The sequence below is a fragment of the Stenotrophomonas sp. CFBP8980 genome (assembly GCF_034046095.1).
In the GTDB taxonomy this organism is placed as follows: Bacteria; Pseudomonadota; Gammaproteobacteria; order Xanthomonadales; family Xanthomonadaceae; genus Stenotrophomonas; species Stenotrophomonas lacuserhaii.
The window spans coordinates 65172-122842 of sequence record NZ_JAXCXF010000007.1 but is presented as its reverse complement, the minus strand read 5'-3'; the positions used below and the strand labels follow the sequence as shown (position 1 = coordinate 122842).

Here is a 57671-nt window from a genome sequence, read left to right as displayed (position 1 = left end):
ACGCCGCGCTTCACCCAGGCCACGCACGATGCCGAACTGGGCTTCCCGAAGGGCGCCAACCAGTTCTCCTGCGCCATCGACCTGGACGTGGACGCGCAGCGCACGCCAGCGTTGTACCGCCTGCTGGAACGCAGCCGCATCGATGCCAGTGCCGCCACCCGCACCGCCAAGAAACACCACCAGCGCCGGCGTCCGTTCCTGGTCAACGGCGAACCCACCTGCACCCCGCAGGACGAAGCCGGCCTGCGGCGCAACGGCTCCTATCCCTCCGGCCACACCTCGATCGGCTGGGCGTGGGCGCTGTTGCTGTCGGAAATCGTGCCGGACCGCGCCGATGCCATCATCGCGCGCGGCCGCAACTACGGCGAAAGCCGCCTGGTGTGCAACGTGCACTGGCAGAGTGACATCCTGGAGGGCCGCTTCATGGCCGCCGCCGCCGTGGCACGGTTGCATGACAATCCGGCTTTCCAGCGTGACCTGCTCGCGGCGCGCAGGGAAATCACGGTTGCACGGGCGCAGGGTGCGCACTCCAGCCGCGACTGCGCGGCCGAGGAAGCGGTGTTGAAGGTGCGGCCGGCCAGCGCGCTGTAGTCCATCGAGGCATCCGGCAGGGGTCATCGCGCGCGATGACGCCGCCGACGCTGGCAGGTTCCGCAGGTGCGTCGGGCCGCTGTCCTGCCATCGTGTCAGGCAATCGGCTGCACGCCATGGCCTTGCGGCCCGCTGCCGACCGCCGCGGTCCACCCGCGCAGGGCAGTGACGCTCTGCGCCACGGTGCTGCCTTGCAACGGGCGGCAGCGTGCCGACAGGCGTGCACCGCCGTGCAACGCTGCCGCTTCCATCGCATGCGGAATTCCCCTCCATGACACGCCACCAGACAGCCGCCATCGCGCGGAGCAGACCCTTTGCGTTGGCCGCCCTGTCGCTGATCGCCACCACCTCACCGGTGGCTGCCAAGGTCACCGGCTACCTTCTCGAAACGCAGGTGCCGGACAGCATCGCGCTGATCCCCGCGCCGCCTGCCGCAGGCGCGGTGACCGCAGCCCTGGATGCGCAGGTCAGCGATGAAGCGCTCGCACTGCACGGCACCGAGCGGTTTGCCCAGGCCCGCCGGGATGCCGATGACTCATTCCCTAAAGGCCCGCTGCAGCCGGGCGCCAACCAGTTCAGCTGCGCGCTGGGGATCGACGTGGACGCCGCGCGTACCCCGGCCCTGCTCAGCCTGCTGCAGCGCAGCCGCCGCGACGCCAGCGCCACCGCGCGTCCGGCCAAGAACCAGTATCTGCGCCGGCGGCCGTACGTGGTCAACGCAGCGCCGACCTGCACCCCGGAAGAGGACGACAAGAAACGCGATACCGGCTCGTATCCATCCGGCCACGGCATCGCCGGCTGGGCGTGGGCGCTGATCCTCGCCGAGGTGGCACCGCAGCGGGCCGATGCGATCTTCGCGCGCGGTCGCAGCTACGCTGAAAGTCGCCTGGTCTGCAACATGCACTGGCACAGCGATATCGTACAGGCGCGGTTCCTCGGCGCCACACTGGTCGCGCGGCTGCACGACAACCCGGAGTTCCAGGCCGACCTGCTCGCTGCAAAACGTGAAATCGCAGCCGCGCGCGCGGCCGGTCGATCGTCCAGCCGCGATTGCGCGGCCGAGGAAGCGGTACTGAAGGTGCGTCCACAAAGCGCGCTGTAAATGAAAAACGGCGCGGAAGAATCCGCGCCGTGGATGACCATCAGCTGGGTGGCGACCTCAGGCCGCCACCACGTTTCCCGGTCGGTCAGAACTTCGCGGTGAACTCCACGCCGAAGGTACGCGGCTCGTTGAGGAAACCGGTCAGGTTGTTGAAGTCGATCGCCCCGACCACCCGAACCTGGTCGGTCAGGTTGCGACCGAACACAGCGACGTCGTACTGGCCGTAATCCCAGTTGTAGCCCAGGCGCAGGCCGCCTTCCAGCGAGCTGCGGCTGCGGAACTCCGGCGATTCGTAGAGGAAGAAGTTGACTTCACTCTTGTACGCCCAGTCGGTGTAGACGTAGAACTCGCTGGCATCGGTGACCGGGAAGCCAGCACGCAGGGTCAGGTTGTGGATCCACTTCGGCGCCTGCGGCAGCGAATTGCCGTTGACCAGCGCATACGTGCCGCCGTTGATCACCGTGGTCGGATCGGTGATGGTGCAGCCGCCGCCGCAGATCGCTACCGCCAGGTTGGGGTCCTTGATCTCGGTGTCGTTGTAGCTGCTGCCCAGGGTCAGCAGCATGTTGTCGGTCAGGTAGGCTTCGAAGTCGAGCTCGAAGCCTTGGCCGATGGTCTTGTCGGCATTGAGCAGCGTGGCGGTGTTGTTGGTGCCGCCCACGGCGATCAGCTGCTGGCCGTCCACGTCATAGCGGAACACGCTGAAGCCCAGGCGCGCACGGCGGTCGAACAGGTCGGCCTTGATGCCGGCCTCGTACGAAATCACCTTCTCCGAATCAGCCTGGGTGACCCCACCGAAGGCCAGCCGGCCCTGGATGGACGGCGCACGGAAGCCCTTGGCCACGCGCGCGTAGGCGTTGACGTTGTCGGTCAGCGCGTAGACACCGCTCAGGTCCCAGCTGACATCGTCCACATCGCTGTTGGCAACGTACGGACCGCTGACCGGCGTACCACCGGCGACCGCCTGCAGCACGCTGGCGGTGAAGTCCTTCTTGTCCTGGGTATAGCGCACGCCGGCACGCAGCTTGAACCGCTCGGTGACGTCGAAGTCGCCGGAGGCGAACGCCGCCCACGCCTTGTTGCGCTGCTGCTGCACGGCATGGCCGCTCTGCGGATTGCCTGGGGTCAGCGAGTCGTAGTTGAAGCTGTCGATGGTGACGTCTTCATCGAAGTAGAACACGCCGGCCTGCCAGTCGAAACGGCCCCATTCGTTGGATTCGACGCGGAATTCCTGCGTCCACTGGCGGTGGCTCGGCAGGCCATCGGCCGACTCGGACGGGAACGGGATGAAGCCCGGACCATAGTTGCCGGCGCCCAGGAAGGCGGCACCGTAGCCACCGTCGATGTCGCCGTGGTTCAGCGATTCGGCGGTTTCATAGCCGGTGATCGAGTGCAGGGTGACCCGGCCAAGATCCCACTTCAGGCGCGCGCTGCCGCCCCAGGTTTCCAGGTCGGAGAAGTTCTGCCCGTCGGTGGACACTTCATCACGATCAAAGTTTTCCACCAGCTTGTTGCTGCCGGGCTGGATGATGTTGGCGCGGAACAGGCGCGCGGTGCCGTTGAGCTTGCGCTTGTGCAGGTTGAACAGGCCTTCGAAACCGTCGCCTTCGTACAGGAACTGCACGCGCGCAGCGCCTTCGTCGTAGCCTTCGAAACCCTGTGCCGGTGCGTCGCTGCGGGTGTTGCTTACCCAGTCGTCGCGGCGCTGGTAGAGGGCCGATACGCGGGCCGACCAGCGGCTGGTCAGCGGGCCGCCGTAGGCGCCCTGCACGTTCCACGTGTCGTAGCTGCCATAGGCGACCCTGACGTAGCCGTCAGCGTCCTGCGACGGACGGGCCGAATCGAACTTGACCACGCCGGCCGGGGTGTTGCGGCCGAACAGCGTGCCCTGCGGGCCGCGCAGCACTTCCACGCCGGCCAGGTCGAACAGCGGGAAGCCCTTCAGCAGCGGACTTTCCTGCACCACGTCGTCGTAGACCAGCGACACCGGCTGGGAGGCGTTGAGGTCGAAATCGGTGTTGCCCAGGCCGCGGATGTAGAAGCGCGGGAAGGCACGACCGTAGGACGATTCAATGTTCAGGCTGGGCACGCGGCCGGCCAGGAAGCGGATGTCGTCACCGGCCGAACCGAGGACATCGAGCTTCTCCCCTTGGATCGCAGTGATCGCCACCGGCACGTCCTTGGCGTTCTCGACGCGGCGCTGTGCGGTCACGGTGAGCGCATCGAGCGCGACCGGATCCTTGCTGGCCGGAGCTTGCTGGGCAACTGCGGACAGCGGCAGCAGGGCGTAGAGAGCGAGAACGAGCGGACGCACGACCGGTCGGCGGTCGTGGACGGAACGGTTCGGGGACATGGCGGTAGGCTGTGTTGGGAGGGGTGGTGGAACGGCGCTACCAGATAATTGTTGCAATACAACACGCTGGCCGCAAATGCCGCACGTTCATGGCCGTCGCCGGGGCGCTGGCCAGCCCGCTAGACTCGTCGTTCCCGCACCCCTTGGAATCACAGCGATGAACCAGTGGTACTTCCATGTCCCCGGCCAGGCCGAGCGCGTTGGGCCCTTCGATGAGCAGGCCGCACGCCGCTTCGCCCAGGCCAATCCGCGCGCGCTGGCCTGGTGCCAGGGCATGAGCGGCTGGATGGCGATCGGCGAGGTTCCGGAGCTGCGCGGCGCGGCCTCCGGCATGTCCAGCGCGCCGCCGCCGGTGCCGGGCCCCGGCGCGCGAGGCCAGCGCGCGGACGACATCGATTTCCGCATCGTCGGCCATGAAATGCAGTTCGTGGAGATCGAACTGGACCCGGGCGAGAGCGCGATCGCCGAAGCCGGCGCGCTGATGTTCAAGGATTCGGCGGTGCAGATGGATACCGTGTTCGGCGACGGCTCGCACAGCGGCCAGGGCGGCGGATTCATGGACAAGCTGATGTCGGCCGGCAAGCGCGTGCTGACCGGCGAGAGCCTGTTTGCCACGCTGTACACGCATACCGGCCACGGCAAGGCCAAGGTGGCTTTCGCCGCGCCCTACCCCGGCACGGTGCTGCCGATGAAGCTGGACGAGCACGGCGGGCGGCTGATCTGCCAGAAGGACAGTTTCCTCGCCGGCGCGCGCGGGGTGCAGATCGGCGTGCAGTTCCAGCGCAAGATCATGACCGGCCTGTTCGGCGGCGAAGGCTTCATCATGCAGAAGCTGGAAGGCGACGGCTGGGTGTTCATCCATGCCGGCGGCTGCGTCGTCGAACGCGAGCTGGCGGCCGGTGAGCGGCTGGACGTGGATACCGGCTGCGTGGTGGCCTACCACGCCAGCGTGGACATGGACGTGCGCCGGGTTGCCGGCATCAAGAGCATGGTGTTCGGCGGCGAAGGCGTGTTCCTGGCCACCCTGACCGGCCCCGGCAAGGTCTGGCTGCAGTCGCTGCCGTTCTCGCGGCTGGCTGGCCGGATGTGGATGGCCGCGCCGCAGGGCGGTGGCCAGAACCGTGGCGAAGGCTCGGTACTGGGTGGCCTGGGCCGGATGCTGGACGGCGACAACCGCTTCTGAGGGGAAAGCGGCCCGCTTGCGCCCCTCCGCCCGGTGGGTGACGACCGTTGGTCGTCACGCTCTTGCTCCGTGACCCTGCTGCCACTGGCCGAAAGGCCGTGACGACCAACGGTCGTCACCCACCGCGATTGACGGCCAGCGGCCGTCACTACCAACTGAATGCGTGCAGCCACTGCCCCCGCAGCGGCTCCGCGCTTCGCTATGCTGGCGCCCTTTCCTGCTGCGTCTCCTTGCCGATGAGTCTTTCCCGCACCCGTGTGATGCTGTCCGTTGCCCTGCTCGGCCTGCTGGCCGGTTGTGGTGGCGAGAACGCCCGCCCCACTCCGCCGCCTGCGCCCACCGTGGTGCAGCCCACCAAGCCGGTGAAGATCGGCATCGCCCTCGGCGGCGGCGCGGCCAAGGGCTTCGCCCATATCGGCGTGATCAAGATGCTGGAAGCCAACGGCTTTGAACCGGTGGTGGTGTCCGGCACCAGTGCCGGCAGCGTGGTCGGTGCGCTGTACGCCAGCGGCATGGATGCCTTCGAGATGCAGACCAAGGCGGTGGCACTGGACGAATCCAGCATCCGCGACGTGCGCCTGTTCTCCGGTGGACTGGTGCAGGGCCAGAAGCTGCAGGACTACGTCAACCAACAGGTCGGCAACAAGCCGGCGGAACGGCTGAAGAAGCCCTTCGCCGCTGTCGCCACCAACCTGGAAACCGGTGAGCGCGCGGTGTTCGTGCGCGGCAACGTCGGCCAGTCGGTGCGTGCGTCCAGCAGCATTCCGGGCGTGTTCGAACCGGTGAAGATCGGCCAGAACAATTTCGTGGATGGCGGCGTGGTCAGCCCGGTGCCGGTGGACGCAGCGCGCCAGCTCGGCGCCGAGTTCGTCGTCGCCGTGGATATCTCCAGCAAGGCCAGCGGTCGTACGCCGACCGGCATGCTGGGCATCGTCAACCAGTCCATCGCGATCATGGGCCAGCGTTTGGGCGAACAGGAACTGGCGCGCGCGGACATCATCATCCGACCGCGCGTGCTGGATATCGGCGCGTCCGATTTCAGCCAGCGCGGCAAGGCCATCCTGGAAGGCGAGAAGGCGGCGATGGCCGCCATGCCGCAGATCCGCGCGAAGATCGAGCAGATCCAGCGCGCGCGCGCCGCCGCCCTGCTGCCGCCGCCCAAGCCGAAGTGCGATGAGCCTTCGCGCATGGGCCGGCTGATGGGCCGCAAAGCCGACTGCTGACCCTCGGTAGTGACGGCCGCTGGCCGTCCTCCTGTTGCTCCTTTGCCGCTGCGCTCGCCGAGCGTGGCTCGGCGCTACCGCTTCAGCGCTTCACATGCCCGGCGGCGCGGCGCTTTTCCATGCGCCGGGTTTCCAGCGTCTCGGCATGGCGCTGCGCGCTCAGCTGCAGCTGTTCCATCGCATCGCCCGGCAGCCACAGCTGTTGGCTGCCACGGGTCAGCCCCAGGTAGGCCGCACGCACCGGGCTGTGCGCCTGGCGCGTCTCGTAGCCGGTGATGAAGCAGCATGCCGACATCGCCACCCGGTCGAACTGCAGGTTCTTTGCATGCTGGGCCAGGCACAGCGTGATGGCTGCGTCCTGCGCGGGCACCAGCGCCGCCAGCAGCTGCTCCAGTGCGGTTGAATCGAATCCACCGGAAAACAGCGCCGGGATATCGCCCTGCCCGCGCTGCTCGCAGGCTTCCACGAAGGCCTCCCAGCGCCGGCTCGACTCGCCCCGCCGCACGCTTCGCCACGCATCGATCGGCGCCTGCGCTTCTTTCTGCAGCAGGCGCAGCGAAGCCGGATGCACCTGCACGCGCGCGCCCTGCGCGAGCAGCTGGTTGGCTTCCTGCAGCAGCCGCCACAGGCTGCCGTACAGGCGTGCCCCGGACGGCGGCACCTGCGACCACGTGGCATAGCGGCGCACACCGGTGGCGCGGTCGCTGGCGCCCATGAAGCGTTCGCTGGACGCCCCGATGTCATCCAGCGCCAGTGACTGGTTGACCAGGCCATCCACCTGGCTTCCCTGGCGCACCGATTGGCTCATTTCCAGCACCTTGGAGCTCGACCAGCGCGATGCGCGCCCGACCAGCCGCTGGTGCGGATCGCCCAGGCTGACCACGCCGGGCGCATGCCGGGCCAGCACCTGCTTCCAGGCCGGACTGAGTTCATGCGCCTCATCCACCAGCAGCATGCCCAGCCCGACCGGCGGCGCCACGCCCTGCAGCTCCAGCCATTTGCCGAGGTGGCCGGTATTGAGGCTGAGGCAACCGCCCTTCTGCACGCCGGCATCGAACATGCAGCGCCAGACGTGCTCGGCGGCCGCCAGATACGGCGCCGCGTCGAGCATCGCCCATGGCAGCGAACGGTCGAAGTGCGCGGCCTGCAGCGTCGGCGATGCGGATGCGCACCAGCGGTTGATGCCCTCCAGGGCGGTCATCAGCACCTGTTCGGGTACGCGCTGGCCGATGCCCTGCAGGCCGATCCGGCGGGTGATCTCCCAGGCCGGGATCGTGCTCAGCCGGTAGGTCGGCACGAAGCCGTTGCCGCGGCCACTGCGTGCGGCCTGCTGCACCATCAGGTTGGCCAGTTCGATCTGGGTCAGCAGGCGCGTGCCGGAATCGGCGGGCAGCCGCGGGCGGAAGGCTTCTACCTGGCCACGCGACGGCGCGATGTAGGTATAGCGGCCCGGCCGGGCGTCCATCAGCGCCAGCACCAGATGGCTTTTCCCGGTACCGGCGTAGGCGTCCAGGTCGATCAGTTCTTCCGGGTTGGCGGCGATGGCACGCAGCACGCGCGCCTGTTCGCTGGTGAACAGCCCGTTGCGCTCGATGGCCCCGGTGGCACGCGGCGCCTCCTCGTCCGGATACGATTCGGGATCGACCGCTTCGTCCTCGTCGTCGGGCGCGGCGGTGGCCGGGTAACGGATGGTGTGCTCGGCCAGGGTGACCTGGCAGGCGGCCTGGAAGTCCGCGCCGGGATAGGCATCGGGCGAGGCGGCGACGAAGCGCTCCACGGCCTCGTCCGGCGCCAGCAGCACACCGTGCATGGCCAGCTCGGCCAGCCACGCATCCAGCGCCGGCTGCCCTTGGCCGCCCTTCCCGCTCAGCTGCGCGACGGCTGCACTTCCGTCGTCGGCGGCGAACAACGCGCACGCATCGTGCAGCAGGCGCTCCAGCTGCGCCCCCGGATGGGCATGCACGCGGCACAGCTGGGCAGCCAGCAGACCCGCCTGTTCCAACGGCGTCGCCGGGGGCGTGCCGCGGCCCAGGTGCTGCGCCAGCGTCCGCCGCCGCAGTGGCAGGAAATGGGTGGTGTCGGTAAAAGACGCGGTGTCGGGCATGTCGATGATCGAAAGAGGTGCTGCAGCCAACGCCCCTGTTCGACGCTACCGCTGCCGACGATGCTCGGCTACCGCATCGCTGCCGTCAAACCGGTTCACCCACCCAGCTGCGACAACGGCAGTGCGCGGAAGGGTTTCACGGTGCGCAGCACGAAGCTGGAGTTGACATCGGCCACGCCGGAGGCATTGAGCAGCTTGTCCAACAGAAAGCTGGAGAAATGCTCCAGGTCGCGCACGTAGATCTGCAGCAGGTAGTCCATGTCGCCGGTCAGCGCGTGGCAGGCGACCACTTCGTCCCATTCCACCACGCTGTCGGCGAAACGCGCGATGGCGGCCTGGTCATGCTTTTCCAGCTGCACGCGCACGAAGGCCTGCAGTCCCAGGCCGATGTGCTTCGGCTCCAGCCGCGCCCCATAGCCGGCGATCACGCCCTCGCCTTCCAGCCGCTGCAGGCGGCGCAGGCAGGCCGAAGGGGACAGGTTCACCCGCGTCGCCAGTTCGGCGTTGGTGGCGCGGCCATCACGCTGGATCTCGGCCAGAAGGCGTAGATCCGTGCGGTCGAACTGGACTTCACCTGCCATTGCTGCCTCGCAACACGGGATGGACGCAACGATATTGCGCCAGGACGCGATCAACGCGCAACTTTGCAACCCTGTTGCGCGATCCCTGCCCTAGCATCGACAGACACCCGCAAGGAGCCATTCCATGGACCAGACCACTCCCCGCCGCGTCGAGCACCAGCAGACCGACAAGGGCTATGTGCCGGTCTATACCACCACCGTGGTGGAACAGCCGTGGGACAGCTACAGCGCCGACGACCACGCTACCTGGAGCACGCTGTTCAAGCGCCAGCGCGACCTGCTCAACGGTCGCGCCTGCCAGGAGTTCCTGGATGCGCAGGACGCCATGGGCATGAGCGCGGACATGATCCCGCGCTTCGACCAGCTCAACGAGGCCTTGGCGGCGGCCACCGGCTGGACCCTGGTCGGGGTGGAAGGGCTGCTGCCGGAGCTGGACTTCTTCGATCACCTGGCCAATCGGCGTTTCCCGGTGACCTGGTGGATCCGCCGCCCTGACCAGATCGACTACATCGCCGAGCCGGACATGTTCCATGACCTGTTCGGGCACGTGCCGCTACTGATGAACCCGGTGTTCGCCGACTACATGGAAGCCTACGGGCGCGGCGGCGTGAAGGCCCATGCGCTGGGCCCGGACGCGCTGCAGAACCTGACGCGCCTGTACTGGTACACGGTCGAATTCGGCCTGATCAATACCGCCGACGGGCTGCGCATCTACGGCGCAGGCATCGTGTCGTCGAAGGGCGAATCACTTTACTCGCTGGAGTCGCCGGCACCGAACCGGATCGGCTTCGACCTGGAACGCATCATGCGCACGCGTTACCGCATTGATACCTTCCAGAAGACCTACTTCGTCATCGACAGCTTCGAGCAGCTGATGCAGGCCACTGCGCCGGACTTCACCCCGATCTACGCCGGCCTGGCGGACCAGCCGCAGTTGCCGGCCGGCGAGGTGCAGGCGGACGACCGCGTGTTCCAGCGCGGTACCGGGGATGGCTGGGCGAGCGGCGGCGACGTCTGAGGCGTGGCGTAGTGGCTTGGTGGGTGGCGACCGTTGGTCGCCACATTCTCCGATCATGCGCGGTGCTTGAAAGCCAGGAGCCGCCGCTGCGCTCGCCGACCATGGGTCGGCGCTACCGGTCATCGGTCGGTGACGTCAGCGCGGGTAGGCCAGCAGCACCACCAGGTCTTCTTCGCCACGCTGCTGCAGGGCGTGGCGACTGCCGGTGCGGGTCAGCAGCGCATGCCCGGGGCGAACATCAAACTGCTTTCCATCCAGCACGTACGAGCCTTTGCCGCTGACGATGTAGTAGATCTCGTCCTTGTGCTGCGGATGCAGGCCGATGCCGGCGCCTTTGTGCAGCACGCGCTTGCGCAGCACGAACGGCAGCCCCTCGGCGTCGGCGAAGAACGGATACGCCGTGGTCGGACCCGCGCCGCCATGCGGACCGGCCTGGGGTCGCGCGAGGTCGTCTTCGTGCACGACCTGCGACGGGCGCTGCGGGTCGCTGCCCTGCCCCGCGCCGCCGCTGACGTCACAGTCGATGTCACGCACCAGCGCAGGCTTCACTGCCGGCTGCAGTTCCACCCAGTCACGCAGCACCAGGCAGGCCACCGCGTTCGCGCCTGCCGCGCTGAAATGGGTGCCATCAGCCTTCTGCTGTTCCGGCACGAACAGGAAATACGGCTTGGCGCCCTGCTCACCCAGCGCCCGGATCCAGCGCGTGGAACGGTCGTTGAGGTCGATCAGCGCGATGTCCTCGCGCGCGGCCAGCTGTTTCATCGCCAGCGTGTACACGCCATGCGTATCCAGCAGTGAACCGAAGTCGTACAACAGGCGTGCCACCGGAGTGATCAGTACCGGCGTGGCGCCCTTGTCGCGTGCCAGCTGCACGTAGCGCATCAGGAACGCGGCGTAGTCGCCGGCAGGATCGGTATAGCGCGAGGGGTCTTCGAACTTCGCATCGTTGTGGCCGAACTGGATCAGCAGCACATCGCCCTTGCGCAGCTCGCCGGCGATGGCGTCCAGCCGTCCTTCGGCGATGAAACTGCGCGTGCTGCGGCCGCCCTTGGCATGGTTGCGCACCTCGATGCGCGCTGGATCCAGGTAGCTCTGCAGCATCTGCCCCCAGCCCGCCTGCGGCGCCCGCTCCGGCCCGTACTCGGCCGCGGTCGAATCGCCGGCAATGAACACCCGCACCGGCGCAGCGTGTGCGGTGGCAGCGACGAGGAACAGAAGCAGAAAGAGCATCAAACGCACGATGTGCACCTCGGCAATGCCGGCCCCGGTTTGCATCTGGAGGAAAGCCCCCTGAGTCAGGGGGCGACCGCGAAGCGGTGGGGGTCTGGAAGCAGGGTGACGCGGGGCCCGCGGTTTGCAGCGCAAACCGTGGGAGCGCCAGCGCGAATGCGATGGTGTTACCGCGTTACCGCGCCAGCCAGCCACCGTCGACCGGCAGCACCGCGCCGTTGACGTAGTCCGACGCCGACGAGGCCAGGAACACGGCAGCACCGGCCAGGTCTTCCGGGTTGCCCCAGCGTGCGGCGGGGATGCGCTCCAGGATCGACTTGTTGCGGTCTGCATCGGCGCGCAGGGCGGCCGTGTTGTCTGTCGCCATGTAGCCCGGGGCGATCGCATTGACGTTGATGCCCTTGCCGGCCCATTCGTTGGCCAGCAGGCGGGTGATGCCGGCAATGCCGCTCTTGCTGGCGGTATACGACGGCACGCGCACGCCGCCCTGGAAGGACAGCATCGAGGCGATGTTGATGATCTTGCCGTGGCCCTGGGCGATGAAATGGCGACCGGCCGCCTGCGAGATGAAGAACGCGGACTTGATGTTGACGTTCATCACGTCGTCCCAGTCCTGCTCGGTGAAGTCGACCGCGTCGGCGCGACGGATCAGCCCGGCGTTGTTGACCAGGATATCCAGCCCACCGAGGCCTTCGATGGTTTCGCGCACCACGCGCTCGACCGGCTCGATGCTGATCAGGTTCGCTTCGATGGCCAGGCAGCGGCGGCCCAGCGCGGTGATCTTCGCCACGGTGTCGGTCGGCGGGGCGATGCCGGCCACGGCTACGTCGGCGCCTGCGGCAGCCAATGCCACAGCGATACCCTGCCCCAGGCCGGTGTTGCCACCGGTGACCAGCGCGACCTTGCCTTCCAGACTGAACGGATTAGCCATTGATGCATTCCTTGTGGATACGTGCGCTCGCCGCACGATGGACGGACCGCCGCCGGCGCGGATGCCGGCGGCGGAACTGAGGCTTACTTGAGCTGGCAGATGTCCAGCACGTGCATGTCGGTGTAATCCAGGTTCTCGCCGCCCATCGCCCAGATGAAGGCGTAGTTGCTGGTGCCGGCGCCCATGTGGATCGACCACGGCGGCGACACCACCGCTTCGTTGTTCTGGATGACGATGTGGCGCTGCGCTTCCGGCTCGCCCATGAAGTGGTACACGCGGTCGTTCTGGCCCAGGTCGAAGTAGAAATACACTTCGCTGCGGCGGTCATGCAGGTGCGGCGGCATGGTGTTCCAGACGCTGCCCGGCTTCAGCACGGTCAGGCCCAGCAGCAGCTGCGAGGACTGGCAGGTGGCCGGCACGATGTACTGGTAGATGGTGCGCTCGTTGCTGGTTTCCAGCGCGCCGCGGTCCAGTGCCACCGCGTCCTTGATCGACAGCGCCTTGGTCTCGAAGCGCGCGTGCGCCGGGGTCGAGGCCAGGTAGAACTGTGCCGGGTTGGCCGCGTCGTCCGAAGCGAACACCACGTCTTCGCTGCCCATGGCCACGTACAGACCGTCCTTCGGGCCCAGCTTGAAGGTCGTGCCATCGACGGTGATGGTGCCGCTGCCGCTGCCGACGTTGATCACGCCCAGCTCCCGACGCTCCAGGAACGCATGGCCGGCGGCCGAAGCCGGTTCGGTCTGCTTGGGCAGCGAAACCGGGCCGTTGACCGGCGCCGCACCGCCGAGCACGAAGCGCTCGTAGTGGGTGTACTTCAGGGTCACCGCATCGGCGTTGAACAGCCCATCGAGCAGGTAGAGGTCGCGCAGGTCGTCATTGCTGGCGCCCTTGATGGCATCGGGATGGGTGGCGTAATGGGTCTTGCAGTACATGGCTTCTCCAGAGCAGGGGACGGGCCGATGACTCGGCGCCGGCGCGGTGTGGCGGCCATTCTAACGGCCTTGGACACCGGTGTCATTTTGCACCGCAAGGTGCCTTTTCTTCCTTGCGGGGCGGGGGTTTACGGTTTATTCGTCCTGCGGCGGCTGGCAGGAATCGCGCACGATCAGGTGCGGGCGCACGCTGGCGATCTGCATCGCCGGCTGGCCATCGGGCTGGATCAGCATCGCCGCAGCAGTGCGTCCGGTGTCGCGGGTGTGCCGCCGCACCGAGGTCAGCGACGGCCACAGGCGCGAGGCCAGCGGGCTGTCGTCGTAGCCGATGATCGACAATTCGCGCGGGATGTTGATGCCCGCACGCAGCGCGACCTTGTAGATGCCGGCGGCCATTTCATCGTTGCCGGTGAAGATGGCGGTTGGGCGCTTCTTGCCCAGCAGCAGCTTTTCCGCCGCGGCCACGCCGGATTCGAAGGTGTAACCGGCTTCGACGATGCGGTCCTTGGGCAGCTCGATGCCGCGCTTGGCCAGCGCCTCGATGAAGCCGGAGGTGCGTTCGTGGGCGGAGCGGTAGGCACTCGGGCCGGTCACCAGCGCGATATCGCGGTGGCCGAGCGACAGCAGGTAATCGGCCGCCTCGGCGGCGCCATCGCGGTCATGAGTGACCACCATCTGCGAAGTTTCATCCAGCGGCAGCGAGGCGATGCGGGTGAAGCGGCAGCCGATCTCTTCCAGGGCATCGGCCAGCGCCTGGTCTTCGGACGCACGCGGCACCAGGATCACCCCGTGCAGCTTCTGCTGCTGCACGAAGCGGCAGACGCCCTCGATGTAGCCGGGGCTGCGGCTGTCGCAGGGATGCACCACCAGTTCAAAGCTGGAACCGCGCAGCGCGTCCAGTGCGCCGTACTGCATGTCCACGATGTACTGCGCGGTCGGGTTGTCGTACACCATCCCGATCAGGAACGAGCGCCTGAAGGCCAGCCCACGTGCCAGCGGATCCGGCGTGTAGCCGACTTCGCGCATCAGCGTTTCCACCTTCTCGCGCGTGTCCTTGCGCACCAGCGGGGAGTTGTTGATGATCCTTGAAACCGTTTTCTTCGAGACCCCCGACAGCCGCGCGATGTCGTTGATCGTTGCCGCCTTGCCTTTCATTACTGCCGGCTTGGCGGCATCGTTGCTGTTGCGCACTGACATGTCTTCGACTCGAGGGGCCGGGGGATTCTAGCCGCGCGCTCAGTCGAGCGCGCGGTAGCGGAAGTTGCGGAAGGTGACCGCGCCGTCGCCGGCCGCGTACAGCGCCGGCTTCAGGGCCAGGAACTTGCCCGCCACATTGTGATGGTAACCGGACACTTCCATCTGAACCGGGTACTTCTGCCAGGTGCGGCCGTCGGTGCTGGAGTGGATGGTGACGATGTGGCGGTTGTTGGTGACCCGCAGCCACAGCTTGCCGCCGGTGCTGCTGGGCGGCAGGCGGGTAGGGCGCTCTTCACCATAGCGGTGCATGATGAACTTCTCGCCGTTGCTGCCAACGCCCACGTACAGGCGGTCACTGTAGTACAGCAGGGCGCCGCCGACTGCGCCGGGAGCGACATCCATCTCGACCTCGAACTGGTAGGCCTTGTCGCCGGCGATGGCGGTGAGCGGCGAGCTGTCGCGCGGGGTTTCGCCCTTGCCCTGCAGCACCAGGCCGTTGCCGCTGAAGCCCAGCCGCTTGTATTCATCCTGTGCGGGGTTGAAGAACGACCACTGCGGGCCGAGCTTGCTGCCGGTGAAGGGGTCCGACAGGGCCATGCCATGCTGTCCCACCGACTCTCCCGAGGGCTTGCGCAGCGGCTGGCCAAGGTCGCCGCCCTTGGCGACATACCAGCCGTCGGCGGTCCACTCGATCGGTTCCAGCAGGGCCTGGCGGCCCAGCGTCCAATAGCCGTTCTCATAGCCGTGGTAGATCATCCACCAGCGGTCGTCGGTGCCTTCCACCACCGTGGCATGCCCGCGCGACCACCACGGCTCGGCGGCCGACTGCGTGCGCATGATCGGATTGTTCGGGTCGTTCACCCACGGCCCATGGATCGAGCGCGAACGGGCGACGATCACCATGTGGCCGGTCGGCGGGCCGGCGGTACCGCCCACCGCGGTGGTCATGTAGTACCAGCCATCGCGGAAGTTGATCTTCGGGCCTTCCTGCGCGTACGCCTCCACGTCCCAGCTTTCCGGGTATTTCCAGCCGTCGTAGACGTGCTTGGGGGTGCCGACCACGCTCAGGCCGTCGTCGGCCAACTGCACGTAGTCGCCGCCGCTCAGGAACAGGTAACGCTTGCCGTCCTCACCGACCGCATGGCCCGGATCGATGTACTTCTCCAGGCCGATGTCGATCGGCTCGCTCCACGGCCCCTTGATGTCATCGGCCCAGACCACGAAGTTGCTCCGCGTCTCGCCGGTGCGCGCGGGGAAATAGATGTAGTAGCGGTCTTCGTGCTTGATGATGTCCGGTGCCCAGATAGCACCGACATTCCTGGTGATCGCATGGCCCAGCGGCTGCCAGTTGACCAGATCGCGCGAGTGCCACAGCGGCAGGCCCGGATACGCATCGAAGGAGGACAGGGTGAGGTAGTAATCATCCCCATCCTTCAGCACCGACGGATCCGGGCGATCACCGGCCAACACCGGGTTGAGGAACGTGCCATTGCCGAGATCGGCCTGTCGCTGGTTCTCGATGCCGCGTTTCCAGTTCGTCGCGGCCACCGGCTCTGCGGCGGTCACGGCCGATGTAGCCAACAGCAGGCCACCGGCCAGCAGGATCTTCAGGGTGTGCTTGAACTGCATCGTTTTCCCTCCCAGGAAACATGTGTAGGTGGCGACCGTGGTCGCCACACGTCCTTCGATGCGTGACGACCGTGGGTCGCCACGCCTTCCGCCCACATCAGGCCCGCAGCAGGTGCGGCAGCCACAGCGACAGGCCGGGGAAGAAGGTCACGATCAACAGCACGCCCAGCGCGGCGAACCAGAACGGCCAGATGCTGCGCATGCTTTCGCCGACGCTGATCTTGCCGATGGCGGTACCGATGAACAGCACCGAGCCCACCGGTGGCGTCACCAGGCCGAGGCCACCGGTCAGTACCAGCACCAGGCCGAAGTGGATCGGATCGATGCCGTAGGCCTTGGCCACCGGCAGGAAGATCGGCGTGCAGATCAGGATCATCGGTGCCAGGTCCATGAAGGTACCCAGCAGCAGCAGCATGATCACGATCATCAACAGCACCATGAACTGGCTGTGCGCGAAGGACTGCAGGAAGTCCACCGCCGCGACCGGTACCTGCAGGAAGGCCAGCAGCCAGCCGAACACGGCGGCGGTGGCGATCACGAACAGGATCACGCCGGTGCTGCGCGCAGCGTGGATGACCGTGCCGAAGAACTCCCGCCACGGCAGCTGCCGGTACAGCACGGTGGTGACCAGCAACGCGTACACCACGGCGATGGCAGCGCTTTCCACTGCGGTGAAGATGCCGGCACGGATGCCGACGAAGATCAACGCCACCAGGCCCAGGCCGGGCAGGGCGGAGAAGATGCGCAGGGCCACCGCTCGCCAGCCGGGGAACACTTCCACGCCATAGCCACGACGACGCGCCACCACGTAGCCGGTGACCATCAGTGCCAGCGTCATCAGCAGCGCCGGCACGATGCCTGCAGCGAACAGATCGGCGATGGACAGGCCACCACCGGCCGCAGCCGAGAACAGGATCAGGTTGTGCGACGGCGGCACCAGCAGCGCCACCAGCGCGGCGGTGATGCTGACATTGACGGCGAAGTCGCGGTCGTAACCGCGCTTGACCATCTGCGGGATCATCGTGCCGCCCACCGCAGACACATCGGCGATGGCCGAACCGGACACACCGCCGAAGAACAGCGAAGACAGGATCGAGACCTGGCCGAGGCCACCGCGCATGCGTCCCACCAGCGAGGACGCCAACGCGATCAGGCGTTCGGAGATGCCGCCGCGCATCATGATCTCACCGGCGAAGATGAACAGTGGAATCGCGATCAGTGACGCCGAGCCGGTACCGGCGGAGATCTGCTGCACCAGTACGATGCTGGGGATGTCCAGGTAGAGCAGGGTGGCCAGCGCGGCCGCAGCCAGCGCGTAGGCGACCGGCACGCCGAGCAGCAGCAGGCCGGCGAACACCAGGAAAAGCAGGGTAATGCCCATGTTCAACGATCTCCTTCAGCGTCTTCGACGGCTACCACCGCGAGCGGGAAATGGACCCGCCAGGCACGGTTGAGCGCGAACAGCACCATCAACGCCCCGCCCACCGACAGCGGCAGGTAGTTGATGCTCTGCGGCAGGTTGGCACCGGCCGCCTTGATGTCCAGGCCGTCGCGCAGCAGCACCATCGCGAACACCGCGAGGTACGCGCCCAGCACGCCGATCACCAGCTGCACGAAGGTATCCACCGTGCGGCGCAGCCGCGGGCCCATGTAGGCGGCCAGCAGGAAGAAGCCGAAGTGGCGGTTGGTGTGCACGCCGCAGGCCGCACCCAGGCTCATCGCGGTGCTCAGCAGCAGCAGGGTCACCGGCTCGGTCCAGCTGGGTGAATCATTGAGCACGTAGCGGGCGAAGACCTGCCAGCCCTGCACCGCCACCAGCCCCAGCAGGGCGGCCACGGCGATGTAGATGGCGAAGTCGGCGATGCGGTCCAGCAGACGCTGTCCTGCGCCGGGGGCGATCGGGGCGGTGCCCGTCGTCATGTCGGTCATGGCGGAGTTCCTCAGGCGAGATCGCGGATGCGGCTGACCATGGCGGCCAGCTCGGGCTGCTTCAGGTACTCCTGCAGCAGCGGATCAGCGGCCTTGCGGAAGGCCGGCATGTCCACTTCGTTGGCCTTGATGCCGAAGTCGAGCACCGCCTTGCGCGCGGCATCTTCGGAAGCATCCCACTGTTGGCGCATGACCTTCACCGAGGCACGCGCGGTTTCCAGCAGCAGCTGGCGATCGTCCGGCCGCAGCTGGTCGAAGCTGGCACGCGACATCAACAATACGTCCGGCGCATACGAATGATCGCTCTGCGACCAGTAGCGCGCAGCCTCGAAATGACGGCTGGAATGGAAGCTGCGCATGTTGTTTTCCGCACCGTCGATCATGTGCGTCTCCATGCCGGAGAACGTGTCGCCCAGCGACATCGGGGTCGGGTTGGCGCCGAACAGGCGCATCAGCTGGATGAAGATGTCCGACGATGCGACGCGCAGCTTCAGGCCGCGCAGGTCCTGCGGGGACACGATCGGATGCTTGGTGTTGTAGAAGCAGCGCGCACCGGAATCGTAGATCGCCAGGCCGACCAGGTCGCGGCTTTCGAAGCCGCGCAGCACCGCCTCGGCGACGCCGCTGTCCAGCGCGGCGCGCATGTGCGCCACCGAGTCGAATACGTATGGCAGGCACAGGGCCTGGGTCAGCGGAAAGGCGTTGTTGAGCGCGCCGGAATACACCCGGGTGATGTCGATGGCGCCGAAGCGGGCCATGTCGATCGCTTCCGATTCGCGGCCCAGTTGCCCGGAGTGGTATTGCCGCAGGCGCAGGCGTCCGCCGGTCTCGCGTTCCAGCGTATCGCCGATCCATTTCACCGCGGTCACGGTGGGATAGTCCGCTACGTGCACGTCGGTGGCGGTCAGCAGGTGGCCACCGGCCACGCTGTCGCCCGTCTTGCTGCAGCCGGCCAGTACCGGTGCGGCAAGCGCGCCGAGGCTGGTGGCAAGGAAATTTCTACGTGTGATCATCTGCGCCCTCCCGCGCGTGTTCACCGGGCCGCTGCGGTCATCCCGCAGCGACGGCCCGGCAGGCAATGTCTCCGAAACCGGCAAACCGCACCACTGCCGTCTGGCCTACGCGGATGTCGTGGATACCGGTCGCATTGCCGGTGGCGATCAGTTCGCCGCGCTTGAGCGGACGGCCGCGCTTGGCCGAGCGGGACAGCGCGAAGGCAATCGCGGTGCGCAGGCCGCCGGGCAGGCGGGTTGCACCGCCGGTGCCGACCACCTCGCCTTCGATCAGCGTTTCAGCGCGCAGTTCGCTGTCATCGCGCGTGGTCCAGTCGGTAATTTCCGGTCCCAGCAGCAGCCCGTTGTTGTTGCCGAAGTCGGACACCACCACCAGCGGGCCGAGGATGTTGATCGTGGCCAGCGGGCTGCTGGCAACCTCCACACCGATGTACAGGCGGGCCGGTAGCGCTTCGGCCTGCTCCGGCGTCCACTCCAGCTGGTCGGCCGGGGCGTCTTCCAGCAGTTCGATCACATACTCGGCTTCGACCGCTGCGAAGCCGCCTTCGAAGACCGCGATATCAAGCGTTGTTCCACCGGTAGCATTCTGCAGCCGATTATTGAAGATCGGGCCCAGCAGACGGTCGTCTCCGGAGCTGTCGCGGCGTTCTTCGGCGATGTAGCCGACTTTCCAACCGACCACCTCGTGCTCCCACTGGCCGATTGCCAGGTCCTGCACGTGATAGGCGCTGACCAGGTCGGCGGGGATCTGACCGGGGAAATCGGCCAACGATGCGCCCGCGCGGCGCGCACCGGTGAAGGCGCTGGCGATGGCGGCAGGGTCGGCGGAGGCCGCCGGTGCGGTTGGCAGGTCCATGTTGCCGGGTTCGTTGCTCAAGGAGGCTCTCCCTTTGGCGTTGTTGCGCTGCGCATCGACAGCGTTCGGATGACGTGTATATGGTAAACCGGTGTCATCTGGCAATGTGCAGTGCGTCAGAAGGCACGACGGAGGTGGCCAACGGTCACCTGTCATCGCTCCGGGAGCCTTGTGCCGCATGAGATCAACGCTTTTTTCGCTGCTCTGTTCGTTGTCCCTGGCCACTTCACCGGCCCTTGCTGCCGCTGCGGCGCAGCGCGCACCGCCGCCAGCCGTTGCGGGGGCCGAAGAGGCCGCCGGCGAGCACATCGCATTGTGGCCAGCGGGACAGGTTCCCGGCGAAAGCGGCCCCGCGCGCGGACTTCACGTGGTGGAGCGCAGTGCGGACCTGGCCCGGCCCGATCGTTACGTCGACCAGATCGATGCGCCGTGGTTGGTGGTGCATGCCCCGCCGCAGCCCAATGGCAAGGCGCTGCTGGTGATACCAGGCGGCGGCTACCAGCGCGTGGTGATCGACAAGGAAGGCACCGGGCTGGTCCCGCAGTGGGTCGACCGCGCCGGCTATACCCTGTTCGTGCTGCGTTACCGGTTGCCCGAGACCGGCCGCGACCGCCAGGCGGCGCTTGCCGATGCGCAGCGCGCGATGCGCGTGGTTCGCGCCGCCGCAGCACGCCGCGGGCTGGACATGGAAGACATCGCGGTGATGGGCTTTTCAGCCGGTGGGCATGTCGCCGCGCGCCTGGCCACCGGCTTCGACACCCCCGTTTACCCGCCAGCCGATGCGGCCGACCGGCTCAGCGCGCGGCCTTCCCGCGCCGTGCTGGTGTACCCGGTGATCGATATGGGACCGCACGCGCACAGTGGCTCTCGCCTGCGCCTGATCGGCGACCCGGCGGACGCGGCCCTGGTAGGCCGGTACTCGATGCAGGACCAGGTGCGTGCGGATATGCCCCCCACCCTGTTGCTGCACGCGGCCGATGACCGCGTCGTCAGCGTCGACAACAGCCTGCTGATGGCGCGTGCGCTGGCAGCGGCGGGCGTGGAACACGAACTCCATGTGTTCGCCCACGGTGGCCACGGCTTCGGCATGCGCGCCGCCGCGGATTCGACCACGGCCCTGTGGCCGGACATCGCGCAGCGCTGGCTGCGCGCCCAGACCCAGACCCCGGAGGGTCACCCATGAACGACGATCACGCCGACCTGCAACGCCGCCGCTTCCTCCGCGACAGTGCACGCTGGGCGTCCGCTGCCGCCGCCACCTCCCTGCTGCCGACCGCACTGGCCCAACCTGGCCTGCACGCCGACCAGCAGGTACTGGCGCGGGTGCGCGGGGGGCGCGTGCGCGGCCAGCGCGAACACGGCATGTGTGTGTTCCGCGGGCTTCGCTATGGCGCCGACACCGCCGCCTACCGCTTCCAGCCACCGCGCCGGGAGATGCCGTGGCGCGGGACCGCCGATGCACTGGACTACGGAGCCGCCGCGCCACAGGGCGGTAGCGAAGGGCCGGGCAGCGAGGACTGCCTGTTCCTCAATGTCTGGACGCCGGCGCTCGGCGACGGCGGCAAGCGGCCGATCCTGTTCTACATCCACGGCGGCGGCTTCAACAATGGCTCCGGCAGTGACCCGCTGTACGACGGTGGCGCGCTGTGCCGGCGCGGCGACGTGGTGGTGGTGACGGTCAACCATCGCCTCAATCTGTTCGGCTATCTGTACCTGGGCGCACTCGGTGACCCGCGCATGGCCGCGTCCGGCAACGTCGGCCAGCTCGACCTGGTGCAGGCCCTGCAATGGGTGCGCGAGCATGCTGCGGTCTTCGGCGGCGATGCGGGCAACATCACCGTGTTCGGCCAGTCAGGAGGCGGCGCGAAGATCGCCACGCTGATGGCGATGCCCGCGGCGAAGGGGTTGTTCCAGCGGGCTTGGACGATGAGCGGCCAGCAGGTCACCGCCGCCGGCCCGCGCGCCGCCGCGCAGCGTACCGCCATCGCCATGGAAGCGGCCGGCGCGAAGGACGTCCAGGCGCTGCTGCGTCTGTCCCCGGCCGCGCTGCTGGCCGCCGGCAAGGCGCGCGATCCGTCGCGGATCGAGACCAGCGGGCTGTACGTGGGGCCGGTGCTGGATGATGTGGTGCTGCCGGTGCATCCGTTCTTCCCCGAAGCGCCGGCGCAGTCCGCGCACATCCCGATGGTGATCGGCAACACGCGCGATGAGACCCGCGCGTTCCTCGGCAACGATCCGGCCAACCACGAACTCACCTGGGACACCCTGCCGGCGAAGCTGGAACGGGAGCAGTACGTCGACCTGCGCCCACAGCGGGTGATCGACGCGTACCGCCGGATGTATCCGGATTACACCCCGTCGCAGGTGTTCTTCGCCGCCACCACCGCCGGACGTTCATGGCGCGGGGCGGTGGAAGAGCTGGAAGCGCGCGCGCGCCAGGGCGTCGGTGCGGCGCCCACCTGGGCCTACCAACTGGACTGGGGTTCGCCGCTGGACGGCGGCAGGCTCGGCGCTTTCCACACGCTGGATATCCCGCTGGTGTTCGACAACACCGCCCAGCCCGGTGCACGCAGTGGCGATGGCGCGCAGGCACGCGCACTGGCGGCCACCATGAGCAGCGCACTGCTGCAGTTCGCCCGCCAGGGCGACCCCAACCACGCCGGCCTGGCGCACTGGGAACCGTACGGCCTGCCACGCCGGCAGACGCTGCTGTTCGATGTGCGCAGCACGCTGGCTGACGACCCGCGTGGCGGTGAGCGTGAGCTGTATCGGCAGGCACCGTTCCTGCAGCGCGGCACGTTCTGAGTCCTGTTCAAAGGAGCTGTTGATGATCCCTGTTCCCTTCAGGCATCCCGCCGAGCATGGCTCGGCGCTACCTGTCCCCGTCATGCTGCGCTTGCTGCTTCTCTTCTGCTGCGTCATACGGCCGGCCTTGGCCGAAGTGCCCGCCGACCGGCCGGCGCCAACACCGATCCGCGCCAGCAAGGTCATCCTGGTCGGTGACTCCACCACGGCGGTGCAGGGGGGCTGGGGACCGCGCTTCTGTGCGGACCACCTGGTGTCCTTCGCCGCCTGCACGAATCTGGCGCGCGGCGGACGCAGCACCTACAACTACCGCGCCGAAGGCTCATGGGCGCTGGTGGAAGCGGAGATGCGCACGGCCGGCTATGCCACTACCTGGGTGCTGATCCAGTTCGGCCACAACGACCAGCCCGGCAAGCCGGGGCGTTCCACCGACCTGCGGCATGCGTTCCCCGACAACCTGCGCCGGTACGTCGCCGAGGTACGCGCGGCCGGCGCGGTGCCGGTGCTGGTCACGCCGTTGACCCGGCGCCAGTTTGCCGATGGCACGCTGATCGACGACCTGGGCCCCTGGGCAGACGCCGTGCGCACGGTGGCCGCCGAACTGGATGTGCCGCTGGTCGACCTGCATGCGCGCAGCCGCCAACTGGTGCAGGCGATGGGCCCGGTGCTGGCGATGCAGCTGGCGCAGGCGCCCGCGTCGCAGCAGCAGGTCGCGGCCGCACTGACCGGCACCACCGTCGCTGCCGCTCCTGGCAGCGCGGCCGGCCACGCGGCGCAGCACGCGCTGCTGGAACCGATGGGGCAGGCCAAGCGGGCCTTCGACTACACCCACCTGGGCGACAAGGGCGCGGATGTGTTCGCCACGATCATGACCGAAGAGCTTGCACGCAGCGTCCCCGCCCTGCGCCCGCTCCTGCTGCCTTGACGCATCCAGCTCCTCTCCCCCAGGTTGCCCACCCCTGCGCTGCGCCGGCCACGTACGGAAACAGGCGCTCTCGGCTGCTGTTAACACCCTGCGAACGTTCCGCATACATCACTCGCCTAGACTGCAGGCATGGATCTGCACCTCACCCCACCGGCCTTCCGCGGGAAAGACCGACTGATCACGGCGCTGGATGCCGCGGTCGGGCAGGGCGATGCCGGAGCGATCACCCGCGCGCTGCAGCACACGCTGCGGCAGGCGATCCATGATCCGGATATCGAACTGCCTTCCTGCGTCTACCAGCCGCTGGAGGGTCGCTACGCACGTCGGGAACTGCACCGCAGCCCCACGCTGGGCTACAGCGTGATTGCGATGTGCTGGGGCCCGGGGCAGGGCACGCCGCTGCATGACCACGATGCGATGTGGTGCGTGGAAGGAGTCTGGCATGGCGATCTGCGGGTTACCCCTTATGCGCTGCTGGAACAGCATGGCCCGCGCTGGCGGTTTGCTGCGCAGCCGGTGCTGTACGGCGAAACAGGCAGCGCCGGCAGCCTGATTCCGCCGCACGAATACCACACCCTGCGAAACGCCAGCAGCGAGAACATCGCGGTGTCGCTGCACGTCTACCAGGGGCCGATGGAACGCAGCACCGTGTTCGATCCGCTCGGCGATGGCTGGTACCAGCCGCGCGTGCAGGAACTGGACAGCCACGGCTGAGCGGCGCAGCGATGACGGCCAGCGGCCGTCACGCCGCTCACGGCAGCGCCACGGTGTTGTTCAGACGGGTGACTTCTTCGCCGTCGTCTGCCAATCCCACCCGCACGCGCAGTCCGCTGCGCTCACCGGCCGGCAGCGGCAGGCTGACGGTGGTGGTCTTCGGCTGCAGGTCCAGCGGCGCGTCCATGGCCGGGACCTCGATCCGGGCGATTTCGCGGCCGCGCGCATCTTCCAGCACCGCCACGCCCACGCCGGTGGCCACATGGCCCAGGCTGTGCACGGTGACATGCACCTGGCGGCCGTCCACCCGCACGTCGCCGCGGCCTACGCCCAGGTCGGCACGCTGCTCCACCGGGGTACCGGCGCCCACCCGTTCGAACTCCAACACTTCGGTGCGACCCGGCTGGAAGTGCAGCGCGGTGCTGGCGCTGCTCTCAAGCACGAACTCGCGCTCGCGCGGCGTGCCATCGATGCGTCCGTCACCGTCGGCATCCACGCCGCTGCGCACCCGCCAGGTGCCGCTGGCCACATTCCAGCCGGTCATGTCGGCACGGATCACCCGCTTGGCCAGGTTATGGCTGGTGACGGTGAAGCGCTCGCGTGACGGCGCGTGCACCAGCAGCGCCACCTGTTCGGCCGCTTCGTCGCGGTCGAAGCGCCAGCTCACCGTATGCCCCGGCCAGCTCTGGTTGCGCTTCAGCGCGATGCCGCCCAACCGCGCGCGTTGCAGGAACTCGCTCGGTGCTTCCACCCGATCCGACCACCAGTGGCCTTCGGTGTTCATGTACTCGCGTTGCGCCTTGGCCTGGATGCCATCGGCGTGCAGGGCCTCGATGTAGCCGGTATCGCCGCTGGCCTGCCAGGCCATCAGGCTGGCGAAACCGGTCTTGCCATCCTTCGCGTCAGAGATCAGCTTCGGGTACCAGTCCTGCTGCCGGCCCAGTACCTCGACGTAGTTTTCGCCCAGGTTGGACAGCGCGCCAGGACCGCCACGTTCCACCCGGTAGTCCAGCGCCTTGAGGTATTTGTCGTCACCGCTCCAGCGCCATGCGGCCCAGAATGTATGCATGATGTCGCCGCTGCCGGAGCCGTTGTTGAGCTCGCCGCCGCGGGTTTCGCCGGTGGCCCAGTTGATCTCGTTCGGCAGCGCCCAACGTCCCTTGTCATCGGTATAGGCGTGCGCCAGGTAGCCATCGGCCAGGCCGGTGACCAGCCGGCGGCTGTTCGGATCGGCATTGAACTGGCCGAGCAGGAAGGCCGGATGCAGCACCGGGAACGAATACGGCTTCTGCCACTGCCAGTTCGGTTCGCGGTAAACCTTGTTGCCGCCGAACCAGTTGCTGGAGAACAGCAGGTGGCCCTGCGGGTTGGGCAGGATGATCTTCTCCTGGAACGCCTTGACCGTTTCCATCAGGCGCTCCACGGTCAGCGGATCGCCCCAGTTGAGGTACAACATGGCGCTGTTGGTGTTGATGCCTTCTTCGTAGGCATGCAGTTCATCGGTCTCGATCGTGCTCAGGCCGTTGCTGAACATGCCATTTCGGTAAACCGCGTCGGACAGCGCGGTCAGCGAGGCATTCAGACGGTCCGGCTGCACGCCCATCAGGGCCAGCCCGGGCCACTGCTGGGTAAGGTCGGAATCATCGGAAATACCGCCGCCGAAATCGCCATAGGCGACCTGCCGGTTGTCTATCCACCAGTCGATGAAGCGGCGCACATGGGCAAGGTCCTGGACCTGGTTGAAGGCCCACGCCGGCACGCCCTTGGGCACGGCCGGCGCGGTGAACGGCGGTTTGCCCTGGCTGTTGTAGCTGATGTAGTTCCAGTACAGGCGGCCCAGCTCATGGTCCGGGTCCACCCGCAGCAGGTCGCTGAGGTCGGCGTACACGCGCGCATACAGGCGCTGGCGCTTGGACGTGGTGTGCTCTTCGACCAGGAAGCCCCAGTTGTCGCGTACCTGGTTGAAGCGGTCGGCGACATGTTCGGCAATGGCCTGCTGGCGGGGCTTGAACACCATGCGGATTTCGGCGCCGTCGAGCGCGCCCGCATCGAAGCCCGGCGCGGCCGAAGCGATGCTCAGCCACAGGCTGTCGGCGGTGAGGATGCGGTCGCGCAGGTCCAGCCACAGCGTGCGCTTCTTGCCCGGCTGCACCGATACCGACACATCGATCATGTCGCGTGCCGGCCAGATCGGATCCTTGATGCGGATGTTGAGCGGAATCAGCCCGTCGTGCGTGGCCGGCAGGTCCAGCGCGGGCAGGTCGATGGCCACGCCGTCCAGGCCGTCATGCATGTTTTCCCAACTGTGCGCCCAGCTGCGGATCAGCGGCTGGTTGGCCGGTGCATCGCCCACCCCGGAAGGAATCAGCACGTGCACGATCGGTCGTGGCTGCGCGGGCAGGCTGTCGGCGCCGCGACGGCGTGAACCGGCGCCCTTGGGCAGGGCCATCACCACGCTGCGTTCGGCCGCCGGGTAGCGCCCCTGGATGTAATGGCGAAGGCTGTCCAGGTTGGTGTAGTCCGGCAGCGCCTGACTGTCCACCCGATACGTCTGCTTGACGCTGCCTTCGGGCTCGGCGCCGGCGTCCACGTGGTACGCCCAGATCTCCTGGATCGGCGTTTCCTGTTCCACGTTGGAAAAGCGCAGCACGCCGCCCTGCTGGGCAGGAATGTCATCCACGCTGCGCACCACGCCGCGCGGGCGCTGCATCAGCACCGTGCCGGCATTGGCGGCATCGCTGCCATGGGCGAGCGAACCGAACGCCGCGCCCCGCACCTCGATGCGGTTCACCGTTTCACCCGCCGGCAGGGTCAGGTCCAGGTGCTGGCCGCCCTCCACGTAGGTATTCCAGTCCGGCAGCTGGAAATAATCGTTGCGGCCGGGCAGGCGCGAGCGGTTGTAGACGCCCGGCCAGGTGGTTTCAGCGATACCGTCGGTGGCCTTCCACATCCACTGCTTGAGGTCCTTGGTATCGGCGAACTCCACCTTGCGGATGCGCGTTGCGTCGGCGGCCAGCGCCGGGGGTGCCGCGCCTTCCCAGCCGAAGCGATGCCGCCATGCGCGCTCGTCTGCCGTGGCGGCAACCGCGCTGGCCGCTGCCTTGCCCTGTGCCAGCGCGGCCACGGCAGGGCCGTCCAGCAACTGGTCGTAGACGCGGATGTGCTGGAAATCACTGCCCCGCAGGAAGTTGTAACGGCTCTGCACCTGGTAGGGCGCCATCACCCGCCCGGCCAGCCCCAGCTGGTCCAGCGCGGCATCGTAATCGGCGGTGGCCTCGGCCCGCGCGACCTCCTTGCCGTCCACGAACAGGCGCACGCCATGGTCTTCGTCCCAGCCGAACGCCAGGTGCAACCACTGGTCGGCACGCGGTGCCTGCGGCATCTTGAACGAGACGCGGGTGCGCGCCAGGTTGGCATCGGTGACGAACGCATCGAAGCCATGCCCGTTCCAGTCGATGCGCAGCCACGCCATGTCCCAGCTGCTGTGGTCGGCGTAGCCCACGCGGAAGATCACGAACGGCGCTTCGCCCACGGCGTAGCGCGGCCGCCAGTCGAAGGCCAGCGTGCCGCGCTGGGCCAGGATGTTGCCCGGTGCATCCCAGGACAGGACGCCGTCGTCCTGCCATTGGATCGCCTTGCCGCGTGTACCGTCCTGCACCACCGCCACCTTGTCGCGGAAGTTCGGTGTCGCTTCGCCGTGCGCCACTTCCGCCTGCAGGCCGTGGTTGGCGTCGACATGGAACAGCAGCGTTGGCGGGTCGGCAGCGAACACCGGCGCAGCGAACAGTGCGGTGGCCAGCGCCAGCAGGTGGCGACGGGGCAGGCGGGCGACGGCAGCGGAGCGGTGTGGCATGGAACCTTCCTTTCAACAGCGGACAACGGTGAGGCGGTGCGGTGCGGCGATAAAGGGGGCGTGGCGGAGCATGTCGATGCCTGGGCGTGGAGGGCATCGACCCATTCCGCGCTGCGCCGCATTCTGCATCTATTGCCGCGCGTTGGCGGCAGATCGGCCTGAGCTTCATCGTGGCCTGCGCGGACGACGTGGCGCCGCCGGCGAGAGGGCGACTGCGCAGCTGCGGCCCCTCACCGCAAACGCCTTGCTGACACCGCAGGTCACCGGAACGTAGCAAAGCCGACCACGGCGCAGCATCTTGCGCCGCAGCAGGAGCGCCACGGTGGCGGGTACGTTGGGCGTTGCACCGGACGGCGGCGTGGCTGGCACGCCGCCGGGTGGGTCATCAGAACTTGTAACGGACGCCGAGCAGGAACTGGCGGCCGGTTTCGGTGTACTGGAGCGGCAGCTGGCCGGTGAGCGGCGAACGAACCCACTCGTCGGACGCTTCGTTGGTCAGGTTGACGCCTTCCAGGGTCAGCTCCAGCTGGTCGCTCATCTTGTAGCGCAGCGACGCGTCGATCATCGTGGTGCCGGTCATGCCGTGCACGCCGTCCAGGTTGAAGCCGGTTTCCTGGCCCGGTGCCTGGGTCAGGTAGTCGTCGCGGTTGGTCGCCGAGACGCGGCCGGACCAGACCTCTCCTTCGTAGAACAGCGTGGCATTCCACGAGGTGGGCGACAGGCCGGTCAGGTCGTTCTTCATCACCGCCTGGCCCTGGCCGTTGAGGTACTGGATCTTCGATTCCACCCAGGTGTAGTTCAGCTGCACGCCCAGGTTGGACCACTTGCCCGGCAGGAAGGTGAACGGCTGGGTGTAGTTCGCTTCCACGCCGTGCAGTTCGCCGCCGGGGGTGTTCAACGGGATGCTGAAGGTGAACTCATCGTTGACCGTGGCACCGGTGCCATCGAGCAGGCTGGCCGGAAGGCCACTGGTGGAGTACGGGCGCACGTCGCGGGTGGTCTGCACGAAGGACTCGATGTCCTTGTAGAACAGGCCCAGGCCGAGCATCGCGCCTTCGTTGAAGTACCACTCGAAACCGAGGTCGACGTTGGTGGCGCGGATCGGATCCAGGTTCGGGTTGCCACCGGCCACCGTGCGTGCGCCGCCGGCCACCGCCACGGTCACGCCGGGGGTCAGGAAGCCCAGGCCCGGACGGGTCATCACCTTGGCCGCGCCGAGGCGGATCAGGAAGTCCGGCGCCACTTCGGCAACCAGGTTGAACGAGGGCAAGGTGTCATCGTACTTCCGGTTGCTGGTGGTCAGCACCGGCACGCCGCCGACGGTGGCGTAGCCGTTGGATTCCTGCTTGGTCTCCACGTAGCGCACGCCGAAGTTGCCCGACAGCGGGATTGAACCCAAATCGGTGGAGAACTCGCCCATCAGCCACACGCCGCGGTCCTTCTCTTCCACGCTGCGGCTGTTGTTCAGGCGCGGTGCGACGGCGAAGGTGCCGGTGTTGCTGTAGATGTCGAACAGGTCGGCCACGGCGTCCAGGTTCGGCACCACCCAGTTGGACGGGCTGCCCGAGATGCCCTTCAGGCCTTCCTGCTGGGTGTATGCCGGCGGCACGATCAGCCCGCTACCCGGGAAGGTCGGCACGGCCAGTTCGCTGGCGCGGCGCAGTTCAACGGTGTTGAAGCTGTAATCCTTGGCCAGCACGCCACCCTTCAGGCGGAAGCCCGGGCTGATGTTCCAGTTGAAATCCAGCTGGGCGGTATCGAAATCATTGTCCACCGACTGCGGACGCAGGCGGATTTCAGCCAGGGTCCAGCCGTTCGGATTGGTCGGATCCACGCCGTAGTTGAGGATCGGCATGTTCTTGTTGCCACGGTAATCGTAGCTGTACCCATCAACATCGAACTTGTCCATGATGATGGTGGTCTGCACCGGGTTCTCATGCGCCGAGCGCGAGATACCCAGCTTGCCGGTGATCGAGAATGCATCGCTGAAGCGGTGGTCCAGGTTCAGGCTGACCTGCTTGAAGTCGGTGCTCCACTCGTCGTGGCGGTTCTCGCTGCGGATGTCGACGTTGTCGAACGCACCGTAGACCAGCGCGTTGTTGCGGATTTCACCATCGCGCACGATGGTCTGCGGCTTGCCGGCGCCGGAGCGGCTGAACGAGATCGCCTCGATGTAATGCTCGTCGCGGTCGGCGTCGATCTTGGAGTACAGCGCATCCAGGGACACTTCGGTGCGATCGGTCGGCTTCCACTGCAGCGAGCCGGTGACGCCGAGGCGTTCCTGCTTGTGCTCCATCTGCACGTAGCGCGGGAAGCGCGGGTGGAAGACATCGGCACCCCGCGCAGCAGCGAACGGCGAGCTGGCAGCGAAGCCACCATTGCTCGGGCCATTGGCCCAGCGGCCGGTGTTGGAACCCTCTTCAAGCGCCTGGCGCTCGGAGTAGGCCACCGACAGCAGCGCCCCGAAGGTGCCATCGGCGAAGGTGTTGGAGATCAGCGCCGCCATGCGCGGATCCGCCTTCTGCGCCATGTCGTTGTAGCTGGCCTGGCCGCTGGCGGCGAAGGTGAAGCCTTCATAGTCGAACGGGCGCGCGGTGCGCAGGTCGACGGTGGCGCCAAGCGAGCCCTCTTCGACATCGGCCGAAGCGGTCTTGCGCACGATCAGCTGCGAGAACAGGTCCGAGGCGAACACGTTGAAGTCGAAGCCACGGCCACGGTTGGTGCCGCCGCTCTGGTCGCCGGCACCGACGGTGGCCAGCGCTTCCATGCCGTTGATGCGCACGCGGGTGAAGTCCGGACCCAGGCCACGCACCGAGATGCTGCGGCCTTCGCCGCCATCGCGGGTGATCACCACGCCGGGGATGCGCTGCAGCGATTCGGCCAGGTTGAGGTCCGGGAACTTGCCGATGTCTTCGGCGACGATGGCATCGACGACGCCGGCTTCGCCGCGCTTGATGTCCAGCGCCTTCTCAACACTGGCGCGGTAGCCGGTGACGGTTACCGTATCCAGGTCGACGGCAGGATCCGAGCTGGCCTGCTGGGCAAGTGCCGGGGCGGCCAGCGCCAGGCCGATCGACATGGCCAGCAAGGTAACCGGTGTCTTTTTGCGGTTGCTACGAGAATTCATGGCCTTTCCCTCTCCCAAAGGTCTGGTTCACAACGCGATGTCAGCAAGATGACACCGCTGGTCAGGGCGGACGTTAACAGCACCTTCAGGATCGGGCATCTTGCACCGCAACAGATTGGCGATGTCCCGCAGAGGCTTGCGGGACAATGACTTCGACAGCGGGTGCGGGTAGACGCGGCGGTCCCGAGGGCTAGAATGACACCGATAGTCAAGAGCCACGCGGGGTGCGTGGTTCCCTCCGGCGGGCAGCAACGCGATGCTGCAGTCCGGGCAACGAGGACATCTGATGAGTCGAGTGGTCTGTTTCGGGGAACTGTTGTTGAGGATGAGTGCACCGGGCAACGAGCTGCTGCTGCAGTCGCCGCGCCTGGACGTACACGTAGGTGGCGCCGAGGCCAACGTAGGGGTCTCGCTGGCGCACTTCGGCCATGAGGTGGCGATGGCCAGCACGGTGGCCGACAATCCGCTGGGCGCGCATGCGCTGGGCGAGCTGCGCCGGCATGGCGTGGATACCCGTGGGGTGCGCCTGCAGGCGGATGGCCGCATGGGCCTGTACTTCCTCACCACCGGCGCGGTGCAGCGTGCCAGCGAGGTGGTCTATGACCGTGCCGATTCGGCCTTTGCGCTCAGTACCGCCGCCGACTACGACTGGCCGACGCTGCTGCAGGGCGCGGACTGGCTGCACCTGTCCGGGGTCAGCCCGGCACTCGGCACCGATGTGGCCCAGGCCACCCTGGCCGCCGCACGCGCGGCACGTGCGCAGGGGGTCAAGGTGTCCTTCGATGGCAACTTCCGGCCGAAGCTGTGGCAGCGTTGGGGCGGCGATGCCAAGGCCATCCTGCGCGAGCTGTTCGCCCAGGCCGACATCGTCTTCGCCGATTACCGGGATATCGAAGTGGTGCTCGGCCAGCCCTTCGCGCAGGACGACGTGGTCGCCCGCGTGGAAGCGGCCGCCGCCGCGGCTTTCGCCGCCTTCCCGCAGCTGCAGTGGATGGCCTGCACGCAGCGCCGGGCGCTGAGCGTTGACCACCACGCACTGGGCGCGCTGCTGATCGGCCGCGATGGCACGCGTGCGCAGGCACCGGTGCGCCAGCTGCAGGGCATCGTCGACCGCATCGGCGGCGGTGATGCGTTCGCTGCCGGCATCCTGCATGGCATCATGCGCGGCTTCGACGCCGACGCCACCGTGCGCTTCGGTTTGGCCGCCGGTGGCCTGAAGCATTCGATCCCCGGCGATTTCAATCCCGTCAGCGAAGCTGATGTATTGGCCCTGGTGGGCGAGGAGCGTTTTGATGTCAGGCGCTGATCCGCGCGTTCGCGCGGTACTGAAACTTGCACCGGTGATCCCGGTGTTCACCCCCGATGACGTGGACGATGCGGTGCAGGTCGCCCAGGCGCTGTTCCGCGGTGGCCTGCCGGTGGTGGAAGTCACGCTGCGCACGCCGCGCGCGATGGAAGCGATCAAGGCCATGGCTGAAGCCGTGCCGGATGCGGTGATCGGCGCCGGCACCGTGTTGACCGCCGCGCAGATGCAGGCGGTGAAGGAAGCCGGCGGGCGCTTCGCGGTATCGCCGGGCGCGACCGATCGGCTGTACGCGGCCGCGCGCGACACCGACCTGCCGTTCCTGCCGGGCGTGGCGACCTCGTCCGAACTGATGCACGGGCTGGAGCAGGGCTTGGATACGTTCAAGTTCTTCCCGGCGGTGCAGGCTGGCGGTGCGCCGTTACTGGCTGCGTGGGCCGGTCCGTTCGCCGATGTGCGCTTCTGCCCCACCGGCGGCATCAGTGTGCAGACCGCGCCGCAGTTCCTGCACCTGCCGAATGTGCTGTGCGTGGGCGGTTCGTGGTTGACCACCGCCGCGCTGCTGCAGAGCCGCGACTGGGCGGCGATCGAAGAACTGGCCCGCCAGGCATCGGTGCTGGCGAGCTGACCTGCGTAGCGCCGAGCTATGCTCGGCGAGCGCAGCGGGAACAGGGCGAATGCATGACCCTACCCGGTAGTGACGGCCGCTGGCCGTCATGCTTCTGCTTTCCGCTTCGCTCGCCGAGCGTGGCTCGGCGCTACCAGGGCAGCATCCAGAGCAGCCGACTGAAGTCGGCTCTACACTGGCCGCATGGCGATGTTCAAAACCTTCCTGTTTTCCCTGCTTGCGCTGGGCGGTGCGCTGCTTGCGCTGGTGCTGGTCACCACCGTGGCCAGCTGGTTGCCGCCGTTGATCGGTGTGCACCCCGGCGGCGCGGTGCAGCTGGGCTGGGACCTGGCGTTCACCGTGCTCGGCGGCATCGCCGCGGTGGCCTTCGCCAGCTACCACGCGCCGTGCTGGCCGCGTTCGCACGGCGTGGCCCTCTGGTTGCTGCTGGCGGTCGCCTCGTTGTGGGCGGCGTGGGACATGGGCAACGAGTTCCCGCGCTGGTTCGTGGTGCTGCTCGTGGTTTCCCTACCGCTGCAGCTCGGCGCCGGCCTGTGGCTGGGCGCACGCCGTTTTCGCACCGCAACAAAGGCTTAACAATTCCCCCCTAGTCTCTATGTCCGCCGGTTACCGGCACGGCCGCGCAGGGGCCTTGTGCGAACCATCGCATGGGCGCGCGGCACGAACTCACAGGGCAATGGGGACCATCCGATGCGCAATACCCTCCGGGAGACGCCGACGCGCGTCCCCCATGCGAAGCTTTTGTCCCGCGCCGTGCGCGCCGTCCTGATCAGTGGCATCGCCACGCTGCCCCTGCAGGCATTGGCAGATGACGCAGCGCCCGTTGCAGCCGGTGCAGCCGCGATGCAGCAGCTGGATACGGTGGTGGTGACCGGCGGCTACGCAAAGAGCCTGGAGCGCGCGGTTGACCTCAAGCGCAGCAACATCGGCTTCTCCGATTCCATCGTCGCCACCGACGTGGCCGACTTCCCGGAACAGAACCTGGCCGAAGCGCTGCAGCGCATGCCGGGCGTGACCATCGAACGCAACAAGGGGCTGGGCAGCAAGGTCAGCGTGCGCGGCCTGCCGTCCGAGTTCACCCACGTCTCGATCAACAACCTCGCTACTGCCTCGGGCAGTGGCGGACGCGATGTGCAGTTCGACATCTTCGCCTCGGACGTGGTGCAGACCGTGACCGTGCAGAAGTCGCCGACCGCGGCCGACGAAGAAGGCGGCATCGCCGGTTCGGTGTACATCGAAACCGCCAAGCCGTTCGACTATGCCGAGCCCAAGTTCAGCGCCTCCGCCGAAGTGGCCAACAATTCGATCAACGGCAAGAACGATCCGAAGATCTCCTTCCTGGCCAGTGATACGTGGGGCGACTGGGGCGGCCTGGTGTCGTTCTCCAAGGCCAAGCGCACCAATCGTACCGACTCCAATTCCGGCATCAACTTCCGTCCGATGGGCCGCTTCCTGGAAGCGTCCGGCACCCGCGGTTCGCAGGCGGCCGCGGTGCTGGCGCGCGATGCAGGCATCGTCGTCGGCAACCGCATGGACAAGGACGAGACCAACCGGATCATCTTCCAGGACAAGGTCGGTGATCGCATCTACCTCAACGAGCAGGACCAGTGGGGCGCGACCGCCTCGCTGCAGTTCAAGCCGAGCGAAGCGTTCTCGCTGAGCTTCGATGCGATGTTCGGTGGCTACGACACCCACGAAGACGAATACGATGCGGCGGCCTATTCGGCGTCCAGCCGCAGCACCTTGGACACCATCCACGACTACGACGCCGACACGCTGTCGCGCTACGGCATGGTGGTCCTGCGCGATGTGTCCTACACCGCCACCCAGCATGAAATCCTGAGCAAGGAACGCTTCGCCAACACCGACTACCGGCAGTTCAGCACCAAGCTGGACTGGACCGTGGGCGGCTGGGACATCGATGCACTGGTCGGCTACTCCGGCGCGCGCCGTGATTCGGACTACGCCAACCTCAAGCACGTGGCCTATGCACCGTCGCGCACGCGCTGGACCGCCAATGGCGGCGAGACACTGGCCAGTGCGGCGTCCAATGGCTTCGACATGTACAACTCGCCGGAGAAGTACCTGTTCGAAGCCTATGAGACCGAAGTGGAGCACGTGAAGGACGACAAGTACGCCGCGCAGCTGGACTTCCGCCGCTCGATGGAACTGGCGTTCTTCCCGGCGCTGACCAGCGTCAAGTTCGGTGCGCGTTACACCGACAAATCCAAGGACCGCGAGTTCGGCAACACCAAGATCCAGGGCCCGACGGCCGGCAGCGCAGCATGGGTGAACACCCGCACGCTGGCCGACAGCAATCCCGGCTGGATCAGCGACATCGTGCCCGGCGGCGGCTACGAGCCGAGCAACCTGGACTGGCAGCAGGTGTCCAACAGCTACGCTCGCAACACGTTCCGATATGCGGGTTTCACCACCCCGCTGGATAACGGCCAGTTCTACCAGGTCGATGAAAAAACCCTGGCGCTGTATGCCATGACCGATTTCTACTTCGACATCGGCACGGTGCCGGTGTACGCCACCCTGGGCGTGCGTTCGATCGACACGAAGGTCGATTCGGCCGGCTTCCACCCGGTGCAGAACGCCGATGGCAGCAGCGGTTACACGCCCACGCCGATTTCCAGCAGCGGCGACTACAGCGACCTGCTGCCCAGCTTCAACATGACCGCTGAAATCGCCGATGGACTGGTGCTGCGCGCGGCGGCGTCGGAAACGCTGATGCGTCCGTCGCTGACCGATATCGCCTACCGCCGCACCGTCAGCTGGTCCAGCTTCCGCTTCATGGACGGCAATCCGGCGCTGAAGCCGACCACCGCCAGGCAGTGGGAGATCGGCCTGGAGAAGTACTTGGAGAATGGCGGCCTGCTGTCCGCTTCCTACTTCTCCAAGAAGATCGACGGCGTGGTCCGCCAGGAACTGACCGGCATCGTGCCGAACGTGGAGAAGCTCAACGCCAACGGGTCGCTGGATGGCTACTACGACTTCGAGGTCTACCAGCCGGTCAATGCCGATGGGTCCTACAAGGTCACCGGCGTGGAACTGGTCGCGCAGCTGCCGCTGTCGATGCTGCACCCGGCGCTGGAAGGCTGGGGCATCAATGCCAACTACACCCAGCTGGACAACACGCTGACCGGCGCATCGGACCTGGACATCCCCACTCCGCCGGAGGGCCTGGCCGAGAAGGCGTACAACTTCACCCTGTACTACGAGAATGATCGTTTCGACGCGCGCGTGTCCTACAACTACAAGGACAAGTACGTGGAGTACATCCATCTCAACATGTACCCGGTGTACCGCGATGCCTACGGCCAGACCGACGCGTCGATCGGCTTCCGCCTGAACGACACCTGGAAACTGAGCCTGGATGCGATCAACGTGTTCGACGAAGAGACCTCCGGCTACACGATCGATAAATCGTTCCCGACCCAGTACGAGTTCTCCGGTCGCCGCGTCAGTCTCGGTATCCGCGCCGATTTCTGATCGGCCGTCGGTGGGTGACGACCGTTGGTCGTCACCGCTCCAACGTCGGCAGCACCTGCGCAAGCGTGGTGATCCCTTCCCAGGGGTCACCCTTCAAGCGCTTTGCCCGCGCCAACGCCTTGTCCAGCGGAAACGCATCGGCCGCCGCGACGCGGCCGAGTTCTTCCCAGCGCAGCGGCACCGCCACGCCGGCGCTCTCGCGCGCCCGCAACGACCACGAACACACGCTGGTGGCCCCGCGTGCATTGCGCAGCCAGTCGATGAAGATCACCCCGTTGCGCTTGGCCTTGCTCATGGTGGCCACGTAGCGGTCCGGCGCGTGCTGTGTCAACGCCTGCGCGAAGGACTCGCAGAACGCCTTGGCCTGCTCCCAGTCGGCCTTCGGCTGCAATGGAACCACCACGTGCAGACCCTTCCCGCCGGATAACCGCACGAAGCTTTCCAGCCCGGTTTCCTGCAGGCGAGCGCGGATGTCACGGGCCGCCGCCTTGATCTGCGTCCAGGTTACGCCGTCGCCGGGATCCAGGTCGAACACCAGCCGGTCCGGATGCTCGGGATCGGCCACCGTCGCGCCCCAGGGATGCAACTCCAGGGTGTTCATCTGCACCAGCTGCAGCAGCCCTTCCACATCGTCGATGTAGACGTAATCCTCGGTACCGCTTTTCTGTTCCAGCGGGACCGCACGCACCGCATCGCCCAGGCCCTGTCCGTGGTGTTTCTGGAAGAAGCACGCCTTGCCCACGCCCTGTGGACAACGCAGCAGCGACAGCGGCCGACCGCTGATCTCCGGCAGTATCCATGGCGCCATCGCGCGGTAATAGTCGGCCACGTCGCCTTTGCGGATCTTCTTCTTCGGGTAGACCACGCGCTCGGGGTGGGTGATGTGCAGGTGCGATTGACTGCCTTTCACCGGCGCGGCAGCAGGTTGGGCGCGGTCGGGCTGCAGGTCGGGCGCGGTCTTGTCGGTGCGCAGGCGTTTGAAACTGGCCTGGCGCAGCAATCCCTCCTTGCCCCAGCCGCGGAAGGCGACTTCGGCCACCAGCGTGGGCTTCACCCAGTGCACGCTGGCGGCGCGGAACGGTACGTGTGCCGGCAGCTCGACCGCAGCGCTGGAGGTCGCCATCTTGCCCAGCGAGGCGCTCAACGCGCGCAGCTTCGCATCATCGAAGCCCGTACCGACGCGGCCCACGTAACGCAGCCCGGCCTTGTCCGGCGTGGCCATCAGCAGCGAACCGAAACCTTGCCGTGCGCCCTTGGGCGCGGTGTAGCCGACCACCAGGAACTCATCGGTTTGTTCGTGCTTGATCTTCACCCAGCTGCGCGCGCGACCGTTCGCGTACGGCGCATCCACCTGCTTGCTGACGATCCCTTCGAAGCCGGCCTTGCCGCTGGCGGCGAACACCGCCGGGCCGTGGTCGAGTACATGGTCGCTGTAGGCGAGCGTGCCCGGCACATCACCGATCAGCGCCTTCAGCAGCGTCTTGCGCTCCAGCAACGGCGCACGGCTGATATCGACCCCGGCCACGCCCGGCAGATCGAACACGATGTAGCGCAGGGGCTGTTTCGCCGTGCCGTCGATCACCCGCTGCAGCGCGCTGAAATCACTGCGCCCCTGGTCATCCAGCACCACCAGTTCGCCGTCCAGCCGCGCATCGTTGACAGGCAGCGCGGCAATGGCCTGGCTCACTTCCGGGAAATCATCGCTCCAGTCCAGGTTGTTGCGCGAACGCAGCGTCACCTTGCCGTCGTGCAGATCGGCCAGCAGGCGGTAGCCATCCCATTTGATCTCATGCAGCCAGCGTTCTCCGTCGGGAGCGTTCTCGCGGTGATCGGTAAGCTGCGGCGCGTATTCGTGCGGATACGGGGTGTCGCGCGCATCCTGCAGCGCCAGCGCGCGCTTGTGCCAGCGCGCGTCCGCCTTGCGTGCCCGCGGTGCCGCCGCAGGCGTTCTTTTCGACGGCGTGCTTTTGGACGACGTGTTCTTCGACGGCGCGGCCTTGCGTGACCGGGTGGCGGTGGTCGAGGTCGCAGCCGGGGTCTCCAGCAGGTCGTCGGCCTCTGCATCGGCGGCATGGGCATCGTCGCGCTTGATCAGTAGCCACTGCACCTGGCGCCCTTTCAGATTGGTGCGTACCAGCTTCCAGCCGCCGCGCAGGCGCTCGCCGTGCAGTTCGAAGTCGAGCTTTCCGGCGGCCAGCGCTTCCAGTGGATCGCCATCGATCGCCCACGTGCCATGGTCGTACACATCGACGTGGCCAGCCCCGTAGTGACCCTTCGGGATGTCGCCCTCGAAGGTCGCATAGGACAGCGGGTGGTCTTCCACTTCCACCGCCAGGCGCTTCTCACCGACCCGCAGCGAAGGTCCCTTCGGCACCGCCCAGCTCTTCAACACTCCGTCCATTTCCAAGCGGAAATCGTAATGGCGGCTGCTGGCATGGTGCAGCTGCACGACGAAGATCGGTCGGTGCGCTGACCTGCCGCGCCCGGCTTGGTCATCCGGCTCGGTCGTGCTGCCTTCGGCGGCGCCCAAGCGGCGCTTGCGGCGGTACTGATCCAGGGACATGGCTCAGCCCGCCTTGCGGCGTGGGGCGGCCTTCGACGCAGCCTTCTTGGTCGCCTTGGCCGGTGCCTTCTTCGCCGCTGCCTTGGCCGGTGTCTTGCTGGCCTTCTTGGTCGCCGCTTTCTTCACCGTCTTGCCGGCGGTCTTCTTGGCCGGGGTGCGCTTGTTGGCATCCAGGCTCTTCTGCAACAGCGACATGAAGTCGACCACGTTGGTGCTGGCGTCCTCGCGCGGGGCCGGCTCGTCTTCTACCGTGGTGGTGCCGCCGTCTTCCTTGATGCGCCTGGTCAGCACCCCTTGCAGTCGTTCGCGGAATTCATCGTGGTACTGGGTGGGATCCCACTCGCCGGCCATCGACTCGATCAGCTGTTCGGCCATCGCCGTTTCCTTGCTGCTGATGCGGTAATCGGACAGCTTGCCGTCGGGCAGCTTGAAGTCGGCCGGGTCGACCAGTTCCTGCGGATAACGCAGGATCATCAGCACCAGCGCGTCATCGTTGGGCATCACCGCGCACAGGTATTCGCGGGTGCGCACCACCACCTTGGCGATGCCGACCTTTCCGGTACTGCGCAGTGTCTCGCGGAGCAGCACGTAGCCTTTTTCGGCCTTCTTGCCCGGCACCAGCAGGTACGGTTTCTCGAAATAGCGCGGATCGATCTGCGCAGCGTCGACAAAGCTTTCCACCTCGACGGTCTCATGGCTTTCCGGCGCTGCGGATTTGATGTCGCCCTCTTCCAGCACGACATAGCTGCCCTTGTCGTACTCGAAGGCCTTGACGATATCCTTCCACGGGACCTCCTCGCCGGTATCCGCGTTGACCCGCTCGAACCGGATCGGTTTCTTGTCGCGCGAATCCAGCATGCGGAACTGCAGGTCGGTCCGGCGCTCGCCGGACATCAGCGAGACCGGCACGTTGAGCAGGCCGAAGGAAAGGGTACCGGTCCAGATCGGGCGGGCCATGGGACGCACCGTGCGGGGTCAAGGAAACGCCAGCTTCAGCGCGCGCGCGTGAAACGACCGTGTCCGTTGCCTCAACGGCAAGTCACTGCAGCAGCGGGCGCACGGCCGGGGCAGGCATATGGTCAAGCGCCAGCCAGGCATCTTCGACTACCTCCCGGGCCTTGGGCCAGCGCAGCCGCGACTCGCCGCGCATCAGTTCCCACTGCGCGGCCAGTTCGCCCTCCGTTTCCTCGCCGCCGCCGCGCGGCCAGTTCGCCGCATGGGTGGTCAGCGCGAAGGCGTACGCCGGGCAAAGGTCACGCCAGCTGCGGTGGGCCTGCCGGCGCCGGTCGTCGTAATCGTTGAGCATGTACTGCAGGTAATCCTGCGCGACGGCCTGCGGATCTTCGCGCTGCTGGCGGCGGGCGCGGCGCTGGGCAGGGCTGCCGGCCAGCGGGTCGCGCCGGGCGTTGAAGACCGAGGGCGCGGGACGTTCCGGGCGGTTCATGGCGCGGCTCCAGCTTGCAGGGCGGGCGGCCAGATGTAACCACGGCGCCGTTATCCAGTCGTGATCGATGTGTTGATGACGCGGGATTCGCAGTGGCTTTACCTCTGAAGGGCTCTAGTAGGGGCCTCATCGAGGAGAGCCGCCATGAACAGAGACACCTCGCGCGACCCATTGCGCCAAGCCACTGCCCCCGTGCCCGGCGAGCAGCGTGGCAAGCATGACAACATGGACGCTGAAGAGCGCGGCACGGGCGCGCCGTTCGTCGATGCGGATGCCGCGTCCGCCACGGACGACGAGCATTTGCCGGTGCGGCATGTCAGCGACCAGGCTGCACAGGACCGCAAGGACTGCGGTGACCGCCATCGCGGTGGCCAGGAAAGCCCGCTCAAGCGTCGCGAACGCAAGCAGCACGCCAGTGACAACCAGGACGAGGCGCTGGAGGAGACGTTCCCGGCGAGTGATCCGACGTCACCGTTCGTGCCGGCCAAGGCGCCGGATTGACGGGTGAGGGTCGTGACGACCAACGGTCATCACCCATCTGGGGCAGTCGTCACCCACCTGGCGCGGCCATCACCCACCGGGGGCAGTCACCGCCAGGACCACTGGACGCCCAGGCTGCCGCGGCGGTCCGGGCCGGGTTCGTAGTAGCGGCCGTTGCCGTCGTTGACGATGACCGAGCCGATATAGGCCTGGTCCAGCAGGTTGTCCACACGGGCGAACACGCGCAGGTCGCCGCCGCGCAGGGTCCAGCGGCGGGCGGCTTCCACGTTCATCACCGCGTAGCCCGGGGCGCGCTCGGTGGCCAGGTCATTGACCACCGTGTCGCTGCTGCCGGTGACTTCAGCCGCCCACAGCCAGTCGCGCGGCTGCCACTCCAGGCGCGCAAAGGCCTGCTGGCGCGGCACGCCGGGCAACCGGTTGCCGGCGGCAACCGGCGTGTCCGGCACCGCGCAGCCGCTGCCGGCGCAGGCCAGGTAGGCACTGCGCACTTCGGCCTGCAGCCAGGTCCAGGCCACCTGCAGGTCCAGGTCCTGTGCCAGCGGCTGGTGCCATGACAGCTCGGCGCCCTGGCGGCGGGTGCGGCCGATGTTGCGGTAGGTACTGCGGCCATTGGTGTTGCTGGCCACGGCCAGCTCGTCGTCGGTATCGGCGCGGAACAGGCTCACCTCCAGCCGGCGACCGTCCTGGGCCTGCCATTTGCTGCCGATTTCCACATTGCGGCTGCGGGCGGCGGACAGGCCCAGCGCCAGCCCGGCCTGGCCATCGGCGCGATAGCCGAGTTCGTTGAAGGTGGGGGTTTCAAAGCCACGGCCGACCGCGGCGTGCAGGCGCCACTGCGGGTTCGCCTCGAAACTGACCCCGGCCACCGGCGTGGTCGCCTGGTAGCGGCGGCTGCCGCTGTCGTCCGGGTTGCGGCCGACGATGTAGTGGTCTTTCGAACGGAAGCGGACACTGCTGTGGCGCGCGCCGGCCAGCAACGACCAGCGCGGGCTCCACTGCCACCACGCCTGCACGAACTGGTCCACGTTGGACACCGTGTCGCGCTGGTCACGGCGCAGCCGGCCGCGCACGCCCAGTTGGTCGCCGACGAAGTTCTCGTGGCCGGTACGGTGCTGGCGCTGGCGGTCGGCATTGACCCCGGCGGTGACATCCAGCGCGCGCCCGGCCAGTTCGCCGTTCCAGCCCCAGCGCGCATCCAAGCCGCCGAAATCGCCATCCAGTCCGATCACCCCACCGGCATGCAGCGGATTGGCCTGCGGGCCCGGCGGAATGGCCAGGAACTGGGTTACCTCGCGCTGGCCGGCGTAGCCGGTCAGGCGGAAGCGGTGGTCGTCGCGCTGTCCGCTGTAGACCAGCCCGGCCTGCGACTGGCGGACCGATTTACGGGTGTTGTACTGATGCGCCACCGAAGTGGCCTGGCGCGGATCGGCGGCCACCTGCGCGCGGGTCAGGCCAAGCGGATCCTGCGCGTTGGGCGCATCCAGGTAGTTCACCAGCAGCTCCAGCCGGTCTTCGCCCACGGCCGTGCCCAGCCGTGCATTCAGCGATTCTCGGCGTGCCGCGCTGTGGTCGCGCCAGCCATCGGTACGGAAGTGGTTGGCGGCGATGTTGTAGTCCACCGGGCCCTGCACGCCGCGCAGGTGGGCCCCCACGCTCAGCGTATTGTCGGCACCGGCATTCAGCCGCACGCGCCACGGATCGCCTTCGCGGCCCTGGGCGGTATGCACCTGCAGCACCCCACCGGAGGAATTGCCATACAGCGCCGAGAACGGCCCGCGCAGCACCTCGATGCGCTCGGCACCAAGCAGGCTGGCGTGCGAAAGCTGGCCCTGTCCATCGGGCATGGTGGCTGGTACCCCGTCCACCAGCACGCGCACGCCACGCACGCCGAAGGTGGAGCGCGCACCGAAGCCACGGATGGAGAGCTGGGTGTCCTGCGCCAGGTTCTGGCGATCACGTGCCAGTACGCCCGGAATCCCCCCCAGCGCCTCGGCCAGCTGGGCCTGCGGACCGCTGCGGTCGTCATCGATCCACACCGTGTCCGAGCTGGACGGCAGCGCGAACGGGTCGATGCCGGTCACCCGGGCGGCCTCGACTTCCACCGCAGGCAGGCTGCGCGTGGCCGGGGGTGACTGGGCGAAGGTGAGGCCGGGCAGCAGCAGGGCGCAGGCCATGGACAGACGGCGACGGGCCGGGGGCAGGTTCATCATTCAGGTTCAGCAGCAAGCGTGAACGCGCCATGGTACCGGCCACGGCGTGACGAGGAATGCCGCGCCATCGGCACGCTTTGTTACGATGGCGTGGTCCCCGCCCGGTGGGCGGTGGCGCTGCTGCGTGCTTTCTTCCTCCCCCTTACCGAATGAGTACCGCCGTGTCCTTCTTTGCAAACGTGGAACTGGTCCCCGGTGACCCGATCCTGGGCCTGACCGAGGCGTACAACGCCGACAGCCGTCCGACCAAGGTCAACCTGGGTGTGGGCATCTACTACGACGAAAGCGGCCGCATTCCGCTGCTTCGCGCCGTCAAGCAGATCGAGCAGCAGCTCGCCACCGAAGCCAAACCGCGCGGCTACCTGCCCATCGATGGACTGCCGGCCTACACCCAGGCCACCCGTGAGCTGGTGTTCGGCAAGGATTCGCCGCTGCTGGCCGCAGGCCGCGTCGCCACCACCCAGACCGTGGGCGGCAGCGGTGCGCTGCGCGTCGGCGCCGAGCTGTTGAGGACGCTGCTGCCGCACGCCACTATCGCCATCAGCAACCCGAGCTGGGAAAACCATCGCGCCGTGTTCGGTGCGGCCGGCTTCGACGTGCTGGAATACAGCTACTTCGACGCCCAGACCCACGGCGTGGACTTCCCCGCGATGCTGGCCGACCTGCAGAAGCTGCAGCCGGGCACCGTGGTGCTGCTGCACGCGTGCTGCCACAACCCCACCGGTGCCGACCTGACCGTGGACCAGTGGAAGCAGGTGGCTGAGGTGCTGAAGGAACAGCAGCTGTTCCCGTTCATCGACATGGCCTACCAGGGCTTTGACAAGGGCATCGAGCAGGATGGCGCCGCCGTGCGCATCATCGCCGAGGCCGGGATCGACAGCTTCGTGGTCGCCAATTCGTACTCCAAGTCGTTCTCGCTGTATGGCGAGCGCGTGGGTGCGCTGTCGATCGTCGCCCCCAACGCCACCGAAGCCAAGGCCGTGCAGTCGCAGATCAAGCGGATCATCCGCACGATCTACTCCAGCCCGTCCAACCACGGCGCCGCGCTGGTGGCCGGTGTGTTGAACAGCCCGGAGCTGCGCGCGCTGTGGGAAGCCGAACTGACCGAGATGCGCGAGCGCATCCACGCCCTGCGGCATGGGCTGGTGGACCGCCTGGCCGCCCTGGGCGCGCCGGAATTCGCCTTCATCAACGACCAGGCCGGCATGTTCTCCTACTCCGGCCTGAGCCGGGTGCAGGTGGAAAAGCTGCGCGATGAGTACGGCATCTACGCCGTCGGCACCGGCCGCATCTGCGTGGCCGCGCTGAGCCAGAACAACCTGGACTACGTCGCCCAGGCCGTGGCCAACGTCGCCAAGGCCTGACCCGACAAAAAGGGGACGGGGGGGATTAAGTCGTTATCGGCTCGCACGCGCTGATAACGACTTAATCCCCTCCGTCCCCTTTTTTGCATCCGGGCGGCGACAATAGACGTATCTTTCCGTCGCTCGAGCCCTGTCCATGTCCCGTACGTCGTTGACCCGGTATCTCATCCAGGAACAGCATGCCGGCCGCATCAATGCCGACCTGCGCCAGCTGATCGCCGTGGTCGGGCGTGCCTGCACCAACATCTCCATCGCGGTCAGCAAGGGCGCCCTCGGCGGCGTGCTCGGCGAAGCCGGTACCGGCAACGTGCAGGGTGAAGCGCAGAAGAAGCTGGATGTGATCAGCAACGAGATCCTGCTGGAAGCCAATGCCTGGGGCGGTCACCTGGCCGCCTGCGCGTCCGAGGAAATGGACCATTCGCAGCCGGTGCCGGACATCTATCCGCGCGGTGATTTCCTGTTGCTGTTCGATCCCCTCGATGGCAGCTCCAACATCGACGTGAACGTGTCCGTGGGCACCATTTTCTCCGTGCTGCGCTGCCCGAAGGACGTCGAATGCCCCAGTGACGAAAGCTTCCTGCAGCCGGGTACGGCGCAGATTGCCGCCGGTTACTGCATCTACGGGCCCAGCACCCAGATGGTGCTGACCGTCGGCCACGGCACCCATGCCTTCACCCTGGACCGCGAAACCGGCGAGTTCGTGCTCACCACCCAGGGCATGCAGATCCCGGCGGCCACCCAGGAGTTCGCCATCAACATGTCCAACCAGCGGCATTGGGAAGCCCCGATGCAGGCCTACGTGGCCGATCTGCTGGAAGGCAAGGAAGGCGCGCGCGGCAAGGATTTCAACATGCGCTGGATCGCCAGCATGGTGGCCGACGTACATCGCATCCTGACCCGCGGTGGCATCTTCATCTACCCGTGGGACAAGAAGGATCCGTCCAAGGCCGGCAAGCTGCGCCTGATGTACGAAGCCAACCCGATGGGCCTGCTGGTGGAGCAGGCTGGCGGCGCCGCCTCGACCGGGCGTGCGCGGATCCTGGACATCCAGCCGGACCAGCTGCACCAGCGCGTGCCGGTGTTCCTCGGTTCGCGCGATGAAGTCGCCGCCGCGGTGCAGTACCACCAGCAGCACGACGCCTCCACAAACTGAGTAGCAGGCGAGCTTGCTCGCCTGGCCGTTGCCTGGCCATCGGGCACGCCAACGCACATGTCCGTGGCGTGACAACCTCCGCGCCAGTGGGCACCATCAAGGGCCCGCTGGCGAAGGATGCAGGCATGCAGACGCAGGACCCGGTCGATTTCATTGAAGTGATCCACAACGCCGTACCTGCAGAAACATGTGCGGCGATCGTGGCGCGATTGCGCGCAAGTGACCGCCTCCAACCGGGTGCGGTAGGCAGTGGTGTGTTCCCTGAACTCAAGCGCAGCAAGGATCTCCGCATCAGCGGGCTGGCCGACTGGGCTGATGTTGAAAACGTCCTGCAGCAGGCCGTTTTCAGCGGGCTTTTGACTTATCTACGCCGTTATCCACAGGCTCTGATCGCGCCGCTGATGTTGCAGATCCAAGACAGCAACGGCCAGCCCAAGCGCCTCACCGCCGAAGATTTCCCCGACATGAGCCCGGCCGCGCTGTCGGATCTTGCACGCACCTGCCTGCGTCCGGGCGCGATCAACCTGCAATGGTACGCAGCAGGCGAGGGCGGTTATCCCTACTGGCATTGCGAGCTGTATCCGAAGGACGAGAAGGCGGAAACCCTGCACCGCCACCTGCTGTGGACGCTGTACCTCAATGATGAATTCGAAGAAGGCGAAACCGAGTTTCATTTCCAGCAGCGCAAGGTCACCCCGCGCACCGGCAGCCTGCTGATCGCGCCGACCGCCTTCACCCATACCCATCGCGGCAATCGTCCGCAGGGCGGCGACAAGGTCATCGCCACCAGCTGGATCCTGTTCCAGTCCGCGCAGAAGCTTTACGGCGGCTAAGGTCCCCATTTCCCCGGGCGCTGAACGCACACGTGTCCACCTTTCCCTTGGCCGACATGTGCAGCGACGCCCGGGGAGATGAGGATTCTGGCAGCGAGCATCCTGCTCATGTGGATGCCTTCCGTGCGGCGGTGCGTCCTCAATTCGATTGATGAAGTCGATATCGATTGGCGTTGCCTCTGCACGACACCTATCTTCCCGGACACGACGCGAGCTGCCTTTCAGAAAACGCTCATCGACGCTGACAGGTCACCCGGTGGGCGGGTGACGACCTGCCTCGGTGGGTGACGACCATTGGTCGTCACGCTCTTGCCGTTCCCTGACAGCCAGACCGCTGCGCTCGCCGACTGTGGCGCGGCGCTACCCTGCCAGGTCCACGCGCAGCTGCAATCCCAGTGCGCGCAGCGCGCCCATCACCGTGCGCAGGGTCAACGTGCGTCGGCCGGACAACTGGCGACGCACCACCTCGACAGGCAACCCGCATTCACGCGCGATGGCACGCAGATCTTCCTCACCAGCGAGGTAAGCAATCGCCTCGCCGAGGATCTCTGCATCACCGTGGCTTTCGACGATGCACGCGTTGAAGTAATCAATCACGGCCTGAGGCGTGCAGGGCCGGTCGAAGTGACCTGCCGCTTCCATTTCCGCATAGGACAACGTAGCGCGACCGGCCTTCATCCGAACGACCTGGTGATCGAGAAGGAGGACGCGTGCATGGGCTGCATGGACATCGAAAGGACCTCGCATGGCATGGGCCACCTGCGCCGAAGCGCGAGGTGGCGGGCGATGCGGGTTGGCGTACCGGACTACGCGACACTCATTAACCGGCGGATCGGGATCCCCGCGCACCGCCCGCCGTATGACCGGCAGTGCAGTGCATTCTCCGCCGTGCCCGAGGGCTACAACAGAGGCAATGAGTGATGCGTAGTGTCGGGACGCCAATCCCGGCTGGTACGTTCGGCACCAGCCCGGTCATCGTGCACAGCGGTGTGCACCTGCGTCCATGAGAAAAACTGCGAAGTGCGGTGGGCGTGCAGGTGTCGCCGCTGGCATGACTGTTGGACTGGAAGCACCTTCAGCATCGGCGCGGCCGGCATGATCTCACTGCATCATGTCCAACCAAGCACGGCGTAAGCGCTATGCTTGCCTTGGCCCGAGAGGGCCAAGGCTTCGGTAGTCAGGAACAACGTTGGAACAAGGATGCTCGTCTGCATGTCGTTGCGCTGGAAACCCGCAGAGACGCCTGAGAACTTCATATTCGTCGCGCTCATGTCAACCGTGGCAATTGGGGCCGCGCGTGTTGTTCTGGACGCTTTTGAGGTCTTTGGATCAAAGGCGATGACTGAGGCCCTGGCCTTTGCTGCTTGCATATGGATGTTCCCGCGCGAAGAGCGGGCTCGGTGGTCCGCTAAGCTGGTGATGACTTTGGTTGCGCTCGGCCTGGTTGGCGGAGCTGCGTGGGTCGCGCTGGTTGCGTATCCAGCACGCAACGAGTCGACGCTGCTCACCTGGGATCAGATCCCTCTAGCGAACTATCTGCTAGGCGTTGTTACGAGCTGCGTTGTCGCGCCACTCTATGAAGAGAAAGTTGTACGGCATCTTCTGCAATCAGGTGCGTCTCATTACCTCGGAAAAATCTTAGGGACGTTTGCGGTATGCGCGCTGTTTGCTGCTGCTCACACCGAGGCAGTCCTCTCGTCGTTCTTGTTCGGGCTCTACGTCACCTTGGGAATCTTCCTCTTCAGGCTTGACACCTATCAGCGAGCCATCATTCACGGCATGGTAAATTTCGTCATCATGCACTGGGTGATTATTTATCCCAACATCCAGTGATGATCTGGGCAGATCACCGGCAACGCTGGATTTTGTGCCGAGCCTCGCACGAGGTTGACTGCCGCTAGAACAACGACCCCTGCGGCGAATCCGCCTTCGGCGGCGCCGGCCGCTCGAACTTGGTGCAATCCAGCTTCGGCCAGTGGCTGTTCTGCGCATCGAATCCCAGCCGCCTGCGCGCCAGCTTGAAGCGGTTCGACAGGAGGTCCGCATACACGCCCTGGCCGCGCATGCGCGTGCCGAACTGGCTGTCGTAGTCCTTGCCGCCACGCAGCTGGTTGATGGTGCTCATCACGTGCGTGGCGCGGTCCGGGTAATGCGTCTCCAGCCAATCGCGGAACAGCGGCGCCACTTCCAGTGGCAGGCGCAGCAGCACATAGCCGGCACTGGATGCACCGGCATCGCGCGCGGCTTCCAGCACCGCTTCCAGTTCGGCATCGTTGATCCACGGAATCACCGGCGCCACCATCACCCCGACCGGGATGCCGGCGTCGTGCAGCCGGCGCATCGCACGCAGCCGTGCATGCGGTGCGGCCGCGCGCGGTTCGAGTTTCGAAGACAGATGCGGGTCGAGCGAGGTCACCGAAAAATGCACGCTCACCAGGTTCTGTTCGGCCAGCGGCGCCAGCAGGTCGATATCGCGCTCGACCAGTGCGTTCTTGGTGATCAACGAGAACGGATGGCGGGTTTCCAGCATCACTTCGATCAGCTGGCGGGTCAGTTTGAACTTGCGTTCGATCGGCTGGTAGGAATCGGTGTTGATGCCCAGCGCGATCGGCTGTGGCACGTAGCTGGGTTTTGAAAGTTCCTTGCGCAGCAGCTGCGCTGCGTTGGTCTTGGCGAACAGCTTGGTCTCGAAATCCAGCCCGGGCGACAGGTTCAGATAGGCATGCGAGGGCCGTGCGAAGCAGTACGAGCAGCCATGTTCGCAGCCGCGATAGGGGTTCACCGATTGGCTGAAGCCGACGTCCGGTGAGTTGTTGCGGCTGATGATGCTGCGGGCGGTTTCGGCGCGCACTTCGGTGCGCAGGCGCGGCGCCAGGAACTCTTCGCTTTCTTCGGCTTCCCAGCCATCGTCCACCGCTTCGCTGACCGTGCTTTCGAAGCGGCCGGCGATGTGGGTGGTGCTGCCGCGGCCTTTGATGGCGATGTGGGGGATGGAATCGGGGCGACCCATGGGATTCTTCTGAGGTGAGTGCGGTTAGTATTATTGCTAACCACAGGGTATGCAATGCGCTGGGATTCAGGTGGCTGTAGGCGTGGAGGGGGATGGGGGTTTGGCTTGCCCCCACGGTTATCCACAGGACATACGGACATGCCGGGACAGGGCACAGGACATTGCAAGCCACGATGTGCGCAGCGCAGGGTAGGGGATTGGGGTCTCAGGGGGTGCGACGGCGCGGTAGTGACGGCCGCTGGCCGTCACTACCGGGGGGGGCGGATTTCTCGGGGCGGATGGTTTCCGCCGACCATGGGTCGGCGCTACCAAGGGAGTTACAGCAGGCTGATGTAGCAGCGGACCGTGGCGTCCAGGCCGTCGTACAGGGCTTCGCTGATCAGGGCGTGGCCGATCGAGACTTCCAGCACGCCGGGTACGCCGGTCAGGAAGGCGCGCAGGTTGGCCTGCGACAGGTCATGGCCGGCGTTGACGCCCAGGCCCACTGCCTGCGCGCGGCGCGCGGCGGTGGCGAACAGTTCCAGCATCGCGGTGGCATCGCCGGCGGCGTGCGCTTCGGCATACGGTCCGGTGTACAGCTCGATGCGGTCGGCACCGACATCGGCCGCGCGTTCCAGCAGCGGATTGCCGGCGTCCACGAACAGGCTGACCCGGCAGCCCATCGCCTTCAGCGTGGCAACCAGCGGGCGCAGCCGCTCGCTGTCGGCGGCGAAGTCGAAGCCATGGTCGGACGTCAGCTGGCCATCGCCATCGGGCACCAGCGTGGCCTGTGCAGGACGGGTGGCCTCGCACAGCGGCAGCAGGCCCGGGTAGCCCTCGCGCGGCGGCGCGAACGGGTTGCCTTCGATGTTGAACTCGACCCCGCGCGCGGTGGTCAGCGCGGACAGCGCGTGTACGTCTTCGGCGGTGATGTGGCGGCGGTCCGGGCGCGGGTGCACGGTGATGCCGTGTGCACCGGCGTCCAGGCAGGCCTGCGCGGCACGCAGTACATCGGGGTCGTGGCCACCACGCGAGTTGCGCAGCACGGCGATCTTGTTGACGTTGACGCTGAGGCGGGTCATGACGGCAGGCAGGACGGTGACAGAAGCGCGCAGTGTAGCGCTGCTGTCACAACAGCGGCGAGGCCAGCCGTGCGAACGCTTCGGGCAGGCGATGCCGCCACAGGCCGCGGTTGCGTTCGTTGTGGACGCGGGTGGCGCTGTCGAACTCATGGTTCAGGATGCCGGCCAGCTCGGCCACGCGGTCCTTGTCGCGCAGCAGCATGGACAGTTCGAAGTTGAGCCGGAAACTGCGATGGTCGAAGTTCGCCGTGCCGACGATGCAGACCTCGTCGTCGGCGATGAAGGCCTTGGTGTGCAGCATGCGCGGGCCGTATTCGTAGATCTTCACCCCCGCCTGCAGCAGCTCGTCGAAGTAGGAGCGCGCGGCCTGGGTGACGAACCACGAGTCGCTCATCTTCGGCACCAGCAGGCGCACTTCCAGTCCGCCCAATGCGGCCGATGTCAGCGCCATGCGTGCGGCTTCGCCGGGCACGAAGTAGGGCGTCACCAGCCACACGCGGTGCTTGGCTTCGTGGATCGCCGCCACGTGCAGGCGATGGATGGTTTCCCAACCGGAATCCGGGCCAGACACCAGCACCTGCGCATTGATGCTGCCGTCGTCGCGGCTCGGCGTTTCACGTGGCCACAGCCGCGCCTGGTCGAACTGCTGGGCGTCTTGCCCGCTGGCGTACAGCCAGTCTTCCATGAAGACCAGCTGCAGGCTGCGCACCACGTGGCCGCGCAACCGCATGTGCAGGTCGCGGTAGGCATTCGGGTCGCGCTGTTCGTTCTCTTCGTCGGTGATGTTGATGCCGCCGGTGAACGCCAGCAGGCCATCGATGACCACCAGCTTGCGGTGCGTGCGCAGGTTCAACCAGGGCCGCTTGAAGGGCTTGAGGAGCTGCCGTGGATGGAACCACACGGCCTCGCCACCGGCGTCCAGCAGCGGTTTGAGGAAGCGCGCACGGATGTTTCCGGCGCCCACCGCGTCCAGCAGCAGCCGGACCTGCACGCCGCGCTGTGCTGCGGCCACCAGTGCATCGCGCACGGCGGTCCCGGTGTGGTCCGGTTCGAAGATGTAGTACTCCAGATTCACGTGGTCGCGCGCTTCTGCAATCGCCTCCAGCAGGGCGGCGTAGGTTGCCGCGCCGTCCACCAGCCATTCCACTTCAGTGGCGCTGCTCGGTGCCAGCCCGGTGGTGGCCTGGCCGATGGCCGCCAGTTCAGTGCAGTCCGCATCGGGTGGGCAGACGCTGCTGTAATGCTCCATGCCGGAACGCGAACGACCGCGGCGCAGGCGTTGCCGTTTTACTTTCTGCGGGCCCAGCAGGTAGTAAATGAAAAGCCCGATGTACGGCAGCGCCGCCAGCGAAAGTATCCAGCTGAGCGTGGCCACCGGCTCGCGTTTCTGCAGCATGATCCAGCCGGTCAGGCCGATCAGGTACAGCACATAGGCAATCGCCAGGCCCTTGCCGAGGTGGGGAATGGCATCAAGCCCGTGTCGCAGCGCGTCGAAGAAGGCAATCATCGGCGGATGATACGCGAGCATGCGGGGGCCGATGGCGCGCATAAAAAAACGCCCCCGTTTCCGAGGGCGTTTTCCAGTCGCGTCATGAGTGCGGACTGCGTGTAGCGTTTACTGCTGTACGAAACCGATCTTCTTCATCTGGGCGTTCTTCGAGGCGGCCAGGATCTTGGCCATCACGTCGTACTCCGAGTCCGGGCTCGCGTCGATCCGCAGTTCCGGCTGGTTCGTCGGGTCACGCTGGACCTCCTGTTCCATCCGCTGCTGCAGTTCGGTCACGGCGACCGGGCTGTTGTTCCAGAACACCTGGTTGCTCGCATCGACGCGCAACTCGACCGGCGGCGGCGGTTCAACCGTCACCGGGGGCGGGTTGAGCACACGCTGCGGCAGATCCACGGCGATCGGGTAGGTCATGATCGGCGCGGTCACGATGAAGATGATCAGCAGGACCAGCATCACGTCCACGAGGGGCGTGACGTTGATATCCGCCATGGGGCCTTTGCCACCACCAGAACTGAATGCCATGGCTTACTGCCCCTTCTCTTTGGTCGCAACGAAGCCGACGTCCAGCATGCCCTGTTCCTGCGCGACCTTGGTCAGCTCGTTGATGACGCGCATCTTTGTCGTGCGGTCACCACGCAGGTTCAACGGCGGCTGCGGGGTCTGCTGGGCCGCGGTGGAAAGGCGGGACTCAAGCGTCCCACGGTCGATTTCCTCATCGTTCCAGAAAATCGAACCGTCTTCCTTCACTGCCAGCGTGATCGGACCCTTACGATCGTTGGCATCGTCCGGGTTCTGGATCAGGTTGGCTTCGGGCAGCTCGACCTTGACCTTGTGGGACATCAGAGGCGCCGTGATGATGAAGATGATCAGCAGCACCAGCATCACGTCCACGAGGGGCGTAACGTTGATGTCGGCCATGGGGCCGCCGCTGTTACCACTACTGAAAGCCATAACGGGCTCCGTCTAGATCGGTGTGAACTACCTTCGTGCCGGGTACAGCGCGTCCTTAGCGGACGCGCGAACCGGTAGCGAAGAAGTCGTGCAGGTCGTGCGCGAAGGTATCGAAACGGCTGATGGTCGCGCTGTTGATCTTGCTGAAGAAGTTGAAGGCGAACACGGCCGGGATAGCCACGAACAGGCCGATCGCGGTCATGATCAGCGCTTCACCCACCGGGCCGGCAACGGCGTCGATGGAGGCCGAACCGGTTGCACCGATCTTGATCAGCGCGCCGTAGATGCCCCACACGGTACCCAGCAGACCGACGAACGGAGCGGTTGCACCGACGGTGGCCAGCAGGGTCATGCCCGACTGCAGCTTGTTGCTTTCGCGGGTCACGGCCTGACGCAGGGCGCGATCGACGAACTCCGAACGGCTCAGGGTCTCACCCAGGCCACCGGTTGCGCCGCCTTCGGCACGCTGGTGGTGGGCGGCAGCCTGTGCGGCGTCCAGGGCGATCTTCGAGAAAGGCTCCGAAGCCGGCTGTTCTTCCATCGCACGGATGGCGTCCTGCGCGTTCGGGGTATCCCAGAACAGGCTGGTGACCTTGTCGGCAGCAGCCTTCAGGCGGCTGGCGCGGAAGATGTTGATCACGGTCCAGTACCAGGACATGGCCGACATCACGATCAGGGTGATCAGAACCACCCAGGAGACTGCGAAGTCGCCCGGCTGGCTGGTCATTTCATGGATGAGGTGCTCGAAGCCCATCTGCGACAGGGCGTTGGAGTTGCCCCCGGCAGCAGCGGCGATGAAAATTTCCTGCAGCATGACGCTTACCTTTGTTGTGTGTGGTGTTGAAGGGTGTAGCTAATCATAAGAGCCATCAGCGGGGTGGCCCTGCGGCCACCCGGTGCATCAGCTCAGAGCAAAATTGACCGGTACGCGTACGCGGCCCGCGGCTTTCTTGCCGCCCGACTCGGCTGCGTTGAAGCGCCACTTGCGTGCAGCTTCCATTGCAGCGCGATCCAGGTCGCGGTTACGGCTGGATTTCTCGACCGTGACATTGGTGACGTTGCCTTGGGCATCGACATCGATGATCAGGATCACTTCACCCTGGATACCAGCGCGGAATGCTGCCGGCGGGTAACGCGGGGGATTCATGTTCTTGGACGAGATATCGACGCTGGCCTCGATGGAGGTCGGCGGTGCCGGCGGCGCGGGCGGCGACGGCGGGGTGACGATATCGTTCGGGCGCGGTTCCGGCACGTCGACGATCGGCGCCTGCGGCGGCGGCGGAACCGGCGACGGCTTCGGCGGCGACAGGTTCTTCACCGGCGGCGGCGGCGTCTCATCCGGCGGCGGCGGCGGCGGCGGCGGAGGCGGCGGCGGCGGTGCATCGACGATGGTCACCATCACGTTGCGCTCCTTCTCTGCAGCGGCCTTGGGGGCGACGGCAGGAATGAGGAGCATCATGAAGGCAGCCAGATGCAGTGCGATAACAAACGCGATGCCGAAGATGCGGGGCCAGCTCAGGCCCTTCTCTTCAGTTTCTTCGTAGCGGTGAAAGACTAGTTGTTCCGTCATGCGCCAAGAGCTCGATTGTGGGGCCGGGATACCCGGGGGCGGGATCCCTGATCAGCGGTGCATGACACCGCAGGAACCTCCAAGCTTATACCAATCCTGAGTGCCTGCGCACGCTTCGCGCAGGCATTCAGGCGTTATTCCTACTTACTTCAGGTTGATGATTTTGTCCGCATCCGCGGCGTTCTTCAGGCCACCCTTGGCCTTGGCCTGACGCGCTGCTTCCTTGGCCTGGGGAATCTTGCCCTCACTGTGCAGGACACGTGCCAGATTCAGGTAGGTTTCGCCAGTGGGCGACAGCGGAGCGGCTTTCTGCCACGCCTCGATCGCCTTGTCCACCTGCTGCGGTTCTGAGTAGTAGTAGGACTGTGCCAGTGCCAGGTAAACCTGGTGGTCCGGCTTCAGTATGCCCTTCTCGAGACCTTCGTTGATCACCGAGATTACTTCCTTTTCCTTGTTCTCGGTATTGGCGTAGATCGAATACAACTGCTTGTATTCGCGCTCGTCGGTCAACTGGCCCGAAGCACGCAGCTTGTCCATGACACCGGCGGCCTTGTCCATCTGGTCGGCCTGCATGTACATGTTCGCCAGGTTGAGCTGCGCCTTCTTGTCATTCGGATTCTTGGCGGCGACGGCCTCGGCGGCGCTCACGGCTTCACCGGTCTGGCCGGCTTCGGCGTAGGCGGCCATCAGCAGCTGGTTCCACTGGTCCTTCGGCTCCGGCGAGGCAGCGATCGCTTCCTTCAGTACCGGGATCGCTTCCTGGTAGCGCTCCAGCTGGTACAGCGCCTGGCCCTTGGAAACCAGTTCCTCGGGCTTCTTCGAACCGCTTTCAGCGAAGTACTTGTCGATCAGGGTCAGGCCCTGGGCCTGCACGGCCTTGTCGTCATCCTGCAGCTGCAGCTGGGCCAGCATCAGCATCGACTGGAAGTGGCCGTTGTTGTCCAGCGCGTTGGCGTCCAGCACCTGCTGCAGGTAACGCTTGGAAGCGGCGACGTCGTCCTGCTGGTAGGCCGCCTGCGAAGCGAGCTGGGCGGCGAGCGCCTTGTCGTATTCGTTGGCGGCGCTGTTACCCAGGATCGCAGTGGCCTCGGTCAGCGTTTCCGGGAACTTCTGCTCGTTGTAGCTGTCTACCAGCTTCTGCAGTTGCTTGCCGAGCTTGGGCGAGGACTTCATGCCCGGCTCTTTACGGGTCGCGTTGGGGAACAGCACTTCGGCCGCGGCGGCCTTGCTGCTGCCACGACGCTCGCGCTGTTCCGTACGGTCGGCCGAACGCGTCTGCGCGGTGGCCTCGGCGATCACGGCACCGCTGACAGTGGTCGCAATCAGCATGGTCAGCAGGGCTTGCTTGGGGTTACGGAGCATATCTTTCACCTCGATCAGACCGCGTAGCGGCAGCAATGACGGACGTCAGAAAAATCTGAGCCGCCAAACGTATCAGAATTATGCGACCTGAGAAATCGTTTCCTGTGCTGCATCACAGCAAATTAACGGATATTCAGCTACAGCGTGGTTTGCGTCCCGCCGCCTGCGCTTGTTGGAACACGCCTTGCAGGCCGGGTGCATCGCGCTGCAGTTCACGGATCCGATTGGCCGGATCCGGATGGGTAGACAACCATTGCGGGCTGCGGCCACCACTGGCGGCCATCATGTTCTGCCACAGGATCACCGCTTGGGCGGGATCAAATCCGGCCTCGGCCATCAGTTTCTGGCCGACCACGTCAGCTTCGCTTTCCTGGGTACGCGAACCGGGTAGCAGGAACAGCGTCTGTGCGCCCATGCCGCCGAACTGGTTCACCGCGCTGGCCGCCGTTTCACCATAGGCCGCGCCTGCAAGCGCGCCGACCACCGAAAGACCCGTCTGTGCGCCCATCTGGCGAGTGATGCGCTCTTCATGGTGGCGCGCGATGACGTGACCGATTTCATGGCCGATGACGGCCGCCAGCTGGTCCTGGTTCTTGGCCACGGTGAAGATGCCCGAGTTCACCCCGACCTTGCCGCCAGGCAATGCGAAGGCGTTGGGTTCGCTGTCGGCGAACACCGCCGTCTCCCAGCGCACGCCCCGGTACTGCGAGGGCAGTTGTGCGACCAATGCATTGACCACGCATTGCACGTAGGCGATCTGCCTGGCGTCGGTGCTGATTTTTTCCTTCTGCTTGGTTTCAGCAAAGGCTTGCGCGCCCAACTGGTCCAGCTGGGCCTGCGAAACCCCGCCGACGACCTGGCGGCGCCCGGTGGGCGAGGTGGTCGTGGCGCACGCACTCAGCAACGCAGTAATCGTAAAAGCCAGCAGCAGTCGTTTCATGGATCGGATCCCCGTGTTCATACAGCGAGTGTCCACTCAAACGGCTTAAGTTTTCGTCAATCCAGTCAGCGCATGTCACGCATGCGCTGCGGATTGCGGCACGTTTTCAGGTCGCGCCGAAGACCATCAACAACGTCATCGCAACCGCGTTGTTCAACGCATGCGCCCCGATCGGTGCCCAGAGCGTGCCGGTGCGCTGGTACAGCCAGCAGAATGCGGCGCCCATGCCGCCGTAGATCAGCCACAGCTGGGCGATTTCAGCCGGCCCGTTGCCGCTGGTGCCGGGAATCTCATGGACCAGTGCGAATGCAAGGCTGCTCAACAGTACGCCGAGCCAAGGCTTTCCGGCCTGCCACAGACGCCCGAACAACACGCGGCGGAACAACAGTTCCTCGTACGCGGGTGCCAGCACCACGGCGAACAACGCCAGGAACACCGGGAATTGCGCTGCAGCGCTGCTCATCAACTCGAGGTTGG

The 57671-nt window shown here is 66.4% G+C and carries 47 protein-coding genes (2 of these 47 cut by a window edge); 18 read left to right on the top strand and 29 right to left on the bottom strand.

The window, feature by feature from the left end; translation table 11 throughout:
• Together SOM47_RS14500 and SOM47_RS14495 are read left to right on the top strand one after the other, a co-directional pair.
• Positions 1-591, top strand: the 3' portion of a protein-coding gene (locus SOM47_RS14500) for an acid phosphatase (protein ID WP_320505978.1). The gene continues 249 nt to the left of window position 1, outside the view; only the last 591 of its 840 coding nucleotides appear in the window; its start codon lies beyond the left edge, outside the window; the stop codon is at positions 589-591.
• Positions 592-829: 238 nt separating this feature from the next.
• The gene (locus SOM47_RS14495) at positions 830-1693 is read left to right on the top strand and encodes an acid phosphatase (protein WP_414715817.1); all 864 of its coding nucleotides are present in this window, start codon (positions 830-832) and stop codon (positions 1691-1693) included.
• A gap of 85 nt (positions 1694-1778) precedes the next feature.
• Here the strand turns inward: SOM47_RS14495 and SOM47_RS14490 are convergent, their stop codons facing one another.
• Complete coding sequence (locus SOM47_RS14490; RefSeq protein ID WP_320505976.1) at positions 1779-4046, bottom strand: TonB-dependent receptor; 2268 nt, start codon at positions 4044-4046, stop codon at positions 1779-1781.
• Positions 4047-4203: 157 nt separating this feature from the next.
• On the opposite strand from SOM47_RS14490, the gene SOM47_RS14485 reads away from it, so the two are divergent.
• Together SOM47_RS14485 and SOM47_RS14480 are read left to right on the top strand one after the other, a co-directional pair.
• On the top strand, positions 4204-5229 hold the full coding sequence (locus SOM47_RS14485) for a TIGR00266 family protein (RefSeq protein WP_320505975.1): 1026 nt from the start codon (positions 4204-4206) through the stop codon (positions 5227-5229).
• A gap of 236 nt (positions 5230-5465) precedes the next feature.
• Positions 5466-6452: a patatin-like phospholipase family protein gene (locus tag SOM47_RS14480; protein WP_320505974.1), complete on the top strand. Its 987-nt coding sequence runs from the start codon at positions 5466-5468 to the stop codon at positions 6450-6452.
• 82 nt (positions 6453-6534) lie between these two features.
• Here SOM47_RS14480 and SOM47_RS14475 read toward each other — a convergent pair whose 3' ends face one another.
• Positions 6535-8556 carry a hypothetical protein gene (locus SOM47_RS14475; protein ID WP_320505973.1) on the bottom strand — a complete coding sequence of 674 codons (2022 nt, stop codon included), beginning with the start codon at positions 8554-8556 and terminating at the stop codon, positions 6535-6537.
• Positions 8557-8651: 95 nt separating this feature from the next.
• Positions 8652-9137 carry an Lrp/AsnC family transcriptional regulator gene (locus SOM47_RS14470; RefSeq protein WP_042612106.1) on the bottom strand — a complete coding sequence of 162 codons (486 nt, stop codon included), beginning with the start codon at positions 9135-9137 and terminating at the stop codon, positions 8652-8654.
• A 124-nt stretch (positions 9138-9261) separates the two neighbouring features.
• On the opposite strand from SOM47_RS14470, the gene phhA reads away from it, so the two are divergent.
• The gene (gene phhA / locus SOM47_RS14465) at positions 9262-10155 is read left to right on the top strand and encodes a phenylalanine 4-monooxygenase (RefSeq protein ID WP_320505972.1); all 894 of its coding nucleotides are present in this window, start codon (positions 9262-9264) and stop codon (positions 10153-10155) included.
• Between the two features lie 135 nt (positions 10156-10290).
• Here the strand turns inward: phhA and SOM47_RS14460 are convergent, their stop codons facing one another.
• The 9 genes from SOM47_RS14460 to SOM47_RS14420 all read right to left on the bottom strand — a co-directional run bounded on the left by SOM47_RS14460 (position 10291) and on the right by SOM47_RS14420 (position 19872).
• Positions 10291-11385: a GDSL-type esterase/lipase family protein gene (locus SOM47_RS14460; RefSeq protein ID WP_414715815.1), complete on the bottom strand. Its 1095-nt coding sequence runs from the start codon at positions 11383-11385 to the stop codon at positions 10291-10293.
• A gap of 175 nt (positions 11386-11560) precedes the next feature.
• Entirely contained in the window at positions 11561-12316 is a 756-nt protein-coding gene (kduD, locus tag SOM47_RS14455; protein ID WP_042612108.1) for a 2-dehydro-3-deoxy-D-gluconate 5-dehydrogenase KduD, read from the bottom strand.
• Positions 12317-12399: 83 nt separating this feature from the next.
• Complete coding sequence (gene kduI, locus SOM47_RS14450) at positions 12400-13248, bottom strand: 5-dehydro-4-deoxy-D-glucuronate isomerase (protein WP_042612109.1); 849 nt, start codon at positions 13246-13248, stop codon at positions 12400-12402.
• Between the two features lie 135 nt (positions 13249-13383).
• On the bottom strand, positions 13384-14445 hold the full coding sequence (locus SOM47_RS14445) for a LacI family DNA-binding transcriptional regulator (protein WP_101101729.1): 1062 nt from the start codon (positions 14443-14445) through the stop codon (positions 13384-13386).
• A 39-nt stretch (positions 14446-14484) separates the two neighbouring features.
• Entirely contained in the window at positions 14485-16074 is a 1590-nt protein-coding gene (locus SOM47_RS14440; RefSeq protein ID WP_320505970.1) for a family 43 glycosylhydrolase, read from the bottom strand.
• Between the two features lie 97 nt (positions 16075-16171).
• Complete coding sequence (locus tag SOM47_RS14435) at positions 16172-17455, bottom strand: TRAP transporter large permease (protein WP_320505969.1); 1284 nt, start codon at positions 17453-17455, stop codon at positions 16172-16174.
• A gap of 2 nt (positions 17456-17457) precedes the next feature.
• Positions 17458-18003 (bottom strand): TRAP transporter small permease, encoded by a 546-nt coding sequence (locus tag SOM47_RS14430; protein ID WP_320505968.1) that lies wholly within the window; start codon positions 18001-18003, stop codon positions 17458-17460.
• Positions 18004-18014: 11 nt separating this feature from the next.
• Positions 18015-19016 carry a TRAP transporter substrate-binding protein gene (locus SOM47_RS14425; protein ID WP_042612186.1) on the bottom strand — a complete coding sequence of 334 codons (1002 nt, stop codon included), beginning with the start codon at positions 19014-19016 and terminating at the stop codon, positions 18015-18017.
• Between the two features lie 37 nt (positions 19017-19053).
• Positions 19054-19872 carry a 2-keto-4-pentenoate hydratase gene (locus SOM47_RS14420; RefSeq protein ID WP_042612187.1) on the bottom strand — a complete coding sequence of 273 codons (819 nt, stop codon included), beginning with the start codon at positions 19870-19872 and terminating at the stop codon, positions 19054-19056.
• Positions 19873-20050: 178 nt separating this feature from the next.
• Between SOM47_RS14420 and SOM47_RS14415 the strand changes: the two genes are divergently transcribed.
• The 4 genes from SOM47_RS14415 (at position 20051) to SOM47_RS14400 (ending at position 24316) form a co-directional block, all read left to right on the top strand.
• Entirely contained in the window at positions 20051-21055 is a 1005-nt protein-coding gene (locus tag SOM47_RS14415; RefSeq protein WP_320505967.1) for an alpha/beta hydrolase, read from the top strand.
• Positions 21052-22677, top strand: a complete 1626-nt coding sequence (locus SOM47_RS14410; RefSeq protein WP_320505966.1) for a carboxylesterase/lipase family protein — start codon at positions 21052-21054, stop codon at positions 22675-22677. The genes SOM47_RS14415 and SOM47_RS14410 overlap by 4 nt, the downstream gene beginning before the upstream one ends.
• A gap of 82 nt (positions 22678-22759) precedes the next feature.
• Positions 22760-23602 (top strand): rhamnogalacturonan acetylesterase, encoded by an 843-nt coding sequence (locus tag SOM47_RS14405; protein WP_414715816.1) that lies wholly within the window; start codon positions 22760-22762, stop codon positions 23600-23602.
• 129 nt (positions 23603-23731) lie between these two features.
• Positions 23732-24316, top strand: a complete 585-nt coding sequence (locus SOM47_RS14400) for a cysteine dioxygenase family protein (protein WP_042612116.1) — start codon at positions 23732-23734, stop codon at positions 24314-24316.
• Between the two features lie 37 nt (positions 24317-24353).
• On the opposite strand, the gene SOM47_RS14395 is transcribed toward SOM47_RS14400, so the two are convergent.
• Together SOM47_RS14395 and SOM47_RS14390 are read right to left on the bottom strand one after the other, a co-directional pair.
• The gene (locus SOM47_RS14395) at positions 24354-28169 is read right to left on the bottom strand and encodes a LamG domain-containing protein (protein WP_320505964.1); all 3816 of its coding nucleotides are present in this window, start codon (positions 28167-28169) and stop codon (positions 24354-24356) included.
• A gap of 385 nt (positions 28170-28554) precedes the next feature.
• Positions 28555-31296 (bottom strand): TonB-dependent receptor, encoded by a 2742-nt coding sequence (locus tag SOM47_RS14390; RefSeq protein ID WP_320505963.1) that lies wholly within the window; start codon positions 31294-31296, stop codon positions 28555-28557.
• A 286-nt stretch (positions 31297-31582) separates the two neighbouring features.
• On the opposite strand from SOM47_RS14390, the gene SOM47_RS14385 reads away from it, so the two are divergent.
• The 4 genes from SOM47_RS14385 (at position 31583) to SOM47_RS14370 (ending at position 36725) form a co-directional block, all read left to right on the top strand.
• Positions 31583-32602 (top strand): sugar kinase, encoded by a 1020-nt coding sequence (locus SOM47_RS14385; RefSeq protein WP_320505962.1) that lies wholly within the window; start codon positions 31583-31585, stop codon positions 32600-32602.
• Positions 32589-33227, top strand: coding sequence for a bifunctional 4-hydroxy-2-oxoglutarate aldolase/2-dehydro-3-deoxy-phosphogluconate aldolase (locus SOM47_RS14380; protein WP_042612121.1), 639 nt, complete (start codon positions 32589-32591; stop codon positions 33225-33227). The genes SOM47_RS14385 and SOM47_RS14380 overlap by 14 nt, the downstream gene beginning before the upstream one ends.
• A gap of 183 nt (positions 33228-33410) precedes the next feature.
• The gene (locus SOM47_RS14375) at positions 33411-33803 is read left to right on the top strand and encodes a hypothetical protein (RefSeq protein WP_042612122.1); all 393 of its coding nucleotides are present in this window, start codon (positions 33411-33413) and stop codon (positions 33801-33803) included.
• Between the two features lie 177 nt (positions 33804-33980).
• Positions 33981-36725, top strand: a complete 2745-nt coding sequence (locus SOM47_RS14370; protein ID WP_320505961.1) for a TonB-dependent receptor — start codon at positions 33981-33983, stop codon at positions 36723-36725.
• Positions 36726-36756: 31 nt separating this feature from the next.
• Here the strand turns inward: SOM47_RS14370 and ligD are convergent, their stop codons facing one another.
• The 3 genes from ligD to SOM47_RS14355 form a co-directional block, all read right to left on the bottom strand.
• Positions 36757-39288, bottom strand: a complete 2532-nt coding sequence (gene ligD / locus SOM47_RS14365) for a DNA ligase D (protein WP_320505960.1) — start codon at positions 39286-39288, stop codon at positions 36757-36759.
• A 3-nt stretch (positions 39289-39291) separates the two neighbouring features.
• Positions 39292-40245: a non-homologous end joining protein Ku gene (gene ku / locus SOM47_RS14360; RefSeq protein ID WP_042612125.1), complete on the bottom strand. Its 954-nt coding sequence runs from the start codon at positions 40243-40245 to the stop codon at positions 39292-39294.
• An 82-nt stretch (positions 40246-40327) separates the two neighbouring features.
• Positions 40328-40732 (bottom strand): hypothetical protein, encoded by a 405-nt coding sequence (locus tag SOM47_RS14355; RefSeq protein WP_042612126.1) that lies wholly within the window; start codon positions 40730-40732, stop codon positions 40328-40330.
• 144 nt (positions 40733-40876) lie between these two features.
• On the opposite strand from SOM47_RS14355, the gene SOM47_RS14350 reads away from it, so the two are divergent.
• Positions 40877-41233, top strand: a complete 357-nt coding sequence (locus tag SOM47_RS14350; RefSeq protein WP_042612127.1) for a hypothetical protein — start codon at positions 40877-40879, stop codon at positions 41231-41233.
• A gap of 86 nt (positions 41234-41319) precedes the next feature.
• On the opposite strand, the gene SOM47_RS14345 is transcribed toward SOM47_RS14350, so the two are convergent.
• Positions 41320-43440 carry a TonB-dependent receptor family protein gene (locus SOM47_RS14345; protein WP_320505959.1) on the bottom strand — a complete coding sequence of 707 codons (2121 nt, stop codon included), beginning with the start codon at positions 43438-43440 and terminating at the stop codon, positions 41320-41322.
• Positions 43441-43604: 164 nt separating this feature from the next.
• Here SOM47_RS14345 and SOM47_RS14340 point away from each other — a divergent pair, with 164 nt between their 5' ends.
• The 3 genes from SOM47_RS14340 (at position 43605) to SOM47_RS14330 (ending at position 46793) form a co-directional block, all read left to right on the top strand.
• Complete coding sequence (locus SOM47_RS14340; RefSeq protein WP_042612128.1) at positions 43605-44807, top strand: amino acid aminotransferase; 1203 nt, start codon at positions 43605-43607, stop codon at positions 44805-44807.
• Between the two features lie 136 nt (positions 44808-44943).
• Positions 44944-45960: a class 1 fructose-bisphosphatase gene (locus tag SOM47_RS14335; protein ID WP_042612129.1), complete on the top strand. Its 1017-nt coding sequence runs from the start codon at positions 44944-44946 to the stop codon at positions 45958-45960.
• 125 nt (positions 45961-46085) lie between these two features.
• Positions 46086-46793: a 2OG-Fe(II) oxygenase family protein gene (locus tag SOM47_RS14330; RefSeq protein WP_320505958.1), complete on the top strand. Its 708-nt coding sequence runs from the start codon at positions 46086-46088 to the stop codon at positions 46791-46793.
• Between the two features lie 360 nt (positions 46794-47153).
• Here the strand turns inward: SOM47_RS14330 and SOM47_RS14325 are convergent, their stop codons facing one another.
• Positions 47154-47471 carry a helix-turn-helix domain-containing protein gene (locus SOM47_RS14325; RefSeq protein ID WP_320505957.1) on the bottom strand — a complete coding sequence of 106 codons (318 nt, stop codon included), beginning with the start codon at positions 47469-47471 and terminating at the stop codon, positions 47154-47156.
• 534 nt (positions 47472-48005) lie between these two features.
• Between SOM47_RS14325 and SOM47_RS14320 the strand changes: the two genes are divergently transcribed.
• Complete coding sequence (locus SOM47_RS14320; protein WP_320505956.1) at positions 48006-48626, top strand: CPBP family glutamic-type intramembrane protease; 621 nt, start codon at positions 48006-48008, stop codon at positions 48624-48626.
• Positions 48627-48690: 64 nt separating this feature from the next.
• Here SOM47_RS14320 and SOM47_RS14315 read toward each other — a convergent pair whose 3' ends face one another.
• The 10 genes from SOM47_RS14315 to SOM47_RS14270 all read right to left on the bottom strand — a co-directional run.
• Positions 48691-49803, bottom strand: coding sequence for a PA0069 family radical SAM protein (locus SOM47_RS14315; RefSeq protein WP_320505955.1), 1113 nt, complete (start codon positions 49801-49803; stop codon positions 48691-48693).
• Between the two features lie 317 nt (positions 49804-50120).
• On the bottom strand, positions 50121-50864 hold the full coding sequence (locus SOM47_RS14310) for a pyridoxine 5'-phosphate synthase (protein ID WP_320505954.1): 744 nt from the start codon (positions 50862-50864) through the stop codon (positions 50121-50123).
• Positions 50865-50910: 46 nt separating this feature from the next.
• Positions 50911-52371, bottom strand: a complete 1461-nt coding sequence (gene cls / locus SOM47_RS14305) for a cardiolipin synthase (protein ID WP_320506023.1) — start codon at positions 52369-52371, stop codon at positions 50911-50913.
• Positions 52372-52479: 108 nt separating this feature from the next.
• The gene (locus tag SOM47_RS14300) at positions 52480-52893 is read right to left on the bottom strand and encodes an ExbD/TolR family protein (protein ID WP_042612134.1); all 414 of its coding nucleotides are present in this window, start codon (positions 52891-52893) and stop codon (positions 52480-52482) included.
• A gap of 3 nt (positions 52894-52896) precedes the next feature.
• On the bottom strand, positions 52897-53322 hold the full coding sequence (locus SOM47_RS14295) for an ExbD/TolR family protein (protein ID WP_042612135.1): 426 nt from the start codon (positions 53320-53322) through the stop codon (positions 52897-52899).
• A 55-nt stretch (positions 53323-53377) separates the two neighbouring features.
• Positions 53378-54136, bottom strand: coding sequence for a TonB-system energizer ExbB (exbB, locus tag SOM47_RS14290; RefSeq protein ID WP_042612136.1), 759 nt, complete (start codon positions 54134-54136; stop codon positions 53378-53380).
• 87 nt (positions 54137-54223) lie between these two features.
• Positions 54224-54892, bottom strand: a complete 669-nt coding sequence (locus SOM47_RS14285) for an energy transducer TonB (RefSeq protein ID WP_042612137.1) — start codon at positions 54890-54892, stop codon at positions 54224-54226.
• Between the two features lie 144 nt (positions 54893-55036).
• Positions 55037-56254 carry a tetratricopeptide repeat protein gene (locus SOM47_RS14280; RefSeq protein ID WP_192084917.1) on the bottom strand — a complete coding sequence of 406 codons (1218 nt, stop codon included), beginning with the start codon at positions 56252-56254 and terminating at the stop codon, positions 55037-55039.
• A gap of 133 nt (positions 56255-56387) precedes the next feature.
• Positions 56388-57194 (bottom strand): M48 family metallopeptidase, encoded by an 807-nt coding sequence (locus SOM47_RS14275; RefSeq protein ID WP_320505953.1) that lies wholly within the window; start codon positions 57192-57194, stop codon positions 56388-56390.
• A gap of 106 nt (positions 57195-57300) precedes the next feature.
• On the bottom strand, positions 57301-57671 hold the end of the coding sequence (locus tag SOM47_RS14270; RefSeq protein ID WP_192084918.1) for a CPBP family intramembrane glutamic endopeptidase. 478 nt of this gene lie beyond the right edge of the window; 371 of the gene's 849 nt are visible here — the last part of the coding sequence; its start codon lies beyond the right edge, outside the window — the gene reads right to left on this strand; it ends in the stop codon at positions 57301-57303.

Bases quoted from the DNA above. Each gene is read 5' to 3' on its own strand.
- SOM47_RS14475 (WP_320505973.1), bottom strand. From the start codon at position 8,556: ATGCCCGACACCGCGTCTTTTACCGACACCACCCATTTCCTGCCACTG.
- SOM47_RS14380 (WP_042612121.1), top strand. From the start codon at position 32,589: ATGTCAGGCGCTGATCCGCGCGTTCGCGCGGTACTGAAACTTGCACCG.
- SOM47_RS14375 (WP_042612122.1), top strand. From the start codon at position 33,411: ATGGCGATGTTCAAAACCTTCCTGTTTTCCCTGCTTGCGCTGGGCGGT.
- SOM47_RS14485 (WP_320505975.1), top strand. From the start codon at position 4,204: ATGAACCAGTGGTACTTCCATGTCCCCGGCCAGGCCGAGCGCGTTGGG.
- SOM47_RS14285 (WP_042612137.1), bottom strand. From the start codon at position 54,892: ATGACGGAACAACTAGTCTTTCACCGCTACGAAGAAACTGAAGAGAAG.
- SOM47_RS14470 (WP_042612106.1), bottom strand. From the start codon at position 9,137: ATGGCAGGTGAAGTCCAGTTCGACCGCACGGATCTACGCCTTCTGGCC.
- SOM47_RS14415 (WP_320505967.1), top strand. From the start codon at position 20,051: ATGAGATCAACGCTTTTTTCGCTGCTCTGTTCGTTGTCCCTGGCCACT.
- exbB (WP_042612136.1), bottom strand. From the start codon at position 54,136: ATGCTGCAGGAAATTTTCATCGCCGCTGCTGCCGGGGGCAACTCCAAC.
- SOM47_RS14355 (WP_042612126.1), bottom strand. From the start codon at position 40,732: ATGAACCGCCCGGAACGTCCCGCGCCCTCGGTCTTCAACGCCCGGCGC.
- SOM47_RS14350 (WP_042612127.1), top strand. From the start codon at position 40,877: ATGAACAGAGACACCTCGCGCGACCCATTGCGCCAAGCCACTGCCCCC.
- SOM47_RS14395 (WP_320505964.1), bottom strand. From the start codon at position 28,169: ATGCCACACCGCTCCGCTGCCGTCGCCCGCCTGCCCCGTCGCCACCTG.
- SOM47_RS14330 (WP_320505958.1), top strand. From the start codon at position 46,086: ATGCAGACGCAGGACCCGGTCGATTTCATTGAAGTGATCCACAACGCC.
- SOM47_RS14420 (WP_042612187.1), bottom strand. From the start codon at position 19,872: ATGGACCTGCCAACCGCACCGGCGGCCTCCGCCGACCCTGCCGCCATC.
- SOM47_RS14280 (WP_192084917.1), bottom strand. From the start codon at position 56,254: ATGCTCCGTAACCCCAAGCAAGCCCTGCTGACCATGCTGATTGCGACC.
- SOM47_RS14410 (WP_320505966.1), top strand. From the start codon at position 21,052: ATGAACGACGATCACGCCGACCTGCAACGCCGCCGCTTCCTCCGCGAC.
- SOM47_RS14460 (WP_414715815.1), bottom strand. From the start codon at position 11,385: ATGCTCTTTCTGCTTCTGTTCCTCGTCGCTGCCACCGCACACGCTGCG.
- SOM47_RS14490 (WP_320505976.1), bottom strand. From the start codon at position 4,046: ATGTCCCCGAACCGTTCCGTCCACGACCGCCGACCGGTCGTGCGTCCG.
- SOM47_RS14390 (WP_320505963.1), bottom strand. From the start codon at position 31,296: ATGAATTCTCGTAGCAACCGCAAAAAGACACCGGTTACCTTGCTGGCC.
- SOM47_RS14435 (WP_320505969.1), bottom strand. From the start codon at position 17,455: ATGGGCATTACCCTGCTTTTCCTGGTGTTCGCCGGCCTGCTGCTGCTC.
- SOM47_RS14480 (WP_320505974.1), top strand. From the start codon at position 5,466: ATGAGTCTTTCCCGCACCCGTGTGATGCTGTCCGTTGCCCTGCTCGGC.
- SOM47_RS14430 (WP_320505968.1), bottom strand. From the start codon at position 18,003: ATGACCGACATGACGACGGGCACCGCCCCGATCGCCCCCGGCGCAGGA.
- ligD (WP_320505960.1), bottom strand. From the start codon at position 39,288: ATGTCCCTGGATCAGTACCGCCGCAAGCGCCGCTTGGGCGCCGCCGAA.
- SOM47_RS14275 (WP_320505953.1), bottom strand. From the start codon at position 57,194: ATGAAACGACTGCTGCTGGCTTTTACGATTACTGCGTTGCTGAGTGCG.
- SOM47_RS14295 (WP_042612135.1), bottom strand. From the start codon at position 53,322: ATGGCTTTCAGTAGTGGTAACAGCGGCGGCCCCATGGCCGACATCAAC.
- SOM47_RS14425 (WP_042612186.1), bottom strand. From the start codon at position 19,016: ATGATCACACGTAGAAATTTCCTTGCCACCAGCCTCGGCGCGCTTGCC.
- SOM47_RS14310 (WP_320505954.1), bottom strand. From the start codon at position 50,864: ATGACCCGCCTCAGCGTCAACGTCAACAAGATCGCCGTGCTGCGCAAC.
- SOM47_RS14400 (WP_042612116.1), top strand. From the start codon at position 23,732: ATGGATCTGCACCTCACCCCACCGGCCTTCCGCGGGAAAGACCGACTG.
- SOM47_RS14300 (WP_042612134.1), bottom strand. From the start codon at position 52,893: ATGGCATTCAGTTCTGGTGGTGGCAAAGGCCCCATGGCGGATATCAAC.
- phhA (WP_320505972.1), top strand. From the start codon at position 9,262: ATGGACCAGACCACTCCCCGCCGCGTCGAGCACCAGCAGACCGACAAG.
- SOM47_RS14315 (WP_320505955.1), bottom strand. From the start codon at position 49,803: ATGGGTCGCCCCGATTCCATCCCCCACATCGCCATCAAAGGCCGCGGC.
- ku (WP_042612125.1), bottom strand. From the start codon at position 40,245: ATGGCCCGCCCGATCTGGACCGGTACCCTTTCCTTCGGCCTGCTCAAC.
- SOM47_RS14335 (WP_042612129.1), top strand. From the start codon at position 44,944: ATGTCCCGTACGTCGTTGACCCGGTATCTCATCCAGGAACAGCATGCC.
- SOM47_RS14325 (WP_320505957.1), bottom strand. From the start codon at position 47,471: ATGAAGGCCGGTCGCGCTACGTTGTCCTATGCGGAAATGGAAGCGGCA.
- SOM47_RS14385 (WP_320505962.1), top strand. From the start codon at position 31,583: ATGAGTCGAGTGGTCTGTTTCGGGGAACTGTTGTTGAGGATGAGTGCA.
- SOM47_RS14405 (WP_414715816.1), top strand. From the start codon at position 22,760: ATGCTGCGCTTGCTGCTTCTCTTCTGCTGCGTCATACGGCCGGCCTTG.
- SOM47_RS14440 (WP_320505970.1), bottom strand. From the start codon at position 16,074: ATGCAGTTCAAGCACACCCTGAAGATCCTGCTGGCCGGTGGCCTGCTG.
- kduD (WP_042612108.1), bottom strand. From the start codon at position 12,316: ATGGCTAATCCGTTCAGTCTGGAAGGCAAGGTCGCGCTGGTCACCGGT.
- SOM47_RS14445 (WP_101101729.1), bottom strand. From the start codon at position 14,445: ATGTCAGTGCGCAACAGCAACGATGCCGCCAAGCCGGCAGTAATGAAA.
- cls (WP_320506023.1), bottom strand. From the start codon at position 52,371: ATGATTGCCTTCTTCGACGCGCTGCGACACGGGCTTGATGCCATTCCC.
- SOM47_RS14345 (WP_320505959.1), bottom strand. From the start codon at position 43,440: ATGAACCTGCCCCCGGCCCGTCGCCGTCTGTCCATGGCCTGCGCCCTG.
- kduI (WP_042612109.1), bottom strand. From the start codon at position 13,248: ATGTACTGCAAGACCCATTACGCCACCCATCCCGATGCCATCAAGGGC.
- SOM47_RS14320 (WP_320505956.1), top strand. From the start codon at position 48,006: ATGTCGTTGCGCTGGAAACCCGCAGAGACGCCTGAGAACTTCATATTC.